The sequence below is a fragment of the Streptomyces sp. NPDC005266 genome, assembly GCF_040607655.1.
Taxonomy (GTDB): Bacteria; Actinomycetota; Actinomycetes; order Streptomycetales; family Streptomycetaceae; genus Streptomyces.
In genome coordinates this window covers 265,299-321,546 of the sequence record NZ_JBEXHC010000001.1, presented here as the reverse complement: position 1 = coordinate 321,546, position 56,248 = coordinate 265,299, and the positions used below count along the sequence as shown (strand labels likewise).

Annotated in this window: 46 protein-coding genes and 4 pseudogenes (1 of these 50 running past the window's edge); 23 read left to right on the top strand and 27 right to left on the bottom strand. The window is 70.9% G+C overall.

The features are described 5' to 3' along the window. Positions 1-203: 203 nt before the first annotated feature. Together ABZU99_RS01425 and ABZU99_RS01420 are read right to left on the bottom strand one after the other, a co-directional pair. Positions 204-599 carry a VOC family protein gene (locus tag ABZU99_RS01425; RefSeq protein WP_356049886.1) on the bottom strand — a complete coding sequence of 132 codons (396 nt, stop codon included), beginning with the start codon at positions 597-599 and terminating at the stop codon, positions 204-206. A 63-nt stretch (positions 600-662) separates the two neighbouring features. Next, positions 663-1,601: a beta-ketoacyl-ACP synthase III gene (locus ABZU99_RS01420; protein WP_355946786.1), complete on the bottom strand. Its 939-nt coding sequence runs from the start codon at positions 1,599-1,601 to the stop codon at positions 663-665. A gap of 298 nt (positions 1,602-1,899) precedes the next feature. On the opposite strand from ABZU99_RS01420, the gene ABZU99_RS01415 reads away from it, so the two are divergent. Further along, positions 1,900-3,027, top strand: coding sequence for a DUF2330 domain-containing protein (locus ABZU99_RS01415; protein ID WP_356049910.1), 1,128 nt, complete (start codon positions 1,900-1,902; stop codon positions 3,025-3,027). Here the strand turns inward: ABZU99_RS01415 and ABZU99_RS01410 are convergent. Beyond that, positions 3,006-3,677, bottom strand: a complete 672-nt coding sequence (locus ABZU99_RS01410; protein ID WP_355946789.1) for an HAD family acid phosphatase — start codon at positions 3,675-3,677, stop codon at positions 3,006-3,008. The genes ABZU99_RS01415 and ABZU99_RS01410 overlap by 22 nt on opposite strands. A 270-nt stretch (positions 3,678-3,947) precedes the next feature. On the opposite strand from ABZU99_RS01410, the gene ABZU99_RS01405 reads away from it, so the two are divergent. Beyond that, complete coding sequence (locus ABZU99_RS01405; RefSeq protein ID WP_355946792.1) at positions 3,948-4,340, top strand: STAS domain-containing protein; 393 nt, start codon at positions 3,948-3,950, stop codon at positions 4,338-4,340. 234 nt (positions 4,341-4,574) lie between these two features. Further along, complete coding sequence (locus ABZU99_RS01400) at positions 4,575-4,955, top strand: STAS domain-containing protein (protein WP_355946795.1); 381 nt, start codon at positions 4,575-4,577, stop codon at positions 4,953-4,955. Positions 4,956-4,998: 43 nt separating this feature from the next. Here ABZU99_RS01400 and ABZU99_RS01395 read toward each other — a convergent pair whose 3' ends face one another. After that, entirely contained in the window at positions 4,999-5,211 is a 213-nt protein-coding gene (locus tag ABZU99_RS01395) for a hypothetical protein (RefSeq protein WP_355946797.1), read from the bottom strand. A 212-nt stretch (positions 5,212-5,423) separates the two neighbouring features. Next, positions 5,424-6,086: a snapalysin gene (gene snpA / locus ABZU99_RS01390; protein ID WP_356049882.1), complete on the bottom strand. Its 663-nt coding sequence runs from the start codon at positions 6,084-6,086 to the stop codon at positions 5,424-5,426. A 291-nt stretch (positions 6,087-6,377) separates the two neighbouring features. Here snpA and ABZU99_RS01385 point away from each other — a divergent pair, with 291 nt between their 5' ends. Continuing rightward, positions 6,378-7,415 (top strand): LysR family transcriptional regulator, encoded by a 1,038-nt coding sequence (locus tag ABZU99_RS01385; protein WP_356049880.1) that lies wholly within the window; start codon positions 6,378-6,380, stop codon positions 7,413-7,415. Between the two features lie 28 nt (positions 7,416-7,443). Here the strand turns inward: ABZU99_RS01385 and ABZU99_RS01380 are convergent, their stop codons facing one another. Beyond that, positions 7,444-7,896 (bottom strand): serine hydrolase domain-containing protein, encoded by a 453-nt coding sequence (locus ABZU99_RS01380; protein ID WP_356049878.1) that lies wholly within the window; start codon positions 7,894-7,896, stop codon positions 7,444-7,446. 157 nt (positions 7,897-8,053) lie between these two features. Beyond that, on the bottom strand, positions 8,054-8,449 hold the full coding sequence (gene sodN / locus ABZU99_RS01375) for a superoxide dismutase, Ni (RefSeq protein ID WP_356049876.1): 396 nt from the start codon (positions 8,447-8,449) through the stop codon (positions 8,054-8,056). Between the two features lie 161 nt (positions 8,450-8,610). On the opposite strand from sodN, the pseudogene sodX reads away from it, so the two are divergent. Then, positions 8,611-9,048 (top strand): annotated as a pseudogene (gene sodX / locus ABZU99_RS01370) (nickel-type superoxide dismutase maturation protease); the annotation flags it as partial. Here sodX and ABZU99_RS01365 read toward each other — a convergent pair. Beyond that, positions 8,976-9,668, bottom strand: a complete 693-nt coding sequence (locus ABZU99_RS01365) for a CGNR zinc finger domain-containing protein (protein WP_355946823.1) — start codon at positions 9,666-9,668, stop codon at positions 8,976-8,978. The pseudogene sodX and the gene ABZU99_RS01365 sit on opposite strands and share 73 nt — an antisense overlap. Positions 9,669-9,762: 94 nt before the next feature. On the opposite strand from ABZU99_RS01365, the gene ABZU99_RS01360 reads away from it, so the two are divergent. Beyond that, positions 9,763-10,539 (top strand): class I SAM-dependent methyltransferase, encoded by a 777-nt coding sequence (locus ABZU99_RS01360; RefSeq protein ID WP_356049873.1) that lies wholly within the window; start codon positions 9,763-9,765, stop codon positions 10,537-10,539. 70 nt (positions 10,540-10,609) lie between these two features. On the opposite strand, the gene ABZU99_RS01355 is transcribed toward ABZU99_RS01360, so the two are convergent. Genes ABZU99_RS01355 through ABZU99_RS01345 form a run of 3 tightly spaced genes read right to left on the bottom strand, consistent with a single transcriptional unit; the run spans position 10,610 to position 13,322 of the window. After that, a complete protein-coding gene (locus ABZU99_RS01355) occupies positions 10,610-11,371 on the bottom strand; it encodes an amino acid ABC transporter ATP-binding protein (protein WP_355946828.1) in 762 nt (253 codons plus the stop codon). Further along, entirely contained in the window at positions 11,368-12,309 is a 942-nt protein-coding gene (locus tag ABZU99_RS01350) for an amino acid ABC transporter permease (protein WP_355946831.1), read from the bottom strand. The genes ABZU99_RS01355 and ABZU99_RS01350 overlap by 4 nt, the downstream gene beginning before the upstream one ends. A 53-nt stretch (positions 12,310-12,362) precedes the next feature. After that, positions 12,363-13,322 (bottom strand): ABC transporter substrate-binding protein, encoded by a 960-nt coding sequence (locus ABZU99_RS01345; RefSeq protein ID WP_356049871.1) that lies wholly within the window; start codon positions 13,320-13,322, stop codon positions 12,363-12,365. A gap of 522 nt (positions 13,323-13,844) precedes the next feature. Between ABZU99_RS01345 and ABZU99_RS01340 the strand changes: the two genes are divergently transcribed. The 3 genes from ABZU99_RS01340 to ABZU99_RS01330 all read left to right on the top strand — a co-directional run bounded on the left by ABZU99_RS01340 (position 13,845) and on the right by ABZU99_RS01330 (position 19,425). Next, complete coding sequence (locus ABZU99_RS01340; protein ID WP_355946836.1) at positions 13,845-15,077, top strand: NADP-dependent malic enzyme; 1,233 nt, start codon at positions 13,845-13,847, stop codon at positions 15,075-15,077. 546 nt (positions 15,078-15,623) lie between these two features. Then, positions 15,624-16,586: a zinc-binding dehydrogenase gene (locus ABZU99_RS01335; RefSeq protein ID WP_355946838.1), complete on the top strand. Its 963-nt coding sequence runs from the start codon at positions 15,624-15,626 to the stop codon at positions 16,584-16,586. Positions 16,587-16,731: 145 nt separating this feature from the next. Then, complete coding sequence (locus ABZU99_RS01330) at positions 16,732-19,425, top strand: hypothetical protein (protein ID WP_356049868.1); 2,694 nt, start codon at positions 16,732-16,734, stop codon at positions 19,423-19,425. On the opposite strand, the gene ABZU99_RS01325 is transcribed toward ABZU99_RS01330, so the two are convergent. The 4 genes from ABZU99_RS01325 to ABZU99_RS01310 form a co-directional block, all read right to left on the bottom strand. Further along, positions 19,426-19,890 (bottom strand): TIGR03668 family PPOX class F420-dependent oxidoreductase, encoded by a 465-nt coding sequence (locus ABZU99_RS01325; RefSeq protein ID WP_356049866.1) that lies wholly within the window; start codon positions 19,888-19,890, stop codon positions 19,426-19,428. 9 nt (positions 19,891-19,899) lie between these two features. Beyond that, positions 19,900-20,652, bottom strand: a complete 753-nt coding sequence (locus tag ABZU99_RS01320) for an antibiotic biosynthesis monooxygenase (RefSeq protein WP_356049864.1) — start codon at positions 20,650-20,652, stop codon at positions 19,900-19,902. A 157-nt stretch (positions 20,653-20,809) separates the two neighbouring features. After that, positions 20,810-21,862 (bottom strand): helix-turn-helix transcriptional regulator, encoded by a 1,053-nt coding sequence (locus tag ABZU99_RS01315; RefSeq protein ID WP_356049862.1) that lies wholly within the window; start codon positions 21,860-21,862, stop codon positions 20,810-20,812. Continuing rightward, a complete protein-coding gene (locus ABZU99_RS01310; protein ID WP_355946851.1) occupies positions 21,862-22,725 on the bottom strand; it encodes a DUF4097 family beta strand repeat-containing protein in 864 nt (287 codons plus the stop codon). The genes ABZU99_RS01315 and ABZU99_RS01310 overlap by 1 nt, the downstream gene beginning before the upstream one ends. Positions 22,726-23,020: 295 nt before the next feature. Between ABZU99_RS01310 and ABZU99_RS01305 the strand changes: the two genes are divergently transcribed. The 4 genes from ABZU99_RS01305 (at position 23,021) to ABZU99_RS01290 (ending at position 28,996) form a co-directional block, all read left to right on the top strand. Then, positions 23,021-24,397 carry an IS1380 family transposase gene (locus tag ABZU99_RS01305; protein WP_356049860.1) on the top strand — a complete coding sequence of 459 codons (1,377 nt, stop codon included), beginning with the start codon at positions 23,021-23,023 and terminating at the stop codon, positions 24,395-24,397. 369 nt (positions 24,398-24,766) lie between these two features. Next, positions 24,767-27,604 carry a non-ribosomal peptide synthetase gene (locus ABZU99_RS01300; protein ID WP_356049858.1) on the top strand — a complete coding sequence of 946 codons (2,838 nt, stop codon included), beginning with the start codon at positions 24,767-24,769 and terminating at the stop codon, positions 27,602-27,604. A gap of 34 nt (positions 27,605-27,638) precedes the next feature. Further along, entirely contained in the window at positions 27,639-28,574 is a 936-nt protein-coding gene (locus tag ABZU99_RS01295; RefSeq protein WP_355946856.1) for an NAD(P)-dependent oxidoreductase, read from the top strand. Positions 28,575-28,597: 23 nt separating this feature from the next. Next, the gene (locus tag ABZU99_RS01290; RefSeq protein WP_355946859.1) at positions 28,598-28,996 is read left to right on the top strand and encodes a nuclear transport factor 2 family protein; all 399 of its coding nucleotides are present in this window, start codon (positions 28,598-28,600) and stop codon (positions 28,994-28,996) included. A gap of 174 nt (positions 28,997-29,170) precedes the next feature. Here the strand turns inward: ABZU99_RS01290 and ABZU99_RS01285 are convergent, their stop codons facing one another. Continuing rightward, on the bottom strand, positions 29,171-29,791 hold the full coding sequence (locus tag ABZU99_RS01285; RefSeq protein ID WP_355946862.1) for a malonic semialdehyde reductase: 621 nt from the start codon (positions 29,789-29,791) through the stop codon (positions 29,171-29,173). Positions 29,792-29,930: 139 nt separating this feature from the next. On the opposite strand from ABZU99_RS01285, the gene ABZU99_RS01280 reads away from it, so the two are divergent. Then, complete coding sequence (locus ABZU99_RS01280) at positions 29,931-30,596, top strand: TetR/AcrR family transcriptional regulator (protein WP_356044240.1); 666 nt, start codon at positions 29,931-29,933, stop codon at positions 30,594-30,596. Between the two features lie 13 nt (positions 30,597-30,609). Next, on the top strand, positions 30,610-31,425 hold the full coding sequence (locus tag ABZU99_RS01275) for an AfsR/SARP family transcriptional regulator (RefSeq protein ID WP_355946867.1): 816 nt from the start codon (positions 30,610-30,612) through the stop codon (positions 31,423-31,425). 111 nt (positions 31,426-31,536) lie between these two features. Here the strand turns inward: ABZU99_RS01275 and ABZU99_RS01270 are convergent, their stop codons facing one another. Both ABZU99_RS01270 and ABZU99_RS01265 read right to left on the bottom strand, forming a co-directional pair. After that, the gene (locus ABZU99_RS01270; RefSeq protein ID WP_355946869.1) at positions 31,537-31,719 is read right to left on the bottom strand and encodes a DUF6104 family protein; all 183 of its coding nucleotides are present in this window, start codon (positions 31,717-31,719) and stop codon (positions 31,537-31,539) included. Between the two features lie 66 nt (positions 31,720-31,785). Then, the gene (locus tag ABZU99_RS01265; protein WP_356044244.1) at positions 31,786-33,021 is read right to left on the bottom strand and encodes an XRE family transcriptional regulator; all 1,236 of its coding nucleotides are present in this window, start codon (positions 33,019-33,021) and stop codon (positions 31,786-31,788) included. Between the two features lie 322 nt (positions 33,022-33,343). Here ABZU99_RS01265 and ABZU99_RS01260 point away from each other — a divergent pair, with 322 nt between their 5' ends. Continuing rightward, entirely contained in the window at positions 33,344-34,453 is a 1,110-nt protein-coding gene (locus ABZU99_RS01260; protein ID WP_356044246.1) for a methyltransferase domain-containing protein, read from the top strand. 461 nt (positions 34,454-34,914) lie between these two features. Continuing rightward, positions 34,915-38,574 (top strand): FxSxx-COOH system tetratricopeptide repeat protein, encoded by a 3,660-nt coding sequence (fxsT, locus tag ABZU99_RS01255; protein ID WP_355946874.1) that lies wholly within the window; start codon positions 34,915-34,917, stop codon positions 38,572-38,574. 90 nt (positions 38,575-38,664) lie between these two features. Here fxsT and ABZU99_RS01250 read toward each other — a convergent pair whose 3' ends face one another. The 4 genes from ABZU99_RS01250 to ABZU99_RS01235 all read right to left on the bottom strand — a co-directional run bounded on the left by ABZU99_RS01250 (position 38,665) and on the right by ABZU99_RS01235 (position 45,523). Then, the gene (locus ABZU99_RS01250) at positions 38,665-42,531 is read right to left on the bottom strand and encodes a multifunctional oxoglutarate decarboxylase/oxoglutarate dehydrogenase thiamine pyrophosphate-binding subunit/dihydrolipoyllysine-residue succinyltransferase subunit (RefSeq protein ID WP_356044249.1); all 3,867 of its coding nucleotides are present in this window, start codon (positions 42,529-42,531) and stop codon (positions 38,665-38,667) included. 239 nt (positions 42,532-42,770) lie between these two features. Beyond that, positions 42,771-43,952 carry a HAMP domain-containing sensor histidine kinase gene (locus ABZU99_RS01245; RefSeq protein WP_355946880.1) on the bottom strand — a complete coding sequence of 394 codons (1,182 nt, stop codon included), beginning with the start codon at positions 43,950-43,952 and terminating at the stop codon, positions 42,771-42,773. Next, entirely contained in the window at positions 43,949-44,689 is a 741-nt protein-coding gene (locus tag ABZU99_RS01240) for a response regulator transcription factor (protein WP_355854461.1), read from the bottom strand. The genes ABZU99_RS01245 and ABZU99_RS01240 overlap by 4 nt, the downstream gene beginning before the upstream one ends. A 105-nt stretch (positions 44,690-44,794) precedes the next feature. After that, complete coding sequence (locus ABZU99_RS01235; RefSeq protein ID WP_355946882.1) at positions 44,795-45,523, bottom strand: spermidine synthase; 729 nt, start codon at positions 45,521-45,523, stop codon at positions 44,795-44,797. 244 nt (positions 45,524-45,767) lie between these two features. Here ABZU99_RS01235 and ABZU99_RS01230 point away from each other — a divergent pair. Beyond that, positions 45,768-47,096, top strand: a pseudogene (locus ABZU99_RS01230) (rhomboid-like protein); the annotation flags it as partial. Between the two features lie 49 nt (positions 47,097-47,145). Here ABZU99_RS01230 and ABZU99_RS01225 read toward each other — a convergent pair. Then, positions 47,146-47,478: pseudogene (locus ABZU99_RS01225) on the bottom strand (ATP-binding cassette domain-containing protein); the annotation flags it as partial. Between the two features lie 187 nt (positions 47,479-47,665). After that, positions 47,666-47,888, bottom strand: a pseudogene (locus tag ABZU99_RS01220) (hypothetical protein); the annotation flags it as partial. A gap of 279 nt (positions 47,889-48,167) precedes the next feature. Between ABZU99_RS01220 and lon the strand changes: the two are divergent. The 3 genes from lon to ABZU99_RS01205 all read left to right on the top strand — a co-directional run bounded on the left by lon (position 48,168) and on the right by ABZU99_RS01205 (position 52,267). After that, positions 48,168-50,585 carry an endopeptidase La gene (gene lon / locus ABZU99_RS01215; RefSeq protein WP_355946885.1) on the top strand — a complete coding sequence of 806 codons (2,418 nt, stop codon included), beginning with the start codon at positions 48,168-48,170 and terminating at the stop codon, positions 50,583-50,585. Between the two features lie 134 nt (positions 50,586-50,719). Then, entirely contained in the window at positions 50,720-51,310 is a 591-nt protein-coding gene (locus ABZU99_RS01210) for a Uma2 family endonuclease (protein ID WP_355946886.1), read from the top strand. A 405-nt stretch (positions 51,311-51,715) separates the two neighbouring features. Beyond that, positions 51,716-52,267 carry an NAD(P)H-dependent oxidoreductase gene (locus tag ABZU99_RS01205; protein WP_355946889.1) on the top strand — a complete coding sequence of 184 codons (552 nt, stop codon included), beginning with the start codon at positions 51,716-51,718 and terminating at the stop codon, positions 52,265-52,267. A 72-nt stretch (positions 52,268-52,339) separates the two neighbouring features. Here the strand turns inward: ABZU99_RS01205 and ABZU99_RS01200 are convergent, their stop codons facing one another. Beyond that, positions 52,340-52,918 carry a TetR/AcrR family transcriptional regulator gene (locus ABZU99_RS01200; RefSeq protein WP_355946892.1) on the bottom strand — a complete coding sequence of 193 codons (579 nt, stop codon included), beginning with the start codon at positions 52,916-52,918 and terminating at the stop codon, positions 52,340-52,342. Between the two features lie 132 nt (positions 52,919-53,050). Continuing rightward, a complete protein-coding gene (locus tag ABZU99_RS01195; RefSeq protein ID WP_356044256.1) occupies positions 53,051-53,896 on the bottom strand; it encodes a lysozyme in 846 nt (281 codons plus the stop codon). 207 nt (positions 53,897-54,103) lie between these two features. On the opposite strand from ABZU99_RS01195, the gene ABZU99_RS01190 reads away from it, so the two are divergent. After that, on the top strand, positions 54,104-54,634 hold the full coding sequence (locus tag ABZU99_RS01190) for a MarR family transcriptional regulator (RefSeq protein WP_355946897.1): 531 nt from the start codon (positions 54,104-54,106) through the stop codon (positions 54,632-54,634). A gap of 197 nt (positions 54,635-54,831) precedes the next feature. Here the strand turns inward: ABZU99_RS01190 and ABZU99_RS01185 are convergent, their stop codons facing one another. Beyond that, positions 54,832-55,602 (bottom strand): hypothetical protein, encoded by a 771-nt coding sequence (locus tag ABZU99_RS01185; protein WP_355946900.1) that lies wholly within the window; start codon positions 55,600-55,602, stop codon positions 54,832-54,834. 493 nt (positions 55,603-56,095) lie between these two features. On the opposite strand from ABZU99_RS01185, the gene ABZU99_RS01180 reads away from it, so the two are divergent. Then, on the top strand, positions 56,096-56,248 hold the 5' end (the start) of the coding sequence (locus ABZU99_RS01180) for a nitrate- and nitrite sensing domain-containing protein (RefSeq protein WP_356044260.1). It continues 2,634 nt past the right edge of the window; only the first 153 of its 2,787 coding nucleotides appear in the window; the start codon lies at positions 56,096-56,098; its stop codon lies off the right edge, out of view.

The following is a 56,248-nucleotide window of genomic DNA, read 5'->3' as shown; positions in this document are numbered from 1 at the left end:
GGCTGCCGCTGAGCCGGCTGCTGGCCTCTGGCTAGGGGCGGGCCGGGCCCGGCCGCCGCGGGCGCGGGGTCAGGGAGACAGCGGGGCGAAGAGGTTCACGGCGCATCTGGCGCGGGAGGTCACGGCGCTGGCCGGGCTGCCGCTGAGCCGGCTGCTGGCCTCTGGCTAGGGGCGGGCCGGGCCCGGCCGCCGCGGGCGCGGGGTCAGGGAGACAGCGGGGCGAAGAGGTCCACGGCGTTGCCGTCCGGGTCCAGGACCACCGCGTAGCGCTGCCCCCAGAACGCGTCCCACGGCTCCTTCTCCCCCCGCACCCCCGCCCGCACCAGCTCGGCGTAGGTCTTGTCGACATCGGCCGGGCTGTCGCAGGCGAAGGCCATCGCGATCCGGTGGGAGCCGCTCGGCGGGGTCCAGCCGGGGTTGAAGGAGCGGACCGTCTCCACGGTGTCCCAGAGCAGGCGGTGCCCGCCCGGCAGCGGCGCCTCCGCGTGTGGCTGGGTGTCGGCCTCGGCGGGGATGTCCAGACCGAGGCGGCGGTAGAAGGCGAGCGAGGCGGCCATGTCCGCGACGACCAGGCCGATCGCGTCGAATCGTGGTGTCATGCGGGCAGCGTAGCCAGCGTCCCGGCCGACGGTCTTGAACGAATCGGACGTCAGGGGCGCGCGTCAGGGGCAGCGGATGACCTGCCCGGCGTAGGACAGATTGCCGCCGAAGCCGAAGAGCAGCACAGGGTCGCCGGACCCGACCTCCCCGCGTTCGACGAGCTTGGAGAGGGCCAGCGGAATGCTGGCGGCCGAGGTGTTTCCGGATTCGACCACATCCCGCGCGATGACGGCGTTCACCGCGCCGAGCTTCCGCGCGACCGGCTCGATGATCCGGAGATTGGCCTGGTGGAGGACGACCCCGGCCAGATCCTGCGGTTCGATCCCGGCCCGTTCGCACACCTGCCGTGCGATCGGCGGCAGTTGGGTGGTGGCCCAGCGGTAGACGGACTGGCCCTCCTGGGAGAAGCGGGGCGGGGTGCCCTCGATACGGACGGCGTGGCCCATCTCGGGGACCGAGCCCCACACCACCGGGCCGATGCCCGCCTCCTCGGTGGCGACGACCACGGCCGCGCCCGCACCGTCGCCGACCAGCACACAGGTGGAGCGGTCGGTCCAGTCGGCGGCATCGGTGAACTTCTCGGCACCGATGACCAGCGCCGCCGTGGCGGATCCGGCCCGCATGGCGTGGTCGGCGGTGGCGAGGGCGTGGGTGAAGCCCGCGCAGACCACATTGACGTCCATGGCGGCGGGGCAGGTCAGCCCGAGCCGGGCGGCGACGCGGGCCGCCATGTTGGGACTGCGGTCGATCGCCGTGGAGGTGGCGACGAGCACGAGGTCGATGTCGGAGGGGGAGAGCCCGCTGTGGGCCAGCGCCTTGGCGGCGGCGGCCGTGGCCATCTCGTCGACCGTCTCGTCCGGGCGCGCGATATGGCGGGTGCTGATGCCCACCCGGCTGCGGATCCACTCGTCGCTGGTGTCGACCATCGCCGCGAGGTCGTCGTTGGTGAGCACCCTCGCGGGCTGGTAGTGGCCGAGCGCCAGTACGCGTGATCCGGTCATCGGGTATCCCCTTCGCGCGGGTGTCGGTGTCGACGTATGTCGCGTCCTTTGCGTAGGTGTCGACGCACAGTCTGCGGTGTGCCCAGTCTTGAGCGGAACCGACGTGCCGTGCACGCGGGTCCTCACCAATCTTGTGCCCCGAGATCTGGAGCTTTCGGCCTTTCCTGATCCGGCACCGGAGTGAAGCGGGCGGAACCGGATCACCCCGCGCCGCCGTCTGAAGCCGTGCTCGACGGGACGAGGAGGGAGCACGGTGCGGAACATCGGGGGACGGGTGTCGCCGGGATGGCGGCGGGCGATGCTGGTGGTGCTGGCCTTGGTGCTGGTCCAGCTGGGGTCGCTGGTGCGGCCGGCGTACGCGTGCGGCTGCGGGGGCATGGTGCCGGGCCGGAACACCACGCTGGCGGTGCAGCGAGAGTCGTCGGTGGTGCGCTGGGACGGCCGCTCCGAGCAGATCGTGATGAGCCTCACGGTGCGCGGTGACGCCCCCGAGGCCGCGTGGATCATGCCGGTGCCGCACCGGGCGACGGTCACGCTCGGCAACCAGGCCCTGTTCGACGACGTACGGAGCGTCACCGCTCCGGTCGACAAGGACCGTCACTACTTCTGGCCGAGGGACGGTGACTGGCCCCTCGGCGACGACGATCACTCCGTGGGCGCGGCCCCGGACGGCGCCCGGGCGGGCGCACCACCCGTGGGCGTGGTCGGCCGGGAGCGGCTCGGCCCGTTCGATGTCGCGCGGCTCACCGCGACCGACCCGGACGCGCTGCGCGACTGGCTGGAGGGCCATGGCTTCGAGCTGCCGGACCGGCTGGCGGATGGGCTGACGCCCTATGTGCGGGCGAAGTGGGAGTACGTCGCCGTACGGCTGGCGCCCGCGGACAAGGGCCGGCGGGCCGTGCTCGAGGGAACGCTCGATCCGCTGCGGCTGACCTTCGCCTCCGAGCGCCTCGTCTACCCGATGCGGCTCTCCCGGCTGGCGAGGACACCGCAGGCCCTGGAGCTGTACGTGCTGGCCCCGCACCGGATGGAGCCGCGCGGCGACATCGGCGGCCGCCCGCCCGAGGTGGTCTACGCAGGGCGGGTGGGCCAGGATCGCTCATCGCACGGACAGCTGGCGGAGCTGGCGGGCGGGCGGCCGATGTTCCTGACGGCGCTCCGGCAGGACTTCCCGTGGCCCGAACGGATCTCGGGTGACCACGAGTTGCGGCGCACCGCCCGTGACGACCCGTACCAGCAGGTCGTCTACCACGACACCCTGCTGACGGTGGGCGGCGTCCCGGTGTGGCTGCTGACGGTGGGCGGCGGCCTCCTCGCCGTGGCGGCCGCCGTGTTCACGGCCCTGACGGTGAGGCGGCGCCGCCGCCCGGTGGCGCGAGCGTGGCCGGGTGACCCGGCCCCGGCTCAGGACAACTGGCCGTCGTAGTCCGGCAGCTTGAAGGACTTCTCGGCGTGGCCGCCGGTCAAGTCCGTGGGGCTGTTGCCGATATTGGCGATGATCGTGTAGCCGTTCTTCTCGATCTCCGCGCGCTTGGCCGTCTTGTACGCGGCTACGTCCTGGAAGAGGTCGGGCAGATGGCGTACGTACAGCCCCGCGACCGGGTAGCCCACCTGCTCCAGGTTGTACTCGGTCGGGGGAGTGAGGATGCCCGGCCGGGCGGTGACGAAGAAGATGGCCACGCCGCGGTCGTGCGCGTACTGGGAAAGCTTCAGGACCGGGGCGACGGCGGGCTGCGGGTAGCTGAAGCCGAAGTCCGTCTCCAGCGACGTGTTGTCGATGTCGAGGACGATGGCCTGCTTCTCGCCCGCCGCGTGCGCGGTGCGCCGTTCGATGTAGGGGCGGGCCTGTCCGTCGATGATGGCCCGTACATCGCGCTGCCAGGTCTCGTAGTCGACCTTGTCGCCGGCGGTGGGGGTGGCGGCGGCTCCGGCGGTGGGGCCCGGCCGAGCCGTGGCCACCGTGGCGCCGGTCGTGGCGGCGGTGGCCGTGGTGGCCGTGGCGCCGACGCCGATGGCCATGGCCACGGCCACCGTCGTCGCGCCGAGCCGTCGCGATCGCGCGCGTGTTGCTGTCATCGGTCACATCCCTCGAATCGAAATGGATCTGCCCCGTGACATGTTCACGGCTCGGGGTGGACGCGAGGGGGTAAACACATTACTGATGAGTAACGGTTGCCATGGCGGAGCGCCAAAATAGGCCAACGACACGTGCCCGGCCGTCCGTTGACTGGTCAGCCGGTAGATGGGTATGTCATGTACTGAAGGGCCGGCCTGGATCCAGCGGCGGCGACCGGCGTGGCTGCGGGCTCCGGTGTCGCGCGCCTCCACCATGTCAAGGAGGCTTGCATGTTCGATGATCGGCCTGCCTTCGGTGTCCGTGTGCGTGCGCTGGGGAGCGTCACGGTCGCTGAGGTCGAGGGAGAGCTGGACATCTTCGCCGCGGGGCGGATCGCGGCTCGGCTCGACTCCCTCGCGCATCCCAGGTGTCCGGATCTGGTCCTGGATCTGCGGCCGGTCACATTCCTTGACTGCGCCGGGCTGTCCCTGCTGTGCCGGGTGCGCAACCGGGTGCTGGAGCGGGGCGGCCGGCTGCGGCTGGTGATGGTCGATCCGCGGTTTCTGCGGCTGCTGCGGATGGTCCGGCTGGACGACGCCTTCGAGGTGCTGGACGATCTGGCACCGGTGATCGCGGGGGCCGCGGACCCGGTGGCCGGGGGCGGGGGCGACGCCTACGCCTGAGGCGCATCTGGCCGAGTGTCAATAGTACGAACCGAATTTCACTCGAATGAGCGGACTTCCGGGGCGCAATGCTGCGTTCCTCCCTCCGTGACCCGAGGTCACCCCCGTACGCTCGCGGGACATCACCCAAAGGACCCGGCCGATCCGTCCCGCACCCGAAGCCCGATCCTGCCCGCTCCCGGGGTCCTGGCGGAGGTGAGAGGGGGCAGTGTGCCGTTCCGAGGGGATATCGCGATGACGCAGCAGGGTGGCTCATCGGCGTTCCCGGACACCGAGCCCCGCGCCCGTACGTACTGGATCGGCGACCACGCGGTCGTCGAGCTCCACGGCGAGATCGACATCGCCGGGCTGAAGACCGTGGGAACGCCGCTGGACCATGCCACCGCCCACGTCACGCCGACGGCCATGGTCATCGTCGACTTACGGGCCACCGTCTTCTTCGACTGCTCGGGCCTGGGGCTGCTGTGCCGCGCTCATCGGCGGGCCGCGGAGCGCGGCGGTCGGTTGCGGCTGGTCTGCGACAACCCCTTGATCATTCGGACCCTGCGCGCGGGCCGGCTGTTCGATGTGCTGCCCCCGGTGTCCACGCTGGACGAGGCGCTCCGCGAGGAGTAGCCGGCCGGTCCGGCGCGATGCCGCAGCCGTTTGGCGGCGGGCCTCACACCCGGCGGTCCTGGGGAGGCGTCACCTGATGGCCCCGGTGCGACCGCCCGTGAAGCCAGCGGCGGAGGCGGGAGTGGTGGCCGACCGGGATGTCCTCGTGCTGCTCGGCCGAGACATGGCTGCCGTTCGCGACATTCGTCCGGTGGATCAGCAGGGCGCCCACGGCGATCATCACAAGGATCACGACCACGGTGATGGCGGTCTCCATGGCGCTCACTCCCTGAGGCCCGAGCCCGGCCGGGAGGTGGACCGGCCGGATTGTACGGAATGCTCCGTATATACCGTACCTCCGGCGCGAAGTGGCGGCGCTCCCGCGCTGCACACGCCGACCGCCCGCACCGGCGTCGGGAACCGGGTGCGGGCGGGTGGGCCCTGATCCATGGGTCAGCGGATCAGCGGATCAGTGGGGCTTCAGGAGGCTCAGTGGGCCTTGGCGAGTCCCTTGTCGATCGAGGCCAGGCCGTTGGCCCACAGTTGGTTGACGCGGTTGATCTCGGTCTGGTTCGGCTGCGCGTTGGTGCAGGACGGGCCGGGGCCGCCGCCGGACATCAGCTCACTGCACGGGCCCGAGTAGTGGTCCGGCAGCCCCAGCACATGGCCGGTCTCATGGGCGGTGACCCGGGTGGAGTCGTACTGCTGGTTCTGCGCGTAGTCCAGGAAGACATAGCCGCTGCCGTGGCCGTCGGTGCTCGCGTACGAGCCCCTGGAGTCATTGCCCTCGCGGTAGGTGAAGTCGGGGTTGCTGCCCTCCTGCAGCTTCACATTGGTCACCGACGCGTTCCAGATCTGGGTGCTGCGGGATATCTGGGACCGGAAGGTCGGGGCCTGGCCGGCGTTGTAGACGACGGTGACGGCGGCGGCCGTACTGGGCGACTTGGCCCGCTTGGCCAGTGCCGACTTCATCACGGCCTTGATGAAGGCGTCGGTGTCGGCCCGCTCCTGGCCGCCGGGGACATAGCCGGCCGCGGCAGTGCGCTGGGTGGCGGTGTGATCGGGGGTGGCCGCGGAGGCGGGCAGGGCGGACAGGGTCGCCGCCAGGCCGAGACCGAGGGTCACGGACAGCGCTGACTTGCGCAGGGACATGTGGGGGGCTCCTCATCGTCCTCGGGCCCCAACCGCCGTGTGGGGTGCGGCGGTCGGTGGCCGTGGGATGAACTCTTGGTGCCGAAGAGTCTTGAGGAGGATCCGTGTCGCGCGGAGATATCAACCGGCGATAGGACGAAGGCATACCCCGCCCCGCTTCCGGCCGGTACGCCACCGCCGCTGATTGACCGTCCGCTGCCTGGCGTTGACCACCGATTGGCCTTTTGGGCGCGGGTTTGGCGGGGTTTCAGAGTCTGGTGTGGCGTCCGCGAGCGCCGCTATGCTCCCGCCGTGGAGCTCGAGGTGAGGCACCTTCGTGCGCTGTGCGCCATAGCCGACACCGGCAGCCTCCGGAAGGCGGCGCGACAGCTGGGCATGACCCAGCCCTCTTTGACGACACAGCTCCGGCGCATCGAGACCACCGTCGGCGGCCGGCTGTTCTCGCGGGAGGTCACCGGCAGCCGGCCGACCCCGCTCGGGCGCTCCGTGCTGTGCCGCGCCCGGCCGATCGTGGCCGAGATGAACGCCCTGGTCAAAGAGGTCCGGCTGGAGGCGGGACAGACGGCGGACGCGCGGCTGCGCATCGGCAGCACGGGCAGCCGGGCCGTCGTCGGATGGCTGCGCAGGCTCCGCACCCGGCACCCGGACACGGACACCACCATCCACATCGACGTCTCCGCGAACGCGCTGCTGCAGATGGTCGCGGCCGGTCAGCTGGACGTCGCCTTCGTCCACGAGGTCGAGGGCGCACCGCTGAGGGTTCCCGAGGGCGTGGAGCGCCGCGTACTCCTCGCGAGGGAGCCGCAGTTCATCGCCCTCGCCGAGACCCACCGGGCCGCCGCCCGGCCCGTGGTGCGGCTCACCGACCTCGCGGCCGACCAGTGGATGGTCGACCCCAGCGTGGACGGCGAGGGGCCGGGCCTGCGCCGGGTGCTTGCCGCCGCCGGGCTGAATCCGAGGGTCGTGTACGGGGACTATCTGACGGCGGCCGACCTGGTCGCCTCGGGTGAGGTGGTCACCCCGTGCCAGCCCACGGCGCGCTCCCGGCAGGGCGTGGCCGTCCGGCCGCTGTACGGGGATCCGCTGACGGTCCGGCTCTACCTCGCCTCACGGGCGGGCACGGACGCCCGCGCCGGGACCGCCGGCCCCCTCGACGTGAACGCCCTCTTCGGCGATCTGGAGGACGCGTACCTCGAGATCGCCTGGGCGAGCGCCGCGTACCGCACGTGGCTGATCCGCAACCAGAGCCCGCTGCTGCGCCTGCACAGCGCCCGGATGCCGGACCCGGTCCTGGACATCGGCCTCGCCGGGCCCGCCGAAGGCTCGTAGGGCCTTCAAGGCCCGGGCGGCGGCCCGCTCAGTCGTCGATCGCCTGGTACGCGAGCGTCCAGAAGTCGAGATACGCCGCGGAGAAGACCGGGAACCGCGCCCGCTGGCTCATCATGACCGCCACCATCTCCTCGGCGGGATCCGACGCCCACGTCGTGCCGAGACCGCCGTCCCAGCCGTACTTCCCGGGGACCGCGGAGACGCTGTCCCGCCCGGTGACCACCGAGAGTTCGGGCAGCAGCCGCTCCACCGGCTCGTCCAGCCGCAGCACGCACTCCTCGACCAGGATCATCGTCGCGGCGGCGATGACGGGCTTGGTCATCGAGGAAATCCGGAAGATCTTGTCCCGGCGGACCGGATCGCCGCCACCGACCGCCTTCGTGCCGATCGCCTCGACATGCGTCTCGCCGCGCCTGCTGACCAGCGTGACCAGGCCGGGCGCCGCGCCGTCGGCCACATGGCGCTCCATCACCTCACGCATCCGGCCAACGTGCGGTGGACCACCCTCCGGCGCTCATCGCGTGCCCCTCCGTCCGGTTCATCAGGTTCGTCCGGCATACCAGCAGACCGCGCCCGGCCCGCTTCGGCGGGTCGGGCGCGGTCGGGGAAGGCAGGCGTGGGACCTGACAAAGGGCGGGTCAGCCCTTCTTGGTCTCCCAGAAGATCTTGTCGATCTGGGCGATGTAGTCCAGCGCCTTCTGGCCCGTGGCCGGATCGGTCGAGCCCTTGGCCGTGCTCAGGGCCTTGAGGGTGTCGTTGACCAGCTGGTGCAGCTCCGGGTACTTCTCGAAGTGCGGGGGCTTGAAGTAGTCGCTCCACAGCACGGAGATGTGGTGCTTGGCGAGCTCCGCGCGCTCCTCCTTGATGACGGTGGCGCGGGCGCGGAAGTGGGGGTCCTCGTTGGCCTGGTACTTCTCCTGGATGGCCTTGACCGAGTCGGCCTCGATGCGGGCCTGTGCCGGGTCGTACACGCCGCAGGGCAGGTCGCAGTGAGCGCTGACCTGGACCTTGGGGGCGAACAGGCGGGAGAGCATAGAGCTGTCCTTCCATTCGTGATCGTCTTCTCAGGTGCGAGATTACTCCGTGGGTGAAGGCTTTTCTCGGGTGCCCCGGGGGGCTTAGGTCAAAAGTCCGGTGGCAGGCTGGGATGCCTGGGATGGTGGTGGGAGAAGTACGGACCGGAGGTGCCGTGGAGATGCGGGAGCAGCTGCACGATCGCGGGCCGGAGCGGGACCGCGACCAGCGCGGACTGCTGCGGATCGGGCTCGCCGAGGTGTACAACCCCTCGATGCAGCCCACCCTGTACCCCGGCGACCAGCTGGTGGTGCGGTACGGGGCGCCCGTGCGGCCGGGGGACGTGGTGGTGCTGCGCCATCCGTTCCGGCAGGACCTGCTGATCGTCAAGCGCGCGGTGGAGCGGCGCGAGGGCGGCTGGTGGGTGATGGGCGACAACCCGTACGTGGAGAACGACAGCCGGGAGTTCGGCGTCGTGCCCGACGAGCTGGTCGTCGCCCGTGCATGGGTGCGGCTGCGGCCGCTGCCCGGCGCGGGGCGCGGGGTTCAGCGGTCGAAGGCCGGGCCGGCCGGGCTTGCCGGGTGGGTGTCGTGGGCGGCGTCCGCCGTACGGCCCGTACGGTCGCGATCGTGGTCGCGCTCCTTGCGGGGGCTGCGCACGGCGGCGGCCGGGCGCTCGGCGTCGAGGCGTTTGCGCGCTCGGTAGGCGGCGACGTTGGCTCGGGTCGCGCAGCGGTCGGAACAGTAGCGCCGGGATCGATTTGTCGATGTGTCGAGATAGGCGTTGCGGCAGGGCGACGCCTCGCAGATGCCGAGCCGGTCCACGCCCAGCTCGGTGAGGTGGAAGGCGAGCCCCATCGAGGCGGTCGCGGCGAAGCCGGCGCCCGCGTTGGCCGCGTAGTCCGCGATGTGCATATGCCACTCGGGCCGGCCGTCCTCGTCGCGGTACTCGTGCCCGGAGATCTGCGGGCTGACCGGGAACTCGATGAGCAGCGCGTTCAGCAGATCCACCGCCAGGACCTCGTCCCCGCTCGCCGCCGCCTCGAAGACGGCGCGCAGCCGGGCCCGCACCGACCTCAGCCGGGTCACATCGGCGTCGGTCGCGCGCCGCGCCGCCTGCTGACTCGCGCCGAAGAGCGCGCGTACGGCGTCCACCGAGGTGAGGGCGTCGGTGCCGCGAGCGGGCTCCTCACTGTTGACCAGACGCACGGCGAGATCCGAGTAATAAGCGAGTTCCACTTGTGGTCCTTACGAGGAGCGATCTAAGGTCGGTAAGAGGCGCACTGGGTACGAGGGTATTACGTTACGGACGAATGCGACATGGAGGAGCGGGATGACGGACACCGTCGCCGTGGCGGACTGGCAGGCGTGGCAGCGGAGCTGGGACCGGCAGCAGGAGTGGTACCTCCCCGATCGCGAGGAGCGGTTCCGGGCGATGCTCGACGTGGTCGAGGCGGTCGTCGGCCCCGAGCCTCGGATCCTCGACCTCGCATGCGGCACAGGCAGTATCTCGGACCGGGCGCTGCGCCGGTTCCCGGGAGCCACCAGCACCGGCGTCGACCTCGACCCCGCGCTGCTGACGATCGCGCGCGGCCACTTCGCGGCGGACCGCCGGATCGCGTTCGTGACCGCCGATCTGCGCGACCCCACGTGGCCGGACAAGCTGCCGCACCGCTCGTACGACGCCGTCCTCACCGCCACGGCGCTGCACTGGCTGCGCTCCGATGAGCTGCGGGTGCTGTACGGCCAGGTCGCTGGGGTGGTACGGGACGGCGGGGTGTTCCTCAACGCCGACCATATGCCGGACCCGGCGACGCCCCGGCTGAACGCGGCCGACCACGCGTACCAGAAGGAGCGCCAGGCCCGGGCCAGGGCCGAGGGCACCCAGGACTGGGTGGACTGGTGGCAGTCCGCCGCGGGGGACGTGGCGCTGGCCGGGCCCGTCGCCGAGCGGTTCGCCATCTTCGGCAATCCGGCGGACGGCGACCACGCCGAGGGCGAGGCGCAGTCCCCGGCCTGGCATGCGGAGGCGCTGCGCGAAGCGGGGTTCGCAGAGGCGCGGACCGTGTGGTGCTCGGTCTCGGACGCGATGGTGCTCGGGCTCGCGTAGCCGCCGGGCAGACGGCGCGAGGGCGGTACGGGCGTGCGTGCCCGTACCGCCCTCGCCGCTCGGACCGGGGTCAGAGCACCTTGGACAGGAACGACTTCGTCCGCTCGTGCTGCGGATTGGTCAGCACCTCACGCGGATGCCCGGCCTCCACGACCACCCCGTCGTCCATGAAGACGACCGAGTCCCCGACCTCGCGGGCGAAGCCCATCTCATGGGTCACGACGATCATCGTCATGCCGTCCTCCGCGAGCCCGCGCATCACATCGAGGACATCGCCCACCAGTTCCGGGTCGAGCGCCGACGTGGGCTCGTCGAAGAGCATCAGCTTCGGCTCCATCGCCAGCGCCCGCGCGATCGCGACGCGCTGCTGCTGTCCGCCGGACAGCTGCGTGGGGTAGTTGCCCGCCTTGTCGGCGAGCCCCACCCGGTCCAGCAGCTTCAGCGCACGCTCGCGCGCGACCGCCTTGGTCTCGCGCTTGACCTGCACCGGCGCCTCGATCACGTTCTCCAGCGCGGTCATGTGCGGGAAGAGGTTGAAGCGCTGGAAGACCATGCCGATGTCCCGCCGCTTCTCGGCGACCTCGCGGTCCTTGAGCTCGTAGAGCTTGTCGCCCTTCTGCCGGTAGCCGACCAGATTCCCGTCGACGTACAGCCGCCCGGAGTTGATCTTCTCCAGGTGGTTGATGCAGCGCAGGAAGGTGGACTTCCCGGAGCCGGACGGGCCGATCAGACAGAACACCTCGCGCGGGGCGACTTCGAGGTCGATGCCCTTGAGGACCTGAACCGCGCCGAAGGACTTGTGGACGCCCTCGGCCTTCACCATGGCGGTCATGCGCTGACACCTCCCTGGCGGTTGGAGAACGAGAGCAGATTGGCGCGAACGCGCTGGAGCGGGGTCGCGGGCAGGTTCCGGCTGGAGCCGCGCGCGTAGTACCGCTCCAGGTAGTACTGGCCCACGCTCAGCACAGAGGTGAGGATCAGATACCAGGTGGCGGCGAGGAAGAGCATCTCGGCGGTGGCGCCGGAGTTCTGGCCGACCTCCGCGGTGGCCTGCAGCAGATCCCAGTACTGCACGGCGATCACCAGCGACGTCGTCTTGAGCATGTTGATGAACTCGTTGCCCGTCGGCGGCACGATCACCCGCATCGCCTGCGGCAGGACGACCCGGCGCAGCGTCTTGGCGTGACTCATGCCGAGCGCCTGCGCGGCCTCGGTCTGGCCCTCGTCGACCGACTGGAGGCCGGCGCGGCAGATCTCCGCCATATAGGCGGCCTCGTTCAGGCCGAGGCCCAGCAGGGCGGCCAGGAACGGGGTCATGAAGTCGGACCACTCGTCCTTGTAGATCGGCATGATGTTGATGTAGTCGAACACCAGGCCGAGGTTGAACCAGACGAGCAGCTGCACATAGACCGGGGTGCCGCGGAAGAACCAGATGTAGCCCCAGGCGATGGACGCGGTCACCGGGTTCTTCGAGAGCCGCATCACCGCGAGGATGATGCCGAGGACCACCCCGAGCACCATCGAGAGGATGGTGATCCAGACGGTGTTGCGGACGCCCTTGAGGACCTCGCCGTCGAAGAAGTAGTCCGGAATGGCGCCCCAGTTAACATCGCCGCGTGCGAAGGCGGAGACGAGCAGCGTGAGCAGGGCGATGGTGGTGACCGCGGCGAACCAGCGGCCGACGTGCCGCACCGGAATGGCCTTGATGTTCTCCGGTGCGGGCGGCCGGGCGTCGTCGACCGGCCCCGCCTTTTCGATCTTAGTTGTCACGGGTAGTGCCTTTCAGCGCAAGCGCGCGAGCGAGCGGGGAGGGGAGGGCCGGGTCACTTGCCGCCGTTGATGATGGCCTTGGTGACAGCGCCCTCCTTGACGCCCCACTTCTCGGCGATCTTGTCGTACTCGCCGTTCGCGATGATCAGGGCGAGCGCCTGCTTGAGGGCCTCGCGCAGCTCGGTGTTCTCCTTGCTCACGGCGATGCCGTACGGGGCCGCCTCCACCTGGTCGCCGACGAGCTCGAAGTCCTTGCCCCCGCCGGAGGTCTTCACCGCGTACGCGGCGACCGGGAAGTCGCTGGATCCGGCCGCCGCGCCGCCGCCGCGCAGCCGGGTCTGGGCCTCGGTGTCATTGGCGAACGCCTCGATCGAGATCTTCTTCTTGTCGTCCTTCTCGCACTTCTTCGACTGGGACTTGGCCAGATCGTGCGAGACGGTGCCGCGCTGGACGACGATCTTCTTGCCGCACAGGTCGTCCCAGGTCTTGATCCCCTTGGTGTCGCCCTTCTTGGTGTAGATCGAGACGCCCGCGGTGAGGTAGTCGACGAAGTCGACGCCCTGGCCCGCCTTCTTGCCGGTGTCGGGGTCGATGCCCTGCTGGCGGCCCTTGTTGTCGGTCATGGCCGACATGGCGATGTCGTACCGCTTGGATCTCAGCCCGGACAGCAGGGTGTCGAAGGTGGCGTTGTTGAACTCGAACTTCACCCCGAGTGCCTTGCCGAGTGCGTCGGCGATGTCCGGGTCGATCCCCATGACCTTGCCGTTCTTCTTGAACTCGACCGGCGGATAGTTGATGTCCGAGCCGACCTTGATGACGCCCGCGTCCTGGATCTTCTTCGGCAGCGCGCTGAAGAGCGGGCCCTTGTCGGCAGCGCTGGACGAGCCGCTCTGTGCCTTGTCGGTCTGGTCGCCACAGCCCGTCAGCAGCAGGGCACCTACCACCGCTATCGCACCGACAGCGGCCAACCGGGAGTTCGGGGCGACCCGACGGCGCGTGAAGCTGGCGGTCATGCTGGTTCCTCCGGCGGGGTGAGAGGGGGTGACGGAGATCTCGCTGAACACATTTACGGGTGCCGCGATCTCGTGTGATTGGGGCATCTTGCCACCGGACCGGCCCGAACGGGCGACCAGCCATGTCAAAATCGGATAACGGGCGATCCCCGTGAAGCGCAGGGGCGGTACGCCGGGCCGGACAGCGGTGGCCGGGAAGCGGGACGGGGTCATGGTCGCGCGGAAAAGGGCGCGTGACTCTGGCATGTGCATGCAGAAGCGATTCGACCGCTTTCATTGGTAACGCGACGTTTCTGAACTCCACCGCGACCGGAACTCGCTCGTTCTTGAGCCGCGCGTCCGGTAGAAAAGACGGCTACACCCCCTTATCCGGGGCTCAGGGTGCGTGTGCGACGCACCCGGCGTCCGTATCTCGTCCCAACTGACGACCATCTGCTCAGTGGGAACCGGCCGGACGCGGTGCCCGCCCGCTCCGAACCTGGGGCGGCTACCCTCGACAGAAAACGACAAAGGGGTCAAACAGTGGCAGCGGAGATGGCGAATCCTCGCAGCGACAGCACAAGCGGCAGCGCCGAAGGGGCCGAAGGAGTGACCGACGGGGAGCCCTTCGATCCGGCCTTCGCGCTTCACCGCGGCGGCAAGATGGCCGTCCAGGCGACCGTGCCCTTGCGCGACCGGGACGATCTGTCCCTCGCCTACACACCGGGCGTCGCCAAGGTCTGCAGCGCCATTGCGGAGCAGCCCGAACTCGTCAATGACTACACCTGGAAGTCCCAGGTCGTCGCCGTGGTGACGGATGGCAGCGCGGTGCTCGGACTCGGCGACATCGGCCCGGAGGCATCCCTCCCGGTGATGGAGGGCAAGGCCATCCTCTTCAAGCAGTTCGGTGGTGTGGACGCGGTGCCGATCGCGCTCGACTGCCGGGAGGTGGACGAGATCGTCGAGACCGTCGCCCGGCTCGCGCCCTCGTTCGGCGGCGTCAACCTGGAGGACATCTCCGCGCCCCGCTGCTTCGAGATCGAGCGCAAGCTCCAGGAGCGCGTGGACATCCCGATCTTCCACGACGACCAGCACGGCACGGCGGTCGTCACCCTCGCCGCCCTGCGCAACGCCGCCAAGCTGACCGACCGTTCCCTCGGGCAGCTGCGCGCCGTGATCTCCGGCGCCGGCGCCGCCGGGGTCGCCATCGCCCGGATCCTCACCGAGGCGGGCATCGGCGACGTCGCCGTCTGCGACCGCAAGGGCATCGTCTCCCCGGATCGCGAGGACCTCACCGACGTCAAGCGCGAGCTGGCCGGATTCACCAACAAGGCCGGCCTCACCGGCGCACTGGAGACCGCGCTGGACGGCGCCGATGTCTTCATCGGCGTCAGCGGCGGCACGGTGCCGGAGGGCGCCGTTGCCAAGATGGCGCCCGACGCCTTCATCTTCGCGATGGCCAACCCCAACCCCGAGATCCACCCCGATGTCGCGCACCAGTACGCGGCCGTGGTGGCCACCGGCCGCAGCGACTACCCGAACCAGATCAACAACGTGCTCGCCTTCCCCGGCATCTTCGCGGGCGCCCTCCAGGTCCGGGCCTCCCGGATCACCGAGGGCATGAAGCTCGCCGCCGCCGAGGCGCTGGCCGCCGTGGTGGCCGAGGAGTTGAGCGCGGACAAGGTCATTCCCTCGCCCTTCGACGACCGGGTCGCCCCGGCCGTGACGGCGGCCGTGGCGGCGGCGGCCCGTGCGGAGGGTGTGGCCCGCCGCTGACCCTCCCGGGTGCGCCGGGGGCCGGGGCGCGGCCGCCCCCGCCCGGCTGGACGGTTCGGTTGGAGGGGGCCGGGGGACAACCCCGGCCCCCTCCGCCGTCCCGTCCCCGGCTCCGGCCGGGGGGACGGGCCCGGCGGGCCTGGCTCCTGCCGTCCGGCGGGCGGGAGCGCCCCGGCGAGAGGCCCGGCGCTCGGGGAACGCAGGCCGTTCCCGCGACGCCGAGCCGCCCGCTGCCGCTGCGGGCGGCGGCTCCCCCATGTGGCTGGAATTGACGGGCGAGGCCCGCCCGCACCGGGGGCCGCGCCCCCGGATGCGGCCGCGACCGGCGGTGCCGGCCCACCGCGGTGGGGCCGCTGCCTGGAGGCGGCCGGAGGCGAGCGGGGCGCGGGGTACGGCCTGTGGGTGTGCGGCGCCCCGTGGTGGGCGCGGCGCGGGCCGCGGCCCGCAGATGTGCGGCGGGGCCCGGACCGGTGGCCGGCGGAGGCGAGCCGTGTCACACCTCGGCGTGGTTCCATCGCGTCCCCGGCGCGGCCTATGGTCGGGATCATGTTCGCTGCCTACGCCGCACGTATTGACCGTGACCAGCCGCTGAGCGGCCTTGAACTGGGGGAGCGCCCCGACCCCGAGGCGCGGCCCGGGTGGACGACCGTGAGGGTCAAGGCCGCCTCGCTCAACCATCACGACCTGTGGTCGCTGCGCGGCGTCGGCCTCGGTGAGGAGTCGCTTCCGATGATCCTCGGCTGTGACGCGGCCGGGATCGACGAGGACGGCAACGAGGTCGTCCTGCACTCGGTCATCGGCCAGAGCGGCCACGGCGTCGGCCCGCGCGAGCCCCGCTCCATCCTCACCGAGCGCTATCAGGGCACCTTCGCGGAGAAGGTGACCGTCCCGACCTGGAATCTGCTGCCCAAGCCGAAGGAGCTCTCCTTCGAGGAGGCCGCCTGTCTGCCGACGGCCTGGCTGACGGCGTATCGCATGCTGTTCACCAACGCGGGGGTGCGCCCCGGCGACACCGTCCTGGTCCAGGGCGCGGGCGGTGGCGTGGCCACCGCGGCGATCGTGCTGGGTGCCGCCGCCGGGCTGCGGGTCTTTGCCACGAGCCGTGACGAGGCCAAGCGCAAGCGCGCCGTGGAGCTGGGCGCCGAGGGCGCGTACGAGCCGGGGGAGCGGCTGCCGCAGCGCGTGGACGCGGTGATCGAGACGGTGGGCGCGGCGACCTGGTCGCATTCGGTGAAGTCGCTCAAGCCGGGCGGCACGCTGGTGATTTCGGGCGCGACCAGCGGCCCGAACCCGAAGGCCGCCGAGCTCAACCGGATCTTCTTCCTGGAGCTGAAGGTCGTCGGCTCGACGATGGGGACCAAGGACGAGCTGGAGGATCTGCTGAGCTTCTGCGCCGCGCGTGGCGTACGGCCGGTGATCGACTCGGTGCTGCCGCTGGACCGGGCGCGCGAGGGGTTCGAGAAGATGGCGGGTGGCGATCTGTTCGGCAAGGTCGTGTTGACGGTCTGAATTGACGGTTTTGCCGTACGACCGGCGAACACTTTTTGGCGCAATTTCCACCCCCTGCGCTCAGTTCCGGAGAATGTCTGTCACTCTGCGTTAGGAGTCTAGTGCTCACCGGAGTGGGTGGGGATGATCGTGCCGGGGGGATGTCATGTCTGCTTCGGTACCACCGCTGCCCAAAATCGACTTGCTGGTCGATGCGCTCGAACAGCTCATCGTGCTGCCGCCCGCTCGGCGTGGCCCAGCTCCACAGATCCTGCTCACCCAGCTCGACGAGGGCCCGGAGGCGGGCAACATCGCCGACGGCCTGTGCGGGCGCTTCAGCGCGGGCGGCACCGCCCGTATCCCGTTCGCGCAGGTGGCGGGTGCGCTCGCGGGCACGCCCCGAGAGCGGGTGGGGGAGACCTTCCAGAAGATCGAGGAGGAGCTGCTGCGCAACCGGCCCGGTGGGTTCGGTCGCCTGCGGCTGTCGCAGTTCCGGCTGATGTGCTCGGTCGTCGAGGCCGATGTGACCGAGCCCCAGGCCGGTGCGCAGGCCGAGGTGTTACGGAACAAGGTCTACGAGGCGCGGTGTGCGCGCTCCGTCTTCCTCCGGGCACTGGAGACCATCAGCGGTGGCGAGGAGCCCCCGCCCGGCATCCTGCCCACAGCCTGGTACTGGCTGCGCCAGCCCGTGTTCGGGCTGCTGCCCCGCTGGTGGTACGGCCGCCGGCACAGCCGCCGGATGTCCCGTAAGGGGGGCTGGTACCGCAAGTGGGCCGGGCTGCCGGAGAAGGGCTGGGACTTCTTCACCGACGCCCTCCGGCTGACCGCGGGTTCGCCGAGTTCCGCGGGGCCCGCGGGCCGCGCCCGTATCGTCGATGTGCTGCTGCGGGCGCTGCTCGCCGATCTGGAGCGGGCCTTCCGCCATCCGCGGCTCTCGCCCTGGGGCAGGCGCCGCCGGCATCGCTTCGTCCTCGTCTTCCCGCAGCCTCCGGCCCCCGAGGCCGACACCGCCCGGCTGCTGGAGCAGTTCCCCGCCGCCGTGGAGCACACGGGCTGCACCGGGGTGATGCTGGTGGCCGCGGTGCGCCCCGGTGGGGAGCGTACGGAGAGCTTCGCCGAGGCCGCCGTCACGCTCAAGTCCTGGATCGGTTCCACCGGGGCGGGCGGTGCCCGGGTGGTACGGGTGGGGGTCGAGCGGCACGACGACGACGCGGACGCCGCCCGGTGGCTCGGCCGGTATCCGGAGATCGCCACCGGGAAGCCCCGCTCCGATGTGGCGCCCCGCCTCGAGGCGGCCTCCGCGGCGGTGGCGGGCGTGACCGCGCTGGCGCTGCTGGGCGTGTACGGCGTGTGGTGGGTAACGGCGGAGAGCGACACCGCCTGCCTCGGCGGAGGCACCACCTCCGCCTCCCCCGGCACGCCGAAGCTGCCCAAGAAGAGCCCCAAGGCCGTCTACGACCAGGCCCGCGACGCCATCGACGAGCAGAACAAGGAGGCCGACAAGGCGGCCCGGCGCGGCGCCGTCGTACGGACGGTGGCCTACCTGGGCGTGCCCGTGACCGCGGCCGACTGGAAGCGGGCCAAGTACAGCGGCGCCATCCCCGAGCTGCGCGGCATCGCGATGGCCCAGCGAATGATCAACGACCAGGCGGCCCAGCAGGAGAAGAGCGAGGTGTTGCTGAAGGTCCGTCTGGTGGACGCGGGCGACCGCTTCTCGAAGGCGCCCGCGGCCGCCGAGAGGCTCGTCCGGGAGGTCAAGGACAGCAGCAGCGCGGCGGGCGGCGAGCGGCTTTTGGGGGTGGTCGGCCTCGGCCAGAGCCGCCGGGACACCATCAGGGCCCGGGACACCCTGGCCCAGGGCGGGCTGCCGATGATCGGCACCTCCGCGACCGCCGAGGAGATGCAGCGATCGGCGATGTACCGCCAAGTGCCCCCGGACAACCACCGGGAGGCGCGGATCGCTGCGGAGTTCGCCCGGGAAGGCAATATCGTGCGGACGGCGCCGGGGAAGTGCGGGCCCGCCAAGAAGGCGGTGGTGATCGGCGATCCGCACGACATCTACAGCCACAATCTCAGCGAGCGATTCGCGGCGGAATTCGAGGGCGCCCGGCAGATCTGGTATCCCCTCGACTCCACTCCCGCCTCCTCTTCCGCAGGGCAGAGCGAGGGGGAGGACGAATGGGTGTCCAATCCCTCCGAGATGGCGGCGAGCATATGCCGCAGGCTCAAGGAGGAACCGCGCACGGTGGTCTACTGGGCCGCGCGTGCCAATGAATTCGAGAATTTCCTCAACGTCTTCGACCGCACCACCTCATGCCAGGGCCAAGCGACCGTACTCGGCGGTAACGACCTCACCAATGCGGTGGTGGAGGAACAGCGCCCCAGCGAGCAGCACCCCGGGCTGCGGCTGTATTACGCGGCACAGGCGCTGCCGAAGGACAATCAGCCCAATGTAATGGGCGTCGCCTTCCGCCGGCAGTACGCCAAAGCGTACGGGGACGACCTGTGGAGCAACGACGCGCGGGCACCGCTCGCCTGGGACGCCCTGCGGGTGCTCTCCGAGGCGATCAACTCGGCCTACCGGGAGGCGGGCACGGCGCCCTTCGGGCGGTCCACCGTGCAGTTCGCGCTGGAGAAGGGGGTCGGCGGGACGGCCGGTGTGCGCGGGGCCACCGGATCGCTGGTCTTCACGGAGAGCGGCAAGGTCCCCGCGGACAAGCTGCTGCTGATCCTGCACGACAGGGCCGGGGGCTCACCGGAGGTGGCGCTGGAGTGCGGGATACGGGACAGCGGAGTGGAGAGGACGACATGGGGCCCGGGCGGCAGGTTCTCCTGCCCCCGCGACGGGCGTGACGACTGATCAGCCCTCGGTGCGGCGGTCGGCGGGGCAGTCGTTGGGGCCATCCGTGAAGGCCCACCCCGTCCAGCGGACCACCTCGATGGCGATCACCGGTCCCCGTGGCGGCCGCTCCGTGTACTGCGGGTACTTCTCGACGAGCCGCTCCACCGCCCTCGCGCGGTCGGCCGCGGCCTCGTCGGGCAGCACCCGCGCCCGGCCGTCGGCCCGCACCCACCACAGCCGCCGCCAGTCCTCCTCGTAGTGGTCCACCAGCAGGGACACCCCCGGATGGGCCCGGATGTTGTGCAGCCGCCGCAGGTCCTGATGGCGCTTGGGCTTGTGGTCCACGGCGGTGACCACCGTCTCCCCGTCGAGCGCGAAGGTGGCGGGGACGATATGCGGCTGCCCGCCCTCATCGGTGGTGGCCAGCCGCAACACCCTGGCACCGGTGAACCGCCGCCGCGCCTCGTCGCTCTCCAGTCTCATGCGGGGAGGCTACTGGGGTGCGCTCTGAGGACGGGTGAAGCTCCGCCAGAAGCGGTAGCGCCGCACCTCCGTGCCCAGGAATCCGGGGAAGTCGCGCACCCGGTCCCAGGCGGACGATCCGCCGCGGGGCCTGTCGCCCGTCACCGCGGCCTCATACGCCTCCTCGGTGGTCCACCGGGCGTAGTTGAGCACCCGGGCCCGGTCGGTGCTCAGATGGCGCTCCCCGTCGACGATCAGATGGAAGTCGGCGGTGAGGAGCCCCGGGTCGGGTTCGGCCTCCAGCGCCTCGATGACCGTGTCGACCCATTCCCGGCGCAGCTCGGGGGCCGGCCGGCCGAAGTCGATGTTCACGATGACGATGAGCCCCGGATCCGGCGTATCGCCCTCGACCACCGTGGAGAAGGCGCGGTAGTGCCGGTAGCCGGCGATCGCGAGCCGCTCGATGCCCGGGACCGCGCGGTCGATGTCGTCGTTGCGTTCCTGGCGCTGGGTGCGGACGAAGGCGTGGTAGGCATCCTCGCTGGTCCACTGCGAGTGGTGGAGCAGCGTATCGCCGTCGGTCCCGCCGTAGACGTTGTAGGAGAGCAGGGCCGGCGTCGGCCACGGCCGGTCGTCCCAGGCGGCGGCGATGGCATCGACGGTGGCCCGCTGCCGATCGGGCGTGCCCACGCTCCAGGTGCTGAACAGGGCGATGCCGGAATCGGGCCGTGCCGGATCGGGCAGCGGGCCGGCGGCGGCGCTGGGGCGGGAAGGGGCGGACATAACGGTCTCCTCGCGGTCCGGGGCCCGGGGCCCGGGATAAGGAACGGGTCCGGCGGGGCGTCCCCGTGGCGCGCCGCCGGACTCGATCCTCAAACTTCAACCGCGCGTCAAGTCAAGCGCCATCGGCCCGGCGCCCCGCGGAATGCGGGAAGCCCGCTCATCCCTTGCCCTGTCCGCGCAGCAGGCTGGTGATCCGCGTCGCGGTCGCCGCCAGCCGGCGGTGGGCGTCGGCCAGGTGGGCGTCCGTCACGCCGTGGTCCCGGGCGGTGTCGCGGATGTCGTCGCGGAACCGGTCGAGCAGCCGGTCCAGATCGCGGGCGGGGTCGCCGGAGGGCGTGAAGTCCCGGGCCCACTCGGGCTCGTCCGCCCCCTCGGGGCCGCCGGCCGGCTTCCGCTCGTCCACCCGCTCGACCGTGACCTTCGCCGGCCCGGACGGCTCGTCTCCCCAGCCCCAGCCAGCATCCGCGTCCGGGGGAGCGGCGCCCTGCCGGGAGATACGGCTCATCCCGCGCGATACCTCGGCCAGCCCCTCCCGTACCGCCCGCTGCCAGTCGCCCGCCCGGATGTGCGTCTGCGTCTGCTCCTGCAGGCGCCGGGCGATCCGCTGGACCTCCTCGCGCGCGAACTCCTGCGCGTCCCTGGCCTGCTTACGGGCGCGCTGGGCGTCCTGCCTGGCCCGTCGGCTCTCCTCCTTCGCCCGGCGCGCCTGCTCCTTCCACTCCTCCTTGGCGCGGCGCATCTCCTCCTTCGCCTGCCGCCACCCCTCCTTGTCGCCCCAGGCGTTCTCCCACGGGGCCTGCTTGCCCTCGGTGTCGCCGGACATACGGGCCTGCTGCGCCGCCTCGCGCATCTCGCGCCGCAGATCGTTGGCCGAGCCGCGGACGTCCTCCCGGATCTCGGCGGCGAGCTCGGCGACCGACTCGCGGATCTCCAGCTCCAGATCGGCCAGCTCACCGCTGCGGTCGGCCAGTTCGGCCCGTCCGGCGTCGGTGATGGAGTAGACCTTGCGGCCGCCTTCGGTGGTGTGGGTGACCAGGCCCTCGGCCTCCAGCTTGGCCAGCCGCGGATAGACGGTGCCGGCGGAGGGCGCGTACAGCCCCTGGAACCGCTCCTCCAGCAGCCGGATGACCTCATAGCCGTGGCGCGGCGCCTCGTCGAGCAGCCTGAGCAGATACAGCCGCAGCCGGCCGTGGGCGAATACGGGGGGCATCAGAGGACCTTTCCCTGAGGGCCGTCGGTGGTGTCCGTGGCCGCGTCGTCCTCGGACGGCGGGCGGCGCAGCAGCGCGATGGCGCCGGAGACGGTGGTGGCCTTGAGGCTGCCGCTGCCCGCGCCGAGCCTGCCGGTGATCCTCTTGGCGCCCCACTGGCCGCTGACCCGCAGATCGTCGAACGCGTTGGAGACGGGGCCGCTCGCGGTGTGGGCCTCGACCTCGGCGTCGACGGGGTGCGGCAGCCGGATGGCGATCTCGCCGGAGACGGTGGTGAGGCTGATGTCCGAGCACGTCGTGGCGGGGGCCAGGTCGACCACCATATTGCCGCTGACGGAGTCGGCCCGTACGGCGGGCCCCGAGCCCTCGACGACGGTGAGGTCGCCGGATACGGAGTGGAAGCGCAGGGTGCCGGTGACGGCCTGGGCCTCGACCCGCCCGGAGACGGTGCTGGTACGGACCGGCCCGGTCAGCCCGAGCAGGGTGAAGTCGCCGGAGACACCGCGCAGGTCGGCGCGGCCGGTCAGCCCGGAGACCACGGCACCGGCCCCGATGGCACCGACGGAGGCGCTGGTGTCGGTGGGGACGGTGAGGGTGACATGGACGGCACGGTTCCAGTGGCCGAGCCACGTGCGGAAGCTCTTCCAGTGGAGGTCGTCGTACGCGACGGTCAGGGTGCCGTTCTCGTGGGTCACCGTCAGCGGCGGGCCGCTGATCCGAGAGACCTCCAGGCGGGCGGGTCCCGCGCCGTTGCCGACCACATTGACCGTGCCGCCTGCGATGCGCACCTCCAGGGTGGCGACGGTGCCGTCGAGGGTGAGCTTCTGTGGTGTGGTGATCGACCACTGTGATCGGGCTGACATCCCTGGCCTCCCCTGGCTGGACGCATGACGCAACATATCGTGTCTCCGCTAGACACGATATATCGCGGACTCCGGGAGTCAAGTCCCGCCCCGTGCCCGGCCCCGCCATCGCGCCATGCGCGGTGTCGGCCTCGCGCCCGGCTCACCCGATGCGTTCGACCCATCGGCCATTAGCCTCGCGCTTTCATGAGGCAGGGTGTCCGGTGGGTGGCCAGAAACACGAAGAGTGCTCCTGACCTGCAACGATGGGACTTGTCTAGGGTCCAGGTCGTCGCGTGAAAGAAGCACTCTCCAGGTGAAGAAGCGTATCGGGTCCTACCCGCGTGTCCGTACCGAAGGCGGTGGTCGCGGGGTGGTCTCCCAGGCCGGTGGTGTGTTGCTGGTGGAGACGGTCCGCAAGACCGGTCTGGATCAGGCGATATCGGCGGCGTTGGCGCCGTGGCGCAAGCCGCGGACGGTGCATGATCCGGGCAAGGTCTTGCTGGATGTGGCGCTCGCGGTCGCGCTGGGCGGAGACTGCCTGGCGGACGTGGGCATGCTGCGGGCCGAGCCGGCGGTGTTCGGGCCGGTGGCCTCCGATCCGACGGTGTCCCGGCTGATCGACACGCTGGCAGCGGGCGGGAAGCGTGCGCTGACCGCACTGCGGCAGGCCCGCGCTCAAGTCCGTGAATATGTATGGACGTTGGCCGGTGACGCGGCGCCGGATGCGGCCGGGCAGGTGGTCGTGGACCTGGACGGGGTGCTGGTGATCGCGCATTCCGAGAAGCAGGATGCGGCCGCGACCTGGAAGAAGTCTTTCGGGCATCATCCGCTGATGGGGTTCGTCGACCACGGCCGGGGCGGGTCCGGAGAGCCGGTGGCAGGGCTGCTGCGGCCCGGGAACGCGGGCAGCAACACCGCTGCAGACCACATCGAAGCCGCCCGGATCGCGCTGGCGCAGCTGCCGAAGAAGTACCGGCGCGGACGGCGGACGCTGATCCGCACCGACTCGGGCGGGGGCACCCACGAGTTCCTCGACTGGCTCTCCGCCCGCGGCCGGTGGCTGTCCTACTCCGTCGGCATGACCATCACCGATGCCATCCACCAGGCCGTTCTGAAGGTCCCGGCATCGGCCTGGACGCCGGCCGTCGAGCCCGACGGCGAGATCCGCGACGGCGCCTGGGTGGCTGAACTCGACGGCGACTGCCTCAAGGGCTGGCCCAAGGGCATGCGGCTGATCGTGCGGAAGGAACGGCCGCACCCCGGCGCCCAACTGCGCTTCACCGACGCCGACGGCATGCGCCTGACCTGCTTCGCCACCAACACCAAGCACACCCCGATCGCCACGCTGGAGCTGCGGCACCGCCAGCGGGCCCGCGCCGAGGACCGCATCCGCGCCGCCCGCGCCACCGGCCTGCGCAACCTCCCCCTCCACGACGCCGCGCAGAACCAGATCTGGCTGGAGATCGTCCAGATTGCCCTGGACCTCCTGGCCTGGATGCCCCTGCTCGCCCTCACCGGACAAGCCCGCCGATGGGAGCCCCGCCGCCTGCGGCTACGGCTGTTCTCCGCGGCCGCTCAGCTCGTCACCACCGGCCGCCGCCGCATCCTCCGCCTTGCCAAGCACTGGCCCTGGACCGGTGTGATAACCGACGCCCTGCAACGGCTCGCGGCCCTGCCGAACCCTGGCTGACCAGCAACGTCCCGTCCCTACGAGCAGCACCACCGCAACCGGAGCCGTGGAACCCGGCGCCCACCCGACGCGACAGCCGGGCCACCAACCTGCCCACCTGCAGGAATCTCCGCCCCGAACGAGCCGGAAGGGTGCGTCAGCAAGCTGACGAACCCTCATGCAAGATCGAGGTTAGCGCATCCCGGTTTCCGGCATATGGCGCGGCCATCGTTTGTGTGTGACATGAATCGCTCTTCCTAGAGGAAAATCCCGTTCGAGATATTTCGGCTAGAGCATCGCTAGAGCCGTGGTGGAGGGTCATGGAGTGCGAATGTTCGGGACTGTTACCTTCATGGCCTATGCATCGAGAAGGAAGAGGGCAGTGAGATAATGGCTTCACAACCCTTGAAAAACTCGGTACCAAACGAATCCCAGGATTTGAGCTCCATCGCCGGGCTGCTGCTGCGGGCGGCTCACGATCACCCCGAATCCGGGGTGCGTTATGTGTCCGGACAGGCGGTGGACGATTCGCGTCGCCAGTCCTATCCGGAACTCCTTGAATCGGCGCTCGGACTCCTGCCCGCGCTGCGGGACCGCGGGCTGCGGCCGGGCGACAAGGCGGCCCTGCTGCTCGACGGCCAGCCGGAATTCCTGACGGTCTTCTGGGCGTGCCTCCTGGGTGGGTTCGTCCCCTGCCCGATGGTGCCGATCCCTGGCGACCCGGCGCGCTGGGCCACCCAACTCGGTCATGTGAACCAGCTGTTGGACCGTCCGCTACTGGTCACCACCGAGGCGATGCGCGCCGAGCTGCCGGACGTCCCTGGGCTCGCGGTGGCCGCCGTGGAGGAGCTGCGGGGCGTCGCCGCCGCAGCCGAGCGCCTGACACCCGCCGAGGTGCACTCCGCGGCGCCGGAGGACCTCGCCCTGCTGGTGCTGACCTCCGGCTCCACGGGGAATTCCAAGGCGGTCATGCTCACCCATGGCAATATCCTGGCGTCCATGGCCGGAAAGGCCGAAAAACAACGCCTCACCGCCGCCGACACCACCTTCAACTGGATTTCCTACGACCATGTGGCCGCTCTTCTGGAAGCGCATATGCTGCCGCTGTACGTAGGCGCCGAACAAGTGCATGCGGAGGCGTCGGTCATTCTTGAGGAGCCGCTTCGGTTCCTCCGCATCATCTCCCGTCACAAGGTGACGATGAGCTTTACCCCGAACTTTCTCTTCGGCCCCCTGAATTCCTCGGCGGAGGAGATGGAGGAGGAGATTTCGGCGGGCGGCGAAGGGCTCGATCTACGCGCGCTGCGTCATATCGTCAGCGGGGGCGAGGCGAATGTCGTCGCGACCGGCGAGGCATTCCTGGAGAACTACGCCCCGTACGGGCTGCGGGAATCTGCGCTCTGGCCCGCCTTCGGCATGACCGAGACCTGCGCCGGCTCCGTCTACAACCGGGAATTCCCCGCCACGGACTCGGGCCAGGAATTCGCCAATCTCGGCACCCCCGTGCAGGGCCTGCGGATCCGGGTCACCGATGACGACCACCGCGCGCTGCCGCCGGGTGAGGTCGGCGAGCTGCAGCTCAGCGGGCCGATGATCACCCGTGGCTACTACCACGACGAGAAGGCCACCAAGGAGGCCTTCACCCCCGACGGCTGGTTCCGCAGCGGCGATCTGGGCCGGATCGACGACGGGCGGCTGACCCTCGTCGGGCGCAGCAAGGACAGCGTCATCGTCAATGGCGTCAACTACTTCAGCCATGAGATAGAGGCGGCGCTGGAACAGCTCGACGATGTGGCGGCCGGCTACGTCGCGGCCTTCCCGACCCGCCGGCCGGGCAGCGACACCGAGCAGCTGGTGATCGCGGTCAGCCCCGAGGTGGCGGACGGCGACGAGCCGGGGCTGTACCGCATGATCTCCGCGGTGCGTTCCACCGTCGTGGTGCACTGGGGCTTTCGGCCCTACCTCATCCTCCCGCTGCCCAAGGACGCGTTCCCCAAGACCAGCCTGGGGAAGACGCTGCGCCGGCGGATGCGGAGCCGGCTGGAGTCCGGCGGATTCGACGATGTGATCGCGTATGTCGCGGAGCTGACCACCCGGCGGCTCGGCGGCCACACCCCGCCGCGGGGCGAGACCGAGCGGGTGCTCGCCGAGATCTACGCCGAGATGTTCGACGCCGACCCGGAGCGGATCAGCGCGACCGCGAGCTTCTTCGACCTGGGCGGCACCTCGCTGGACATTCTGCGGCTGCGCCGCCATGTCACCCGGCGCCTCGGCGTCCCGGACCTGCCGATCATCACCGTCCTCACCGCGCCGTCGGTGCGGCAGCTGGCCGCCCGGCTGGCCGATGGCGGTTCGTCCTCCTCCGGGGCGTACGACCCGATCGTGCCGCTGCAGACGGGCGGCGAGAAGACCCCGCTGTTCTGTGTGCACCCGGGCGTCGGCGAGGTCCTGGTCTTCGTCAACCTCGCCAAGTACTTCGTCGGCGACCGGCCCTTCTACGCGCTGCGGGCCCGGGGCTTCAACGAGGGCGAGAAGCCCTTCGGGAGCTTCGCGGAGATGGTGGACCGCTATGTCGAGGCCATCCGCGCCCAGCAGCCGCACGGCCCGTACGCGATCGCCGGCTACTCGTACGGCGGCGCCGTGGCCTTCGAGATCGCCAAGGCGCTTGAGGCGGCGGGCGAACGCGTCGACTTCGTCGGCAGCTTCAACCTTCCCCCGCACATCAAGTACCGCATGGAAGAGCTCGACTTTGTCGACACGGCGGCCAACCTCGCCTTCTTCCTGGATCTGATCAACAAGAAGCAGTCGCTCGATCTCCCCGACGAGCTGCGCCCGCTGCCCAAGGAGCAGCAGCTCGCGCACATGCTGCGGATCGCCCCGCGGAACCGGCTGGCCGAGCTCGATCTGGATCTGGCGAAGTTCACCGCGTGGGCCGAGCTGGCCGACGGCCTCACGAACCTCGGCCGTACCTACCACCCCACCGGCACCACCCGCTCCATGACGGTCTTCTACGCCGTCCCGCTGCGCGGAACCAAGGAGGACTGGCTGGAGAACGAGCTGCGCAGGTGGGATGAGCACACCACCGAGCCCAACCGGTACATCGACGTCCCCGGTGAGCACTACACGCTCATGGGCCCCCAGCATGTCGCGGCCTTCCAGGCCATTCTGCGCAAGGAGCTCGACCGGGCGCTGGGCGACGCCGACCGGTCCCGGACGGACCAGGCATAGGCCCCACGGGGCGAAGCTGAAGGAGAAGAACAGGGTGGAAGGCAAGAAGATCCTGGTCACCGGTGGCACCGGGCAGGTCGCCCGGCCGGTGGCCGAAGCGCTGGCCGAGCGCAACGAGGTGTGGTGCCTGGGCCGGTTCGGCACCCCGGGCGTCGAGAAGGAGCTGACCGGCCGCGGGATCACCACATTCCGCTGGGACATGGACGACCTGGGCGAGGCGGCGTACGGGGGGCTGCCCACCGACTTCACCCATGTCATCCACTCGGCGGTGCGGCGCGGGGAGGACGGCGACTTCAATGCCGCCGTCGAGGTCAACTCGGTCGCCTGCGGACGGCTGATGACCCACTGCCGGGACGCGGAGGCGTTCCTGTACGTCTCCACCGGCGCCCTCTACAAGCGGCAGACCCTCGACCATCCGTACGCGGAGGACGACCCCATCGACGGGGTGGCCGACTGGCTGCCCGCCTACCCGGTGGGCAAGATCGCCGCCGAGGGCACGGTGCGGGCGTTCTCCCGGGTGCTCAATCTGCCCACCACCATCGCCCGGCTCAATATCGCCTACGGGCCGGGCGGCTACGGCGGCGTGCCGATGCTCTACTTCAAGCGGATGCTCGCGGGCGAGCCGATACCGGTGCCGAAGGAGGGCCAGAACTGGTGCTCCCTCCTCTACACCGACGATCTGGTCGCCCAGGTCCCCAAGCTGTGGGAGGCCGCGTCCGCACCCGCCACGCTGGTCAACTGGGGCGGTGACGAGGCGGTCGGCATGACCGACTGCGTGCGCTACATGGAGGAGCTCACCGGGGTGCGGGCCAACCTGGTCCCGAGCGAAGTCACCCGGGAGACGTACCAGTTCGACCCCGCCCGGCGCCGGGAGATCACCGGCCCCTGCCGAGTGGAGTGGCGCGAGGGGGTGCGCCGTACGCTTCAGGCGCTCCACCCCGAGCACATGGCGCCGCGGCAGGCCGGCTGAGGATCCGAGGAGAGGTGAACACCGTGGCATCACGGAACATCGAGGCCATCCGCGCCTCCTACGCGGGATTCCGCGACCGCGACATCGAGGGGATCCTCTCGGGCATGCACCCCGATGTGGAGTGGGTCCACCCGGAGGGAATGGCGAAGTACGGGCTCGGCGGCACCAAACTGGGCCATGCGGGGATCAAGGAGTTCCTGGCCCATGTCCCGTCCGTGCTCGGCGGGATGCGGCTCAACCCCCAGGAGTTCATCGAACAGGGCGACCGGGTCGTGGTGTTCGGCACCCGTGAGGTGACCTCGCGCCGCGGCACCACCGCGACCCTGGACTTCGTCCACTCGTGGACGATGCGGGACGGCAAGGCGACGCGGATGGAGGACATCTTCGACACCGTGGCGTTCCATGAGCTGATCGAGAGCTGAACCTCCGGAACGCCCGGGCCGGGCCGCCCGCACCCGTCGCCGCGGGGTGCGGGCGGCCCCGCCGTGCGGGCGGCCCCGCCGTGCGGGCGGCCCCGCCGTGCGGGCGGCCCCGCCGTGCGGGCGGCCCCGCCGTGCGGGCGGCCCTGCCGTGCGGGCGGCCCTGCCGTGCGGGCGTCAGACAGTCGTGACGACCTCGTCGTACTCCAGCCGCGGCAGCCGGCCCATCCAGGCGTCCGGCCCCGGCTTGCCGATGTTGACGACGCAGACCGCCGCGTGCCGGCCGTCGCCGAAGAACTCCTTGGAGACGGCGGCGTGGTCGAACCCGACCATCGGTCCGGCGGCCAGCCCCGCCGCGCGCACGCCGAGGATGAAGTAGCCCACCTGCAGCGCGGTGTTGAACCGGGCCGACGCCTCCCGGGGGCCGGGCTCCGCGAAGAAGTCCTGCGGGTTCTCCATGAACGGGACGAGCCGCGGCAGCTCCTCATGGAAGTCCAGATCCGCCGCCAGCACCGCCACCAGCGGCGCCTTCGCCGTCTTCTCCTGGTTCCGCCCGGTCATCTGCGACACCAGACGGGCGCGCGCCTCCTCCGAGCGCACCAGCACCACGCGCAGCGGTTGCTGGTTCATCGAGGTGGGCGCGTACTTGACCAGCTCGTAGATCGCGCGGACCTGGTCGTCCGTCACCGGCTCGTCCGTGAAGGTGTTCGCCGTACGGGCCTCCAGGAACAGCTGCTGCTGCGCCTCCGGCGCCAGGGTGAGATGGAGCAGGGCGTCGCTGTTCTCCGGTGCGCTCATCGAGCTCTCCCTCGTCACGCGCTTCTCACGCGGTGCTGAATTAATTGGACTGGACGGGCTAGTCCAGTCCGGTAAGGGAAGGCTAGACTCTCAAGTCCATCCAGGGCAAGACCGGCCCAGAGCAAGGAGGTTGGATCCGTTGCGGACCGACAACGGTCCCCGGCGCAGCGCCGCGGGACGGCCGGCGGGCCCCCAGCCCGCCAAGCGGCAGGCGATATTGGAGGCGGCCGTGGCCGTCTTCCTGCGCGAGGGATACGCGCGGGCCGGCGTGGACGTCATCGCCGACGAGGCCCGGGTGTCCAAGCAGACGGTTTACAACCACTTCGGCGACAAGGAACGGCTGTTCATCGCCGCCGTGGACGGCGAGCGGGAGCGGGCGGCCGCCCGTTTCGCCGCCGACTCCCCGTCCGCCCCCGAGCGGTACGACGACGCCGACATCCGTACGGCCCTGACCGCCTTCGGCCGCCGGGTGCTCGCCGTCCTCCTGGACGAACGGGCCTCCGCCCTGCGCCGGCTGGTCATCGCCGAGGTCGCCCGCCACCCCGCACTGCGCCCCGCCTGCGCGGAGGGCGAACCCCAGCAACTGGTGAAATACCTAGCCGAAACGTTTGGCCGGCGCACCGACCGAGGGGAGCTGAGCGTCCCCGATCCGGCCACCGCCGCCCAGCAGTTCGTGGCCCTGCTCATCCAGCAGGGCCTCTACCAGTCGATGTACGGCACCCGCCCGATCACCGACGGCGACACCGCGGCCATCTGCGAGAATGCCGCGGATCTGTTCGTCCGCGCCTACCGCAACGAAGCGTGAAGAGGTGACACCCATGCGTGTGAACGTGCTCGGACCGCTGACGCTGCGCCACGGCGCCCTCTCCGGAGTGCCCAGCGCGATGAAACCGCGCAAGGTCCTCTCCCTGCTGGCGCTGGGCGACGGCCGAATGGTGCCGGTGCGGTCGCTGATGGCCGAGCTGTGGGGCGACCAGCCGCCGCGGACCGGACTCACCACGCTGCAGACGTACATCCTGCACCTGCGCAAGCTGCTCGCCCAGGTGCTCGGCATCCCATCGGCCGGCGTCGCCCGGGAGGTGCTGCAGACCAGACCCGGCGGCTACGCCCTGGCGCTGTGCCCCGGGCAGCTCGACGTCCACGACTACCGCGCTCTCGTCGCCGAGGGCGACGGCGCGCTGGAGGCCGGCGACGAGCAGGCCGCCGATGCGGCCTTCCGCCGGGCGCTGGCCCTCTGGCACGGCCCGGCCCTGGTCGACGTCACCCCGCACGGGCGGCCCCTCCAGGCCGAGGTGGCCCGCCTGGAACAGTCCCGGCTCACCGTCACCGAGCGCGGTATCGAGACCCGGCTGCGGCTCGGCGGCCATCTGGAGGTGCTCAGCGATCTCGCCTCGCTCGTCGTGGAGCACCGCTTCCACGAGGGCATCCACGGCCAGTACATGCTCGCCCTGCACCGCTCCGGCCAGCGCACCCGCGCGCTGGCGGCCTATCAGCGGCTGCGGACGGCGATGACGGAGGAGCTGGGCCTTGAGCCGTCCGCGAAGCTCCAGCGCCTCCAGCGGGCGGTGCTGGCCTCCGACCCCCGGCTGGACCATGAGGCGGGGGCGCCGGGGCCCGGTCCGGTGGTGGCGTAGCGGCCTGGCTACGACGCCGAGGCCGCGGGAGACGGCTCCGACGGCTACGCGAGCGTCATCGAGGTGCTGAGGAACCCGGCGGACGGCCGGTAGAACCGCGGACCCGCCTTCTCAGACGTCGTCGTCCTCCTCTTCGAGCCGAGCCAGCCAGGTCGCCAGCCGCTCCACCGGCACCTCGAAGTCCGGGTTCAGGTCGACGAAGGTCCGCAGCTGCTCGGCGAGCCACTCGAAAGTGATCTCCTCGTGGCCGCGTCGCTGCTCCAGCTCCTCGATGCCGCGGTCGGTGAAGTACACAGGGTCGCTCCGGTGGGGGTGAGGTTGATCTACAGGCCCAGGATATGCGGCGGCCCGGGCGGGCGCTCAGCCGTAGCCGCGCAAGGCGTCGATCAGGGTACGTGCCTCGGGCGCCCCACGGCGGAGGAGCAGCACGGCGGTGGTATGCAGCTCGTTCCAGGCGTGCGGGCGGCCTACTGCTGAGGCGTCGGCGGAGCAGTCCAGCGCGGTGTGTACGGCCGCGTCGGCCTGACCGGCCGCGGCGAGGGCATGGGCGAGGCAGGCGCTGTACCACGATCGATCGCGCCGATACGGCGCGGGAAGGGCGTCGACCCCGGGGCGCAGAAGATCGACGGCGGCGTCCCAGCGGCACAGATGCATCTCGGCCATGCCACGCTGCAACGTGAACCAGTTCTCTCCGTAGAAGTACATCCACGGTGGCTCGTCCTCGGGGCGCTCGGCGGCCCGGGCGATGAGCCCCTGCGCCTCATCGAGGAGACGATGGGCCGCGTCGGCCTCGCCGTCCAGCGCGTGCCCGCGAGCCTCCATCTGAGCCGCCATGCCCTGCACCCCGAGCGAGATTCCGGGGGACGCCCAGCGTGCGGCCTGGGCAAGACGGACGCAGCGGCGGGCATCCCCAGCGGACCAGGCCAGATGCGCCTTCATGCTGAGCGTCGTGGCCGCCATATGGGGGTCGGCGGCTTCCAGGGCCCACTCATGCGAACGGTCGTACCAGGCCAGTGCGGCCGATGAATCCCCTTGGTCCTGCGCCATCCAGGCGAGGAACTGCGCGTGCTCGGAGGCGAGTCGTATCACCCGGGTGGCCAACTCGCTCCCAGCCGTGCCGTGGAGGCCGACCACCGTGCTCAACTGCTGCCTCATGATCCCGACAAGCGGTCGCGAGCCGATATCGTCCTCTGCCCGGCGATGCTCGGCGAGCAGCCGGTCCAGCCAGTCGAGGATCGCGCGGTCGACGCGGGCGGGGCCCCTTACGGTCTTCGTCAACCGGTCGAGCAGATCGGGGTCGGGTGCGAGGGGCGACAGCTCCAGAGAAGCGATGGGAGCTGTCTCACGCGCGGCGGCCTGCGGCGGGGCGCTTTCCCAGGGGCGGGGCCCCAGGCCCACCAAGTGGCCAGGAATGCGGAGCGCGTCGGCGATCTGCCTGATCTTTTCGTACGTCGTGATCGAGCCTTCGCCTCGGGCTAACTTCCCGACCCGCTCCGGCTTGATGTCGCAGGCATCCGCGATCTTGAGAAAGCTGATGCCGCCCCACTGCCGGGCCAGCCGGAAGACGGTCCCGAAATCATGGCACCGCAGCGCCATGCGTACATCTGATCGGTCGAGAACCTGCGGGGGGAGAGCCGCGGGCGAGATGTAGCCGGACATGTGATTCCCAAAGCTTGCTGATGAGAAGAACGGCATATCAGCGATCTCAAGGCGAATTCTACCCATCATGGGTATCCCTCACGTGGGGCATCGAGACCTCGGCCCGGTAGCCACCCTGAGAGGAAGCGAGAGGAAGGAACGCCATGGGGGACCACGGAAAACCGCCCGCACCGAATCCGCAGCCCAAGCAGCCGTCGCCACGTGACAGCGACGGTCAGCACCCTGATGTATCGAAGCCCGGGGGCGGGACACACCGTAAATGAACTTCGATGAGCTGCGGGTCCGGGCCGCCGACGCGCTCGACGAGGTGGACGGGTTTGCCGAGGCGTGGATGCGAGAGACCTTCCTCAAGGTCCCGCGCCATGCCTTCGTCTCCGACACGGTCTGGGTCTGGCGGAACGGGGCCTACCGCCCGTTGAGTGCTGTCGAAGAACCTGATGAATGGGCCGCGTTGGTCCACGATCCACTGACGCCCGTCGTCACTCAGGTCGACGACGGGAAGGCCGAAGCCGAGGGGACGCTGCCCACCAGCTCCATCAGCGCACCCAACGCCGTGTTCACCATGCTCGCCGCCGCCGACATACGCCCCGGCATGAAAGTGCTCGAAATCGGCACCGGTACTGGCTACAACGCCGCTCTGCTGTGCGAGCGCGCGGGGGAGGCGAACGTGACGTCGGTGGAGGTGGACACCGCGCTCGCTGAGGCGGCTGCCCGGCGGCTGGCCCACGCCGGGTATCGCCCCCGGGTGGTGGCCGCGGACGGCGAGTGCGGCTGGCCGGCCGACGCCCCGTACGACCGGGTCCTGTGCACGGCCTCGCTCCAGCGGGTCCCCTTCGCCTGGGCGAAACAGACCCGCCCCGGGGGCTTGATCGTCACGCCCTGGAAGACGACCCTGCAGCCGCATGGGATGGCATGTCTGCGTGTGGCTGACGACGGCGCCTCGGCGAGCGGCCATTTCGGCTACCCGATGTCTTTCATGGACCTGCGCGGCCAGCGCCGGCCGGACTCCCCGCTCGAGGACGTGTACACCCCAGCGTCCTGGGAGGAGAGTCGCGACAGCCGCACCGACCTTGACCTGTCCTTCCTGGAGACCGGCTTCCATGCCTTTTTCGCCCTGGGCCTCCGGCTCCCCGGTGTCCACTGGGACAGCGACGGGTGGCTTGCCACCACTGACTCGTGGGCGTACGTCCGCGACGGCGCCGTCCACCAGTGGGGCCCGCGCGACCTGTTCACCGAGCTGGAGCGCGCCTACCGGTGGTGGCGGGAGGCCGGATCGCCGGAGCTGTACGACTTCGGGCTCACCGTCACCACCGACGGGCAGACCCTCTGGCTCGGTGCCCCGGACAGTGGGCGGTCCTGGGATCTGTAGCTTCCACCGCGTGATCCATATCGAGGAGATGGCCGCGCGGCTGGTGGAGGTTCCCGGTGTCGGCGGGGTGACGCTCGGGGGCAGCCGGGCCCGAGGACCTCGGGGTGTACTACCGGCAGCCGCTATACGTCGAGGTGCTGGGGTCCTCGGGTGGGGGCCCGGCGGAGCGGGTGGCGCCGGCGGGGGCTCTGGTCGGTGAGGTACGGGCGGTCCTTGGCAGGTAGCTCAGTCGGCCGTCTCGTCCAGCAGCCAGGCCACGAGGGCCCGTACGGCGCCGGATATTGCCGCGGAGAGGAGGACGATCAGCGGGCGGGGGCGGTTCGTGGGTGTCGGCGGCATCGCTGACCTGCTTTCGTGAGACCGGCAGGGGTACCGGGGGTACGTTCACGATGTGCGGAGTCCTGGGCGTTGCGGCAGCCCGCACGCGTTGCGGACGGTCATCAACAGGGGAGGGGGGACCCATGGAGGACGAAGTGCTCGGCGGTGAGCTGGTGCCGCAGCCGGAGCCGGGCCCGCTGGAGAGTGGGCGGGTGGGGGACCTGAAGCCGGTGCCCGAGCATGTGAAGCCGCCGTGCCGGGAGTTGGCGCTGGGCCTGCGTGGGCTGTTCGGGGCGGTCAGGGTGTCCCTGCGCGTCTTCGCCCTGCGGATGCACTACGACCCGGCGACAGTCTCGCGCTATCTGAACGGCACCGTGGTGGCACCCGCGCACTTCGTGGACCAGCTGCTGGCCGCCGCCGCGAGGGCCACCGGGCGGCCGTCCTCGGCCGAGGTCGTGGCCCATGTGCATGCCCTGCAACGGGCGGCGTTGCAGGCCACCAACAGGGCCGGGTGGGAGCTTCAGAAGCTGCGTGACCAGCTGGCCGACGCCGATCGGGAGCGGCAGCAGGCCGAGGTGCGGGCGGAGGCCCTGACGGAGGCGTTGCAGGCGCGGAAACAGCGCATCGCGGAGATGGAGGTCGAGCAGCGGCGAATCGCCGTCGCGGTCTCGGCCGAGCGGGACGATCACCGTGCGGAGGCGGAGCGGCTCAAGGGCGAGCAGGAGGACTTACGGACGGAACGGGACCGGCTGCGCGAGGAAGTCGCCCGGCTCCAGTACGAGCTGGGGCAGGCGAAGCGGCAGGCGCTGGAGGCCGAGGAGCGGTGCGAGGCGCTGGAGCACCAGCTGCAGGCGGGGGAGGATGCGGTCGGGGCCACGGCGGAGGCCGAGGCCGAGGACCCGGTGTCGCATCGGCTCTGGCTGGCCGAGGAGCAGGCCACCGCGGCCGAGGAGCGGGCCCGTCGGTTGGAGCGGGAGCTCGCGGAGCTCCGGTCCAGGCGCCCCGGACCTCCCATCACGGTGGTTTATGAGGCCGCCGGCCGCTCCTGGGCGGAGTGGATCGCTCGTCGGCTGGCGGCCGCGGGCGCGGGCGAGCTCAGGTTCGAGCGCTGGAATCCGTCGGGCCGGTTACCCTGGCCCTCTGGAGTCGACGGCTGTCTGGTGCTGCTGCTCAGCGGCAACCTCATGGGGAGGGGACTGCAGGCCGTGCGCGAGCTGGTGGAATCCGGTCCGCCTGCCGAGCGCATCGCGATCTTCCCCATCGGCGACCGGGCCATGCCTGGATCCCTCGAGACGCGGGAGGTCGACGAGGAGGCTGTCGGTCGGCTGCTGCGCGAGGTCGGCCTTTCGTCCGCACCGTCCTCCCACGCGACGCCGGAACGCGTACCCGACATCTGGGACGGTGTGCCGCGCCGGAACCCCCGCTTCACCGGGCGAGACGACCTCCTCCAGCAGCTCCACACCCGCCTGAGGGCGGCCCCCGCCGAGGCGGCCGTGTGCACGCTCGTCGGGACGCCGGGCATCGGCAAGACGCAGCTCGCCGTCGAGTACGCGTACCGGTACGCCTCGGAGTACCGCGTGGTGTGGTGGGTCGCGGGGGACGGGCGCGCGGCGCTGCGGGAACGGCTCGCCGCGCTCGCTCCCGCCCTCGGCCTGGACGTCGGACCCGAGATCGGCGATCGGATCCGGGCCGTGCTCGACGCCCTGCGCCGTGGCCATCTGTACGACGGCTGGCTGCTCGTCCTCGACGGTGCCGAGATCCCCGACGATGTGGCCGGACTACTGCCTTCCGGGCGTGGTCACACACTCCTCACCTCGCGGAACCACGCCTGGCGTGACCACTACGCCGAGTTGCTGGAGGTCCCGCCGCTGACCCGCGAGGAAGGCGTCGCGCTCGTCCGGCGCCGGGCTCCCCGGATCGAAGCCGAGGAGGCGGAGCGGCTCGTGGCGGCGGTGGAGGGCCTGCCGCTGGCGCTCGACCAGACCGCAGGGTGGCTGGACGGCTCGACCATGTCCGTGGCGGAGTACGTGCGTATGGTGCGCGAGGGCGAGCCGATCCCGGTGCGGGCCGGGGCGGACTACCCCCTCCCGTATCCCGAGGCGTTCAAGGCATTCGTCGAATGGCTGCGTCAGCATGCGAAGGCGGGGGCCGAACTGCTGCGGCTGTGCGCGCGCTTCGGGCCCGGCCCGGTGCCGTTGGCGCTGCTGCGGGCCGTCCCGGCGGATCTGGTCTCCCCGGCGGTCGCGGCGCTGCTGGAGAGTCCGAGCCAGTGGGAGCTCGCCATGGGCGGACTTGTCCACGCCTCGGCCGTCCGGGTGGAGGCGGACGCCCTCCATATGCACCGCTTCGTACGGGATGCGGTCCGCCGAAGGACTTCCGACGACATGCGGGACAAGGACGCCCACCTCGTCCGCTCCGCGCTCGCCGCGACGGACCCCGGCAGTCCGGAAGACCCGTCGACCTGGCCGCGCTACGCGGAACTCATGCCGTACGTCGAGTCGTCGGGCGCGCTGGCGGACGGCCCGGCCCGGCAGCTGTCCCTCAAATGTCTGACGTATCTCAGGCTGAGCGGCGCTCATGAGGCCGCTCGACGCCTTGCCGAGCCCGTTCTGGACGTCCAGGACCGCGCCGCCGCGCCGGACTGGGAGCTGACCCTGGGCTGTACCGCCGTGCTGCGGGCAACGGGGGACTACACCCGCGCCGAGCGGCTGGACCGAGCGGTCCTGGGGCAGCTGCACATCCCCGACTCGATCGACGCGATGAGCGCACTCGCCGCCGACCTGCGGGGGCTGGGGCTCTATCAGGAGCCGTACGAGCTCTCCCGGCGACAGTTGGACGCATGTCTGCCGTTCGAGGGCGATGAGGACTACCTCCGAGCCCACTCCGATGTGGCCGCTTCGCTGCGCACGCTCGGCTCTTACGCGCAGGCCCTGGAGTATGACGAGAAGGCCGTGCGGCAGCGGCGAACGGCTCCCGGGCTCAGCACGCTCGCCTCCGGTACCAACTACGCCTGGGACCTGCGGCTGGCGGGCCACTACGCGAAGGCGCTGGACCATCAGGCGCGCAACGTGGAGGTGCACCGCGATCACGTAGGGCCCCAGGCCCCGCACAGGCTGACGGCCGAACATCTCTTGGCGCTGTGCCAGGTCAGCTGCGGTCAGACCACGTCCGGCGCCACCCTGCTCGGCGAGACGCTGCGTCGGGCGGAGGGTCTCTTCGGCAGGGACGCCCCGCTGTCCCTGATGATCGCCTCCGGCTACGTCTGTGCCCTGTGGCGCGACGGCAGGCTCGAAGAGTCCCACGCCCTGAGCCGCTTCGTCGCGGAGACCTACCGCACGAGGCTGGGAGGGCGGCACCCCTACACCATCGGTGCCCAGGCCAATCGCGGGTTGACCCTGCTGCGGAGCGGGGAGGCCGATCGGAGCCGGACGGTCCTGGAGACGGCTCTGGCGGAGATGACCGCCGTACTCGGTGAGGACCATCCCTGGACGCTGGGGATCGCCCTCAACACCGCCGCCTCCTGCTACGCCACTCGCTCCTGGACGGACGCCTGCGCGCTGAGCCGGGAGACCGCGCTGCGCGCCCGCGAAGTGCTGGGCGAGCGCCATCCGCTGACCCTGCTGGCACAGGTGGGGCTGGCCGCGGATCTGCGGGAGCTGCCGGGCGGGCGGGACGAGGCACGGGCGATCAGGCAGGTGGCCATCGGCGGCTTGGAGGCCACGCTGGGGCCGGGTCACCCCCAGGTGTTGGCGGCATGGCAACGCGTCCGCCTCGTCTGGGACTTCGAGCCGCTGCCCGTCTGACCGGGCGGGCGAGCCCGTACGCCGGAAAGCCCGGCCCCGCGTTATATCGCGGGAACCGGGCCTTCCGTACGGACTCGGGCGACCGGTGGGTCAGATCTCGAAGACCTCGCTGACCAGCGCCTGCTGCTCCGCCTGGTGGCGCTTGTTCGACCCCACCGCCGGCGAGGACGAGTGCGGCCGGGAGACGCGGACCAGCCGCTCGGCGGGGGGGACGTCGGCGCCGACCGACAGCTCCAGGTGGTCGATCAGGTTGAGGGCCATGAACGGCCATCCGCCCTGGTTCGCCGGCTCCTCCTGGGCCCAGACGAACTTCTGCACGTTCGGGTACTTGGCGATCTCGGCCTGAACCTCGGTGCCCGGCAGCGGGTACAGCCGCTCCAGCCGGATGATCGCCGTGTCCGTCGCACCGCGCTTGTCCCGCTCCGCGGCCAGGTCGTAGTAGACCTTGCCGGAGCAGAAGACCACCTTGCGGACCGCGGCCGGGTCGGCGCTCTCGTCGCCGATGACCGGACGGAAGGCGCCGGAGGTGAACTCCTCGGTCTTCGACGCCGCGGCCTTCAGACGCAGCATCGACTTCGGGGTGAAGACGACCAGCGGCTTGTGGTGCGGGTTGTGGACCTGCCAGCGCAGCAGGTGGAAGTAGTTCGACGGCAGCGTCGGCAGGGCGACCGTCATGTTGTTCTGCGCGCACAGCTGGAGGAAGCGCTCGATCCGGGCCGACGAGTGGTCCGGCCCCTGGCCCTCGTAGCCGTGCGGCAGCAGCAGCGTGACGCCGGAGGTCTGGCCCCACTTCTGCTCGGCCGAGGAGATGAACTCGTCCACGATGGTCTGCGCGCCGTTGACGAAGTCACCGAACTGCGCCTCCCACATGACCAGCGACTCCGGCCGGGCCAGCGAGTAGCCGTACTCGAAGCCCATCGCCGCGTACTCGCTCAGCAGCGAGTCGTAGACGTTGTAGCGGGCCTGGTCCTCGGCGAGGTAGAGCAGCGGGGTGAAGTCGTCGCCGGTCTCGCGGTCCACCAGCACCGCGTGGCGCTGGCCGAAGGTGCCGCGGCGGGAGTCCTGGCCGGCGAGCCGGACCGGGGTGCCCTCCATGAGCAGCGAGCCGATGGCGAGGGTTTCGCCCATGCCCCAGTCGATCGTGTCGTCCTCGATCATCGCGGCGCGCCGCTGGAGCTGCGGGAGCAGCCGCGGGTGGACGGTGATCCGGTCGGGGATGTTGACCTGGGACTCGGCGATCCTCTTGACGACCTCCTGGGAGACCCCAGTGTTCACCGCGACCGGGAACTCCGGCTGCGGCTCGGGGACCTCGGGCTGGACCGGGGCGGAGACCGCGTCGCGGACCTCGGTGAAGACCTTCTCCAGCTGACCCTGGAAGTCCTGCAGCGCCTGCTCGGCCTCTTCCAGGGTGATGTCGCCGCGCCCGATCAGCGACTCGGTGTAGAGCTTGCGCACCGAGCGCTTCTTGTCGATCAGGTCGTACATCAGCGGCTGGGTGAAGCCGGGGTTGTCCGTCTCGTTGTGACCGCGGCGGCGGTAGCAGATGAGGTCGATGACCACGTCCTTGTTGAACGCCTGGCGGAACTCGAAGGCGAGCCGCGCGACGCGGACGACGGCCTCCGGGTCGTCGCCGTTGACGTGGAAGATCGGCGCCTCGATCATGCGCGCCACGTCGGTGGCGTACATCGAGGAGCGGGACGCGGCCGGGGCGGCGGTGAAGCCGACCTGGTTGTTGATGACGATGTGCACGGTGCCGCCGGTGCGGTAGCCGCGCAGCTGCGACATGTTCAGGGTCTCGGCCACCACGCCCTGGCCCGCGAAGGCGGCGTCGCCGTGGAGCTGCACGGGCAGGACGGTGAAGTCCGTGCCCGCCTTGCCGATGATGTCCTGCTTGGCGCGTGCGACACCCTCGACGACCGGGTCCACCGCCTCCAGGTGGGAGGGGTTGGCGGTGAGCGAGACCTTGATCTGCTCGCCGTCGAGGCCGGTGAAGGTGCCCTCGGCGCCCAGGTGGTACTTGACGTCGCCGGAACCGTGCATGGACTTCGGATCGAGGTTGCCCTCGAACTCGCGGAAGATCTGCGCGTACGACTTGCCGACGATGTTGGCCAGCACGTTGAGCCGGCCACGGTGGGCCATGCCGATGACGACCTCGTCCAGGCGCGACTCGGCGGCCGCGTCCAGCACCGCGTCCAGCAGCGGGATGACGGACTCGCCGCCCTCCAGGGAGAACCGCTTCTGGCCGACGTACTTCGTCTGCAGGAAGGTCTCGAACGCCTCGGCCGCGTTGAGCCGGCGCAGGATCCGCAGCTGCTCCTCGCGCTCGGGCTTGTCGTGGCTGCGCTCGACGCGGTCCTGGATCCACTTGCGCTGCTTCGGGTCCTGGATGTGCATGAACTCGATGCCGGTGGTGCGGCAGTACGAGTCGCGCAGCACGCCCAGGATGTCGCGCAGCTTCATCATGGACTTGCCCGCGAAGCCGCCGACCGCGAACTCGCGCTCCAGGTCCCACAGGGTGAGCCCGTGCTCGATGATGTCGAGGTCGGGGTGCTTGCGCTGGCGGTACTCCAGCGGGTCGGTGTCGGCCATGACATGGCCGCGGACCCGGTAGGCGTGGATCAGGTCGAAGACGCGCGCCGCCTTGGTGACGTCGTCGTCGTGGGAGACGTCGATGTCGCGGAGCCAGCGGACCGGCTCGTAGGGGATGCGCAGCGCCTTGAAGATCTCGTCGTAGAAGTCGTTCTCGCCGAGCAGCAGCTGGTTCATGATCCGCAGGAACTCGCCGGAGGCGGCGCCCTGGATCACCCGGTGGTCGTAGGTGCTGGTCAGCGTCATGACCTTGGAGATGCCCAGCTTGTTCAGGGTGTCCTGCGAGGTGCCCTGGAACTCCGCCGGGTAATCCATCGAGCCGACGCCGACGATCAGGCCCTGCCCGGGCATCAGCCGCGGCACCGAGTGGACGGTGCCGATGCCGCCGGGGTTGGTGAGGGAGGCCGTGACCCCGGTGAAGTCCTCCATCGTCAGCTTGTTCGCGCGGGCGCGGCGGACGATGTCCTCGTAGGCCTGCCAGAACTCGAAGAAGTTCAGCGTCTCGGCCTTCTTGATCGCCGCGACGACGAGCTGACGGTCGCCGTTCGGCTTGACCAGGTCGATGGCGAGGCCGAGGTTGATGTGCTCCGGCTTGACGAGGGTCGGCTTGCCGTCCTTCTCCGCGAAGGAGTAGTTCATCGTCGGCATCGCCTTCAGCGCCTGCACCATGGCGTAGCCGATGAGGTGCGTGAAGGACACCTTGCCGCCGCGGGCGCGCTTGAGGTGGTTGTTGATGACGATGCGGTTGTCGAACAGCAGCTTGACCGGGACGGCGCGCACGGAGGTGGCCGTCGGCAGCTCAAGGCTGGCGTTCATGTTCTTCGCGACGGCCGCGGAGGGGCCGCGCAGCGGGACCAGCTCCGGGCCCACGGGCGCGGCGGGCTCGGCCGCCTTGGGGGACGGCGTCGGCTCGGCCGGGGTCGGCTTGACCGGGGCGGGCTTGACCGGGGTGGGCTTGGCCTGGGCCGGCGCGGCCTGGGCCGCCGGGGCGGCCGCGGGCTTCGCGGCGGCCGGGGCCGCGGCGGCGGGCTTGCCGTCCGCCGGCTTGGCGGTCGCGGGCCTGGCGGCCGGCGCGGCGGGCGCGGGCTTCGCGGCGGCGGGCGCACTCGCGGCCGGGGCCGCAGGGGCGGCGCCCTCGCTCACTGTCTGTGGTGGCGTGGCCACGGCAGAGCTGGTGTCCTGGCCCGGCTTGTAGTCGGCGAAGAAGTCCCACCAGGCTCGGTCGACCGAGTTCGGGTCCTGGAGGTACTGCTGGTAGATCTCGTCGACGAGCCACTCATTGGGTCCGAAGGCAGCGGCAGGGTGACTTCCCTGCCCGTCCTGCTCGTCGGTCGAGACGCTCGAGGTGTTGGGGGACTGTGGCGACACGGCGGCAACCGCCCTCTTCCGCTTCCTAGGGTGGTGGACAGCGGGAATAAAGGCTACGCCCCTTGGACCCTTGCGTGCAGGCCGCACTGGTCATCGTCGTGCAAGTCACATTGATCGCCGGGTTTCGGCGCAGGATGCGGCGGGGATCAAGCGTGGTTCCGCTGTGTTTCCGCAGATACGAGCGAACACAGAAGGGCACCCACACCGCTCGGATGTGCGCGTCCGCGATCGACTTTACGTCAACTTTGATGTCTGGGGGGGCCCGGTTTGGCCTTCCGGGTCCCCGGGAGGGTGACTTTGATGCGGCAGCCCCGCGGGGACTCCGCCACGCCTATGCGCCCGCCGTGCAGATCCACCGCCCAGCGCGCGATCGCGAGCCCCAGCCCGGTGCCCCCGTCACTGCCCTGCCCCGGTCTGGGCCGCGCCGACGGCTGACCCGAGCCGTCCGGGGACAGCCCGCCCCGGTTGAACCGCTCGAAGACCCGATGCCGCTCCGCCTCCGGGATGCCGGGGCCCTCGTCCAGCACCTCCAGATCCAGGCTCTCGGGGCCCTCCCCGCGCCGCGCACGCACGGTGACCCGGCCGTGCGCCGGGCTGTGCTTCATCGCGTTGTCGATGAGGTTTGCCACGACCTGGTGGAGCCGCTCGGCGTCGGCGTGCGCGGTCAGCTCGGGCGGACAGACATCGAGGTGCAGATGGACGTCCTTACGGGCGTGCGCGCCCGAATGCGACTCCGCGCCCTTGGCCATGCTCGCTTCCTTGAGGATCCCGGCGAGATACGGCCACACCTCGAAGCGCCGCGCGTGGAGCGGCACCACCCCGTTGTCCAGCCGCGACAGATCGAGCAGCTGGTCGACCAGACGGCCGAGCCGCTGGGTCTGGCGCAGCGCGACCCGCATCGTCTCCGGATCGGCCTCCGAGACGCCGTCCACGACGTTCTCCAGCACCGCCCGCAGCGCCGCGATCGGCGTGCGCAGCTCATGCGAGACGTTGGCCACCAGCTCCTTGCGGTGGGTGTCCACCGCCTCCAGATCGGCCGCCATACGGTTGAAGGCGGTCGCCAGATCCCCGAACTCGTCCCGGCGCTGCGCCGCCCCCACCCGCCGGGTGTAGTTCCCGTGCGCCATCGCCCGGGTGACCTCGGTCATCTCGTCCAGCGGGGCCGTCAGGCCGTGCGCCACGAACTGGGTGATCAGCAGCGAGGCGATGATCGAGAAGACGGTGATCACGCGCAGCTCGGTGTCCGAGTGCAACGCCGCGAACACCAGCAGCGTGGTGATGATCACCGAGCCGATCACCAGCGCGCCCAGCGCCGCCTTGACCGAGCGGTACGGGTCGAACGGCCGCAGCGCCTCCCACACCCGGCTCCAGGTGGTGCGGCTCCGGGTGATCCGGCGGCCGGGACCGGGCGGGCGCATCATGCCGCCGGGGTCTCCAGGGCGTAGCCCACGCCGTGCACCGTACGGATCCGCTCCGCGCCGATCTTCCGGCGCAGCGCCTTGATGTGGCTGTCCACGGTCCGGGTGCCCGAGGCGTCCGCCCAGTCCCACACCTCGGCCAGCAGCTGCTCACGCGAGAGCACCGCGCGCGGGGTGTGCGCCAGGCACACCAGCAGATCGAACTCGGTCGGCGTCAAATGGACGTCGGAGCCGCGCACCCGCACCCGGCGCTGTGCGTGGTCGATCTCCAGCTCGCCCAGGCGCAGAATCCCGCTGCGCGGGGTGTGCGCGGCCAGCGCCGCCCGCTCGACCCTGCGGAGCAGCACATGCACCCGGGCCGCCAGCTCGCGCATCGAGAACGGCTTGGTCATGTAGTCGTCCGCGCCGACCCCGAGCCCCACCAGCATGTCGGTCTCGTCATCCCGCGCGGTCAGCATCAGCACCGGCACCGGCCGGCGGGCCTGCACCCGACGGCAGACCTCCAGACCGTCGAAGCCCGGCAGCATCACGTCGAGGACGAGCAGATCGGGCTGCCACGCCTCGGCCGTGTCGACCGCCGCCGGTCCGTCCCCGGCCGTCTGCACCTGGAACCCCTCGGCCCGCAGCCGGGCCGCGATGGCGTCCACTATCGTCGGATCGTCCTCGACGACGAGGACCCGGCGCTGGGCGCCGGGGGTGGTCGTGGCGGCCCCGTTGTGACCGATGTGCGTCTGCTCCATGCGCCCGCCCCTGCGTCTTCCCGTGAAACCTGCGGCTTCGCGCCTGGTCATCGCCCGGCCGCGTTAGGTAGGCAAGCAAGCGTAAAGCCAGCCTACGCGGCTCGGCTACGCGCCCCGAGCCGCGAGGTGCACGACGTCCGGAACACCTCGGGCAACGGCGATCTCTTCCGTACGCACCCCCGTGAACCCGGCATTCCGGAGCGATTCCTCAAACGCCGGTGACGGCTGCGCCGACCAGACCGCGAGCACACCGCCCGGCGTGAGGCGGTCCGCGCAGGCGGCGAGCCCGGCGGGGGAGTACAGGCCGCCGTTGTCCTCGGTGACCGTCCAATCGGGCCCGTTGTCGATGTCGAGGCACAGCGCGTCATAGCGCTCCGCGCCCGTCCGCACATGCGCCACCAGGTCGGCGTGGACGATCTCGGTGCGCGGATCGGCCAGCGCCTCGGCGGACACGGCCGCCAGGGGACCGTTGCGGTGCCAGTCGATGACCGCGTCCTCCCGCTCGACCACCGCGATCCGCCCCCACCGGGGCTCGGCAGCCGCCTCGGCGAGCGAGAACCCGACCCCGAGACCGCCGATGAGCAGGGCGGGCGCGCGGCGGTGGGCGGGCAGCGCGTCGAGGGCGGCGCGTACCAGCAGCCGCTCGGAGCGGCCGTCGGAGGTGTCCATGAGGAAGCAGCCGTTGGCGATGATCTCGAAGACGGTGGACTGGCCGTGGCCGTCCCGGCGCCGCAGCACCACCTCGCCGTACGGGCCCTCGCGACGGTCGACGGTCACCGGCGGCCCGTCGGTGGCGCTGTCGTACGGCTGGGGTGGTTGCGTCGGCGACTGCATGGGGTGGGGTCCTCCAGGTGTTCCGTGATGCCGCCATCCTCGCGCCGCCGCGACCTTCCGGTCCAGCCGCCGCGACCTTCCGGTCCAGCTGTCCGCCGTCGGCGCTGTGGCGGCGTTCACATCGCCAGTGGTTGCGCCGTGACATCACTCACGGCCCGTTGGTCGTTCTGTCGTTTGCGCGGAAAGGCGGGAATCGGGGAACAGACGTACGGCGGAGGCGGCGGACGAGGGAAGGGGCCCTGCGGTGACGACCTGGGCACGACCGGCCGAGACGGCGACTGACGACGCGGACGCGAGCACGGACGCGTCCGGGGCGGGCCCGGCCGCCCTCGGCGGCGGGGGGCCGGCCGTCCGCGCGGATCCGGCTGTCACGGACCACGGCGCGGCGGACGGCCTGGTGGCGCACGGCAGCGGCCCGGCCGCTGGGGCGGACGACGACAAGGCCACGGATGGCAGCCCGCGAGCGTCAGGCCGGGTCCCCGCTCTCGCCGGGGGATGCCCTGGCCGGGGCCCGGGCGCCGGTCCGCCCGCCCCCGGCGCCGGCGCGGGCCGCGTGGTGCCCGCTCCGGTCCCGGCTGTCGGCCATGGGCTCCCGGCCGGCCCTGGCCCGGGCCCGGCTGGCCCTGGCCCGGGCCCGGCTGGCCCTGGCCCGGGCCCGGCTGGCCCTGGCCCGGTCCCGGTCGGCCCTGGTGCGGGATCGGCTGGCCCTGGTCCGGGATTGGCCGGCCGTGGCCCGGGCCTGGCTGGCTCCGGTGCGGGCCTGGCTGGCTCCGGTGCGGGACCGGCTGGCCCTGGTGCGGGATCGGCTGGCCCTGGTCCGGGATCGGCTGGCCGTGGCCCGGGCCCGGCCGGCCCCGGTGCGGGCCCCGGCGGGGCGGGCCTCGCCGCCGGACCGGCGGCGAGGCGTCGGCGCCGGGACACTGGCGTGGCCGGGCGGGTGGGGGCCGTTGCCGTTGGGGCCAGTACGCCGCAGGCTCCGGCGCCCGCAGTGGCACGGCTGTGGCACCTGCTGCCGACGCTCACCGCGACGCCGTTCAGCCTCGGCTACGGGCTCGTCCTCCTCGGCACCGGGCTCTTCGCGCACCTCGGCGACCCCCGCACCGTCCATGACCTGCTCGCCGGCTCCAGTACCGATGTTTCCAACCTCTCCGAGCGGCCACTGCTCACGTTGCTCGCCAGCGGGCTGTGGATCGTGGGCGGCATCACGTCGCCGTATCTGCTCGCCTTCCTCCTCGTGCTCTCCGCGCTCGAGCGCCGCATAGGGGGGCTTCGCACCGCCGGGGTGTTTCTGGCTGGCCATGTCCTCGCCACGCTTCTCACCGAGCTGCCAGTGGCGGCGTCCGTCGCTGTCGGCGAGCTCCCGGACAGCTCGCTGCGCCGCCTTGACTACGGCGTCAGCTACGGGCTGATCGCCTGCGCGGGCGCCCTGGCGGGGCTGGTGCGGCCCCGGCTGCGGTGGGCCCTGATCGGCGGGGTGGGGCTGCTCATCGTCGCCGGGAGCCTGGTGGATTTCGATCCGCTCACGGACTGCGGCCATGTCCTCGCCCTGCTGACCGGCGTCGCCTGCCGGCCGTACGTCCGCCGCGTCGCGCGAGACCGCGCCGCTCAACGCCGTGGCGTGGATGGGTGGAGACGATCACGGTCGAGGTGGCGCCCAGCTCCCGCAGCAGCGCGCGGAACTCCATCCGCTGCTCGGGGTCGAGGCCGGCTGTCGGCTAAGCGGATGCTGAAGTTCGCCGCTGATCCCTCGCCGTTCGGCCTGGCCGAGGGCTTGGACGCCGAGAAGGATCAGCACTTGACTTCGCCGTGACCGCTTAGTCGAGCAGCAGCATGTCCGGGTCGTTGACGATCGCCTGGGCGATGCCGACGCGCCGCACCATGCCGCCGGACAGGTTGCGCACCTTCGCGTCGATGCGGCCGGCGAGCCCGATCCGGGCCACCGCCCGTTCCACGGCGGCGGCCGCGTCCGCGCCGGGCAGCCGGTCCATGGCGGCGCCGGCGTTCCCGTACTCCAGCGCGTCGAGTACCCGGTCCTGCGCGGAGGGGGCCGCGGTGCGGGTCGCGTCCGGCTCGTGACGGGCATGCGCGGCCTGCGCCTCGGCGCTGCGCCTCGGCGGTGCGCACGGCGGTGCGCACGGCGGTGCGCTGGGCGTCGGTGAGCCGCCGGGCCGCGATGGTCCACAGCCGGCCGCCCGCCTCGCCGCCGCGGTCCGCGGCGGCGGGCCGCCAGACGGTGACGAATGTGTCCCGGAGGACTTCCTGCACGTGTGTCCCGCAGGACTTCCTGCACGGTCTCCGGGTCCGGGCAGCGGCGGGTCAGCCGCGTGTACAGCCGGCCGCCGTGCCGGTCGTACAGGGCGGTCAGCGCGTCCGCGTCCCCCTTAACGACGGCGCGCGCTTAACGACGGCGCGCGCTTAACGACGGCGCGCGGCAACTCCGCGTCGCTTCGGTCTGCCCCCATGGGCCGGAACAGTCTCACGCCCCTCCATCGCTCGGGGCCCGGCCGACGGTTCACGCTTCGCTCGGTGTGTGCTCGCTCACAGCGAACAGACGCCCGGGAACACCTGAGCCCGGCCCTGCATTGAGAAGGCATTGAGTCTTATTGAGTCTGCTTGGCTCAACTTGCCTGCAGAAGGGGAGATCATGGCTTCGCTGTCCACACCGCTCACCCTGCCCGTGCTGCCTCTCGATGACGAGGTGGTGCTGCCCGGCATGGTGGTGCCGCTGGACCTTTCCGACACCGAGGTGCGGGCCGCGGTGGACGCCGCGCAGGCCGCCGCGCGTTCCACCGGGGACGGGAGCGGTAAGCCGCGGGTGCTGCTGGTGCCGCGGATCGACGGGACGTACGCCGGCATCGGCACGCTCGGCACCGTGGAGCAGGTGGGCCGGCTCTCCGACGGGGACCCCGGCGCGCTCATCCGCGGTCTGCGGCGCGTCCGCATCGGGGCCGGGACCACCGGGCCCGGCGCCGCACTGTGGGTGGAGGGCACCCAGGTCGAGGAGATCGTGCCCGACCCGCTGCCCGGTGCCGTCACCGATCTGATGAAGGAGTACAAGGCGCTGGCCACCAGCTGGCTGCGAAAGCGCGGCGCCTGGCAGGTCGTGGACCGGGTGCAGCAGATCGACGACGTCTCGCAGCTCGCCGACAACTCCGGCTACTCACCGTTCCTCACCGGCGCCCAGCGCGTCGAGCTGCTGGAGACCACCGACCCGGTGGCCCGGCTGAAGCTGGCCGTCACCTGGCTGACCGAGCACCTTGCCGAGCAGGACGTCGCCGAGTCGATCGCCAAGGACGTCCAGGAGGGCGTCGACAAGCAGCAGCGCGAGTTCCTGCTGCGGCGCCAGCTGGAGGCGGTCCGCAAGGAGCTCGCCGAGCTGAACGGCGATTCCGAGGACGAGTCCGATGACTACCGGGCCCGCGTCGAGGCCGCCGACCTGCCGGACAAGGTGCGCGAGGCGGCCCTCAAGGAGGTCGGCAAGCTGGAGCGGACCTCCGACCAGAGCCCCGAGGTCAGCTGGATCCGCACCTGGCTGGACACCGTCCTGGAGCTGCCCTGGAACGAGCGGACCGAGGACGCGTACGACATCCAGGGGGCCAAGGCCGTGCTGGACGCCGACCACGCGGGCCTGGACGACGTGAAGGAGCGGATCACCGAGTACCTGGCGGTCCGCAAGCGCCGCGCCGACCGGGGCCTCGGGGTCGTCGGCGGCCGACGCGGTGGCGCGGTGCTCGCCCTCGTGGGCCCGCCCGGCGTCGGCAAGACCAGTCTGGGCGAGAGCGTCGCCCGCGCGATGGGGCGCAAGTTCGTCCGGGTCGCGCTCGGCGGCGTGCGCGACGAGGCGGAGATCCGCGGCCACCGGCGTACGTACGTCGGCGCGCTGCCCGGCCGCGTCGTCCGGGCCATCAAGGAGGCCGGCTCCATGAACCCGGTCGTCCTCCTCGACGAGATCGACAAGGTTGGCTCCGACTTCCGCGGCGACCCGGCCGCGGCCCTGCTGGAGGTCCTGGACCCGGCGCAGAACCACACCTTCCGGGACCACTACCTGGAGGTCGAGCTCGACCTGAGTGACGTCGTCTTCCTCGCGACGGCCAACGTCCTGGAGTCCATCCCGGAAGCGCTGCTGGACCGCATGGAGCTGGTGCGCCTCGACGGCTACACCGAGGACGAGAAGGTCACCATCGCCCGTGACCACCTGCTGCCCCGGCAGCTGGAGCGCGCCGGCCTGGAGCCGGGTGAGGTCGTGGTGGCGGACGAGGCGCTGCGCAAGCTCGCGGGCGAGTACACCCGGGAGGCGGGCGTACGGACCCTGGAGCGGTCCATCGCCCGGCTGCTGCGGAAGGTCGCGGCCCAGCACGAGCTGGACGAGCGCGAGCTGCCGTTCACCATCGGCGGGGACGAGCTGCGCCCGCTGATCGGGCGGCCGCACCATACCCCCGAGTCCGCCCAGGACCCGGCCGAGCGCCGCACCGCCGTCCCCGGTGTGGCGACCGGGCTCGCGGTCACGGGCGCGGGCGGCGACGTGCTCTTCGTCGAGGCGTCGCTGGCCGACCCGGAGACCGGTGGCGCGGGGCTGAACCTGACCGGTCAGCTGGGTGATGTGATGAAGGAGTCCGCCCAGATCGCCCTCTCCTTCCTCCGCTCCCACGGCGCGGAGCTGGAGCTGCCGGTCGGTGACCTGAGGGAGCGCGGCATCCACCTCCACGTTCCGGCGGGCGCGGTCCCCAAGGACGGGCCGAGCGCGGGCATCACCATGACCACGGCCCTGGCCTCGCTGCTCTCCGGCCGCCAGGTGCGGCCGGAGGTGGCCATGACGGGCGAGGTGTCCCTGACCGGCCGGGTGCTGCCCATCGGCGGCGTCAAGCAGAAGCTGCTGGCCGCGCACCGCGCCGGGGTGACCACCGTGATCATCCCCAGGCGCAATGAGCCCGACCTGGACGACGTCCCCGCCGAGGTCCTGGAGAAGCTCGACGTCCACCCGGTCTCCGACGTCCGCCAGGTCCTGGAGCTCGCGCTCGAGCCCGCCTCGACGGTCGCCCCGGAGGTTCCGGTGGCGGCGTGACGGACGCTGCCGGCAGCCGTGGCCCGGAACCCCGCTTCGAACGGGGTTCCGGGCCACGCGTGACCTGTCGACCGTGCGTATCGTTGGACTAACCGGCCGCATACGTTCGGTGTGCGGGGGGGAGGAGCGGCACAGTGACCGTCATGGCGATTGACAGGATCGAGATGGCCGAGAGCGACGGACTCAGCCTGGACGAGCTGTTCGACTGGTTGGAGCGGAGCCACGTCCCCGAGGGCTACAAGGTTGAGGTCGTCGAGGGGGCCGTCTTCATGTCACCGCAGCGCGCCGTTCACTTCCGCATCATTCGACGCATCCTGCGGGCTCTTGAAGACCGCTTCGGGATGGATGTGAACGTGCTGTCGGACGTGCGCATCGACTTCCCGGGGCATCGGAACGGCTTCGCGCCCGACGTCGTCAAGCTCGCGGATGATGCCAAGATGACCCCTCAGGGTGGCTGGCGGCACGAGGACGTCGAATTCGTCGCCGAGGTGATCTCCAGGGACACGGCGAGAAACGACTACGGACCGAAGAAGCTGGCCTACGCGACGGCCGAGGTGCCCATCTATCTGATCGCCGACCCGTACACCGCCAGGTGCCACCTGTTCACGGAGCCCAAGGACGGCGAATACACCAGTGAACTGTGCGTCTCCTTCGGCACGGATGTCGACCTGACGAACACCGTCGTCGGCCTCACGCTCAAGACCGGCGAATTCCCCCGGGACTGACGACGCCCGCTGCCTGGTTCCGGCAGGCCAGGCAACAACCACCGCGCTCCGGCAGGGTTCAGGCCACCCTCGTGCGCCGCGCCCTGCGCCATCTCCGCGACGGCGGATCCATCACCCTCACCAGCGGGGTCTTCGAGCAGCCCACCCCCGGCGGGGCTTCGGCGCGCTGGTGAATGCGGGGCTCGACGCGTTCGTCCAGGCCGCCGCCATCGGGATGGAGCGAGGGCTGGGGGCGAATGCCATCAGCCCGGGGTGGGTGTGATCGAGAGTGCGGTCACAGGGACGGGTGATCGTCCCGGACGGGGCCGAGACGGAAATCGTTGACAGGTAGACAGGTCTGTCTGGTAGCTTTTACGGCGAAGCAGACAGACCTGTCTGTTCGGTGCTCTCCACCGGAGGAATACCGTGCGCACTCTCGTCGTCCTCGCCCACCCCGACCTCGGCGCCTCCCGCATCAACGCCGCTCTCGCCGAGGCGGTCCGGCCCGTCGAGGCCGTGACGGTTCACGACCTCTACGCCGTCTATCCCGATCTGCGGGTCGATGTCGCCCATGAGCAGCGGCTGCTGCTGGAGCACGACCGGATCGTTCTGCAGTTCCCCTTCTATTGGTATGCGGCGCCGCCGCTGCTGAAGAAGTGGCTCGACGAGGTCTTCCTCCACGGCTTCGCCTACGGCACCAACGGCACCTCGCTGCGTGGCAAGTCGCTGCTCGTCGCCACTTCGGCGGGCGGCGCGGAGGAGCTGTACCGGCCCGGCGGGTTCAACCGCTTCCCGGTCACCGAGCTCCTCAAGCCGTTCGACGCCACGGCGAACATCACCGGCATGGCGTATGAGGAGCCGTTCATCGTGCACGGCACCCACGCGCTCGACGACGCGGGGCTCGCCGCGCAGCAGGACCGCTACCGCGAGCTGCTGGCGTCCGGCGCGGTGCGGGAGCGGAGTCCGAGCGCCGCCTGACCGGCATCCGCCACCACGAAGGGCCCGGCCGCGAGGCGGCCGGGCCCTTCCGCATGCCGTCGGTCCGTCCGTTCACACCCGCGCCGGGCACGCCTCCGCGACCAGCGCCCTCGTCGCCTCCCGTGCCGCCTCCGCCAACTCCGGCCTGGGCTCCAGCGCCGCCGCGGCCATCGCGCCGTCGATGAGGAGGGAGATCTGCAGCGCCAGCAGCTCGGGGTCGGCGGCGCCGGCCGCCCGGGTCAGCCGGGTCAGCCAGTCCCGTACGGCGCGCTTGTGCTCGGCCGTCGCGGTGTGCGTAGCGGAGCCCGGCTCCGTCTCGCCGGCGGTCCTGGTGAACGCGCAGCCGCGGAAGCCGTCCCGCTCGGTCGCCTCCCGGAGCGCGTCGAAGAGGCCGACGAGCTGGTCGCGCGGATCGGGGCCGGCCGCCTCGGCGGCGTCCCGCAGTGCGGCGCGCCAGTACTTGTCCGTCTGCCGGACATAGGCCAGGACCAGATCGTCCTTGCAGCGGAAGTGGGAGTAGAGCGTCGCCTTCGCCACGCCCGAGTCGGCGATGATCCGGTCCACTCCGACGCCGCGTACCCCGTGGGCGTTGAAGAGACCGGTCGCGGTGGACAGGATCCGGTCGTGGGCGGAGGGGCGGGCGCTGCTCATGATCGGCCTCCTCGGGGCGGACGCGGCCGGTGACGGCCGAATGCCCCCAGCGTACAGACAGACCTGTCCGTACGCCGAGGGCGAGGAGACCAGTGGATGTGGGGGGTAGGTGGTCTCGCTCCGGATGGCCCCTCAGCCGGTGGCGAGCGCCGTCAGCCGGTCCATCGCGCCGTTGAACTTGTCGTGGTCGCCGACTGTCGGGCCCGTCGAGGTGTACTGCCAGATGGTGTGGAAGCCCCAGCCCGCCGGCAGCTCGCCGACGGATGAGCCATAACGCGGGATCCACAGCGGGTTGATGCCGCCGAAGGCGGCGGAGTTGCCCGTACAGCTCTTCCACCAGCTGGTGGAGGTGTAGATCACCGGGTCTCGGCCGGTGCGCGACTTGTAGGTGCCGGTGAAGTCCTTGATCCAGCTCACCATCGCGCTGGCGCTCTTGCCGTAACAGGTCGCGCCGTAGGGGTTGTACTCCATGTCCAGCGCTCCCGGCAGCGTCTTGCCGTCCTTGGACCAGCCGCCGCCGTGGTCGACGAAGTAGTTGGCCTGTGCGGCGCCGCTGGAGTTGTCCGGCAGCGCGAAGTGGTACGCCCCGCGGATCATGCCGACGTTGTACGAGCCGGTGTACTGCTGGGAGAAGTACGGGTTGGTGTAGCTGGTGCCCTCGGTCGCCTTCACATAGGCGAACCGGACTCCGCTGCTCCAGAGCGTCGACCAGGCGACGTTGCCCTGGTGGCTGCTGACGTCCACACCTTCGACGGTGGCGAGCAGTCCCGGCGGCTCCCCACCGGACATGGACCCGCCCTCGTGCTTGAGTATCTGCGAGCCCGCCCAGTCGTCCTCGGGGTGGGGGATGGCCTTCGAGGAGCCCTGGTCGGCGAAGGCCGGACCGGGCAGGACGAAGGCCGCGGTGAGGAGCGCGGCGAGAATGCCGATCAGCGCGCTCAGGGTGCGTCGGGCCGATCCGGGTCTGTGCACAGGCATGGCGTGCCTCCGAAGCCTCGGTGGGGGAGAGGGACATGCGATCTTGGAATGGCCATGTCAGAAACGACGCTACGGGCGTAGATAGGTGCGTGGAAGGGGGAGGGTGTGATGCCGTTGGTCTAATCCTGCGAAATACTGGTGGAGCTGCGGTGACAGCCGTGCGGGCAAGAAACTTTCACGATGTGAAAACCCGGAGAGGGCTCTGACGTGCACAACGACCGGCCAACGCCCCCCGAGCAGGATGAGGATGGCGCCGCGGGTGGAATTGGTGTAGATCTTGCATTCCTGGCCCTGGAGCGCGAATTGGCGGTTTTCCTTCGCCGGGCCCGCGCCTCTTCGGGTGAATTGGCCCGGGAAGTCCATCCCGACCTGGAATCCGCCGCCTATGGGCTGTTGATGCGGCTCGAGGACGCGGGCGCGCAGCGCGCCACGGATCTCGCGGCCTATATCGGCGTCGGCAAGGCGACGATGAGCCGTCAGCTGCGGGCGCTGGAGGGGCTCGGTCTGGTGGCGCGGACGCCCGATCCGGCGGACGGACGGGCCTTTCTGGTGGACCTGACGGACGAGGGGCGGGCCCGCTTTCGTGCCGTCCGGGGCGCGCGCCGGGCACGGTATGCCCGTCGGCTCGCCTCCTGGGACCGCGGTGAGGTTGCCGAACTCGCCCGGCTGCTGCACCGGTTGAACCGGACACAGGAGGCCGACGACCGGGGTCGGTCGGTCCGCGCGGGCGACGAGTAGGGCGCTCATATACGCCAGGATCGACGAGCTCCGCGGTTCCGGCGACGCGGGTGTGGCAACGGCGTTACGGCGCCCGTGGGCAGGGGCTGACCGCCGCCCGTGAGCGCGCTCTTGGTGCCCGCCCCCAACGGCTGGACGCCTACGGCTGGACGCCTACGGCTGGACGCCTACGGCTGGACGCCTACGGCTGGACGGACCTACGGCTCGACGAAGACGACCGCCGCGTCGTCGTGCGCCTTGTCCCGCGGAAAGGCGGTCCTGTCCGGATCGGCGTGCTCCGCCGCCCGCACCCGGTCGATCAGCGCCTGCGGACCCTCCTTGCGCAGCACCGCGAAGCACGCGGTCCAGTCGCCCTCGCCGAACACCTCCACCCAGCGCGACGCCCCGTCGGTGAGCGCCGCCAGCGCCCGTACCTCGGTGCGCGGCATCTCGCCGACGACCGCCTTGTGAACGACGTCGGGGTCGACGGCGGCGGTGAAGAAGCCGCCCTCCGCGTTGCGCAGCGGGGCGAGCCTGCGTCCGGCGGCGCGTAGCTGGTCAATGCGGTCATCGAGCACCGGGGTCACCCCGCCGTGGCTCCGCTCGACGAGCAGCGCGGAGTCGGAGAGCACCAGATACTCGACCCGCCGCACGTCCCAGCGGGCGGTGACCACGGTTGCCTGAGGTGTTCGAGAGTGAGAAAGGTCACAGGTTGAACGGTGCGTTTCGGCGGTATGCCTGATTGCCCCGGCGAGGCACTCTGCCAGTGGCATATCCCGTCGCGAACCGGACAGTTCGAGCAGCGCTCCGCCGAGCCGCGAGGTGAACCAGGGCACCCCGTGGACGCATCCGTCGTCGCCGTCGGGTGGCGTCACTCCGTCCAGCACCACCAGGGCGCCGCCGTCCCCTGATGCTGGTAGAGCTACCGAGGCGTAGTCCTCGTTGGGGAGTTGGTGATCGCCGGGTGCGGTCGCGAGTTCGATGCGCATGGCGCCAGTCTGCCGGATCGCCGCTGTTCAGCGCCGTTACCCGCGGTCCGGAGGGGACTTGGTCCAGACCATCTTCACGCCTGCCGGATTGGGGGTGAATTGACGCTTCTGGGAAGGCGTGGGGTGCGCATCCTGCCAGGGAGGCCAATCCTTTTCCAGCCGGTGAAAGGTGACGGGAGGCTATGGCCCGCGCCAAAAGTTGGTGGTCAACTACGCAATGCGGTTCACTCGTTCGGGTGGCCGGGCGGATGATGTACGCCCGCCCCATAGCCGTCCTGAAAGGGTCGGAATCCCTACCAGAGGTGGGGAAACACAATTGTTGATCCGTCGTCACCTCTGGAAAACACAGCGGTCAGGCGAGAAAAGATTGTGAGCACCGGTGCGGAAGAAGTGGCTTCGGGGCAGCACACGCGAACACAACGGCGGGAAACGCCGACGGCAGGAGGCGCCGCGGCGGCGTACCGCACGCGTCCGTAATCGACTGGCCGCGTCCGTGGCACTCGTCTCCGTCGCCGTCCTCGCGGCCGGCACACCCGCCGTCGTCCTGGCCCTGGACGACACCACCGACGCGCAGCGTCTCGTGGACCTCGCGGAGACCAACCGCGGTGCGGTGGCCCTCGCGCACTCCCTGGCCGATGAGCGCGAT

Excerpts from the sequence above, each read along its gene's own strand:
- ABZU99_RS01425 (WP_356049886.1), bottom strand. The coding sequence starts at position 599 with ATGACACCACGATTCGACGCGATCGGCCTGGTCGTCGCGGACATGGCC.
- ABZU99_RS01420 (WP_355946786.1), bottom strand. The coding sequence starts at position 1,601 with ATGACCGGATCACGCGTACTGGCGCTCGGCCACTACCAGCCCGCGAGG.
- ABZU99_RS01415 (WP_356049910.1), top strand. The coding sequence starts at position 1,900 with ATGCTGGTGGTGCTGGCCTTGGTGCTGGTCCAGCTGGGGTCGCTGGTG.
- ABZU99_RS01410 (WP_355946789.1), bottom strand. The coding sequence starts at position 3,677 with ATGACAGCAACACGCGCGCGATCGCGACGGCTCGGCGCGACGACGGTG.
- ABZU99_RS01405 (WP_355946792.1), top strand. The coding sequence starts at position 3,948 with ATGTTCGATGATCGGCCTGCCTTCGGTGTCCGTGTGCGTGCGCTGGGG.
- ABZU99_RS01400 (WP_355946795.1), top strand. The coding sequence starts at position 4,575 with ATGACGCAGCAGGGTGGCTCATCGGCGTTCCCGGACACCGAGCCCCGC.
- ABZU99_RS01395 (WP_355946797.1), bottom strand. The coding sequence starts at position 5,211 with ATGGAGACCGCCATCACCGTGGTCGTGATCCTTGTGATGATCGCCGTG.
- snpA (WP_356049882.1), bottom strand. The coding sequence starts at position 6,086 with ATGTCCCTGCGCAAGTCAGCGCTGTCCGTGACCCTCGGTCTCGGCCTG.
- ABZU99_RS01380 (WP_356049878.1), bottom strand. The coding sequence starts at position 7,896 with ATGCGTGAGGTGATGGAGCGCCATGTGGCCGACGGCGCGGCGCCCGGC.
- sodN (WP_356049876.1), bottom strand. The coding sequence starts at position 8,449 with ATGCTCTCCCGCCTGTTCGCCCCCAAGGTCCAGGTCAGCGCTCACTGC.
- ABZU99_RS01360 (WP_356049873.1), top strand. The coding sequence starts at position 9,763 with ATGACGGACACCGTCGCCGTGGCGGACTGGCAGGCGTGGCAGCGGAGC.
- ABZU99_RS01355 (WP_355946828.1), bottom strand. The coding sequence starts at position 11,371 with ATGACCGCCATGGTGAAGGCCGAGGGCGTCCACAAGTCCTTCGGCGCG.
- ABZU99_RS01345 (WP_356049871.1), bottom strand. The coding sequence starts at position 13,322 with ATGACCGCCAGCTTCACGCGCCGTCGGGTCGCCCCGAACTCCCGGTTG.
- ABZU99_RS01335 (WP_355946838.1), top strand. The coding sequence starts at position 15,624 with ATGTTCGCTGCCTACGCCGCACGTATTGACCGTGACCAGCCGCTGAGC.
- ABZU99_RS01330 (WP_356049868.1), top strand. The coding sequence starts at position 16,732 with ATGTCTGCTTCGGTACCACCGCTGCCCAAAATCGACTTGCTGGTCGAT.
- ABZU99_RS01325 (WP_356049866.1), bottom strand. The coding sequence starts at position 19,890 with ATGAGACTGGAGAGCGACGAGGCGCGGCGGCGGTTCACCGGTGCCAGG.
- ABZU99_RS01320 (WP_356049864.1), bottom strand. The coding sequence starts at position 20,652 with ATGTCCGCCCCTTCCCGCCCCAGCGCCGCCGCCGGCCCGCTGCCCGAT.
- ABZU99_RS01315 (WP_356049862.1), bottom strand. The coding sequence starts at position 21,862 with ATGCCCCCCGTATTCGCCCACGGCCGGCTGCGGCTGTATCTGCTCAGG.
- ABZU99_RS01310 (WP_355946851.1), bottom strand. The coding sequence starts at position 22,725 with ATGTCAGCCCGATCACAGTGGTCGATCACCACACCACAGAAGCTCACC.
- ABZU99_RS01300 (WP_356049858.1), top strand. The coding sequence starts at position 24,767 with ATGGCTTCACAACCCTTGAAAAACTCGGTACCAAACGAATCCCAGGAT.
- ABZU99_RS01285 (WP_355946862.1), bottom strand. The coding sequence starts at position 29,791 with ATGAGCGCACCGGAGAACAGCGACGCCCTGCTCCATCTCACCCTGGCG.
- ABZU99_RS01275 (WP_355946867.1), top strand. The coding sequence starts at position 30,610 with ATGCGTGTGAACGTGCTCGGACCGCTGACGCTGCGCCACGGCGCCCTC.
- ABZU99_RS01265 (WP_356044244.1), bottom strand. The coding sequence starts at position 33,021 with ATGGCGCTGCGGTGCCATGATTTCGGGACCGTCTTCCGGCTGGCCCGG.
- ABZU99_RS01260 (WP_356044246.1), top strand. The coding sequence starts at position 33,344 with ATGAACTTCGATGAGCTGCGGGTCCGGGCCGCCGACGCGCTCGACGAG.
- fxsT (WP_355946874.1), top strand. The coding sequence starts at position 34,915 with ATGGAGGACGAAGTGCTCGGCGGTGAGCTGGTGCCGCAGCCGGAGCCG.
- ABZU99_RS01245 (WP_355946880.1), bottom strand. The coding sequence starts at position 43,952 with ATGATGCGCCCGCCCGGTCCCGGCCGCCGGATCACCCGGAGCCGCACC.
- ABZU99_RS01240 (WP_355854461.1), bottom strand. The coding sequence starts at position 44,689 with ATGGAGCAGACGCACATCGGTCACAACGGGGCCGCCACGACCACCCCC.
- ABZU99_RS01235 (WP_355946882.1), bottom strand. The coding sequence starts at position 45,523 with ATGCAGTCGCCGACGCAACCACCCCAGCCGTACGACAGCGCCACCGAC.
- lon (WP_355946885.1), top strand. The coding sequence starts at position 48,168 with ATGGCTTCGCTGTCCACACCGCTCACCCTGCCCGTGCTGCCTCTCGAT.
- ABZU99_RS01200 (WP_355946892.1), bottom strand. The coding sequence starts at position 52,918 with ATGAGCAGCGCCCGCCCCTCCGCCCACGACCGGATCCTGTCCACCGCG.
- ABZU99_RS01195 (WP_356044256.1), bottom strand. The coding sequence starts at position 53,896 with ATGCCTGTGCACAGACCCGGATCGGCCCGACGCACCCTGAGCGCGCTG.
- ABZU99_RS01185 (WP_355946900.1), bottom strand. The coding sequence starts at position 55,602 with ATGCGCATCGAACTCGCGACCGCACCCGGCGATCACCAACTCCCCAAC.